This is a genomic window from Pseudomonadota bacterium (assembly GCA_039815145.1).
Lineage (GTDB): Bacteria > Pseudomonadota > Gammaproteobacteria > Steroidobacterales > JBCBZW01 > JBCBZW01.
Map to the genome: position 1 here is coordinate 1 of JBCBZW010000027.1, position 52,959 is coordinate 52,959.

The 52,959-nt window shown below is 64.1% G+C and carries 44 protein-coding genes and 1 riboswitch; of the genes, 17 read left to right on the forward strand and 27 right to left on the reverse strand.

Features of this window, described 5'->3' with window-relative positions; translation table 11 throughout:
• The coding region (locus tag AAF184_09460) for a hypothetical protein (GenBank protein MEO0422549.1) at nt 1-382 on the forward strand (382 nt) is incomplete at its 5' end.
• Nucleotides 383-384: 2 nt separating this feature from the next.
• Here the strand turns inward: AAF184_09460 and AAF184_09465 are convergent.
• The 10 genes from AAF184_09465 to AAF184_09510 form a co-directional block, all read right to left on the reverse strand.
• Nucleotides 385-1,260 carry an alpha/beta hydrolase-fold protein gene (locus AAF184_09465; GenBank protein MEO0422550.1) on the reverse strand — a complete coding sequence of 292 codons (876 nt, stop codon included), beginning with the start codon at nt 1,258-1,260 and terminating at the stop codon, nt 385-387.
• A gap of 168 nt (nt 1,261-1,428) precedes the next feature.
• Nucleotides 1,429-2,799: a S41 family peptidase gene (locus AAF184_09470; protein MEO0422551.1), complete on the reverse strand. Its 1,371-nt coding sequence runs from the start codon at nt 2,797-2,799 to the stop codon at nt 1,429-1,431.
• 16 nt (nt 2,800-2,815) lie between these two features.
• Nucleotides 2,816-3,340: a Rid family hydrolase gene (locus AAF184_09475; GenBank protein MEO0422552.1), complete on the reverse strand. Its 525-nt coding sequence runs from the start codon at nt 3,338-3,340 to the stop codon at nt 2,816-2,818.
• A gap of 71 nt (nt 3,341-3,411) precedes the next feature.
• The gene (locus AAF184_09480; protein ID MEO0422553.1) at nt 3,412-4,416 is read right to left on the reverse strand and encodes a phosphotransferase; all 1,005 of its coding nucleotides are present in this window, start codon (nt 4,414-4,416) and stop codon (nt 3,412-3,414) included.
• A gap of 308 nt (nt 4,417-4,724) precedes the next feature.
• Nucleotides 4,725-4,928 (reverse strand): cold-shock protein, encoded by a 204-nt coding sequence (locus tag AAF184_09485; GenBank protein ID MEO0422554.1) that lies wholly within the window; start codon nt 4,926-4,928, stop codon nt 4,725-4,727.
• A 171-nt stretch (nt 4,929-5,099) separates the two neighbouring features.
• Nucleotides 5,100-5,873: a serine protease gene (locus AAF184_09490; GenBank protein MEO0422555.1), complete on the reverse strand. Its 774-nt coding sequence runs from the start codon at nt 5,871-5,873 to the stop codon at nt 5,100-5,102.
• Nucleotides 5,851-6,516, reverse strand: a complete 666-nt coding sequence (locus AAF184_09495) for a hypothetical protein (GenBank protein ID MEO0422556.1) — start codon at nt 6,514-6,516, stop codon at nt 5,851-5,853. The genes AAF184_09490 and AAF184_09495 overlap by 23 nt, the downstream gene beginning before the upstream one ends.
• A 32-nt stretch (nt 6,517-6,548) precedes the next feature.
• A complete protein-coding gene (locus AAF184_09500) occupies nt 6,549-6,815 on the reverse strand; it encodes a hypothetical protein (protein ID MEO0422557.1) in 267 nt (88 codons plus the stop codon).
• A 333-nt stretch (nt 6,816-7,148) separates the two neighbouring features.
• The gene (locus tag AAF184_09505; protein ID MEO0422558.1) at nt 7,149-7,643 is read right to left on the reverse strand and encodes a hypothetical protein; all 495 of its coding nucleotides are present in this window, start codon (nt 7,641-7,643) and stop codon (nt 7,149-7,151) included.
• Nucleotides 7,644-7,687: 44 nt separating this feature from the next.
• The gene (locus AAF184_09510; GenBank protein MEO0422559.1) at nt 7,688-8,077 is read right to left on the reverse strand and encodes a hypothetical protein; all 390 of its coding nucleotides are present in this window, start codon (nt 8,075-8,077) and stop codon (nt 7,688-7,690) included.
• A 528-nt stretch (nt 8,078-8,605) separates the two neighbouring features.
• On the opposite strand from AAF184_09510, the gene AAF184_09515 reads away from it, so the two are divergent.
• A complete protein-coding gene (locus AAF184_09515) occupies nt 8,606-9,025 on the forward strand; it encodes a hypothetical protein (protein ID MEO0422560.1) in 420 nt (139 codons plus the stop codon).
• A gap of 115 nt (nt 9,026-9,140) precedes the next feature.
• Nucleotides 9,141-9,342: riboswitch (cobalamin riboswitch) on the forward strand.
• Between the two features lie 562 nt (nt 9,343-9,904).
• Nucleotides 9,905-10,282 (forward strand): cysteine-rich CWC family protein, encoded by a 378-nt coding sequence (locus AAF184_09520; protein ID MEO0422561.1) that lies wholly within the window; start codon nt 9,905-9,907, stop codon nt 10,280-10,282.
• 32 nt (nt 10,283-10,314) lie between these two features.
• Here AAF184_09520 and AAF184_09525 read toward each other — a convergent pair whose 3' ends face one another.
• The 5 genes from AAF184_09525 to AAF184_09545 form a co-directional block, all read right to left on the reverse strand.
• Nucleotides 10,315-11,379 (reverse strand): energy transducer TonB, encoded by a 1,065-nt coding sequence (locus tag AAF184_09525; GenBank protein MEO0422562.1) that lies wholly within the window; start codon nt 11,377-11,379, stop codon nt 10,315-10,317.
• Nucleotides 11,380-11,440: 61 nt separating this feature from the next.
• On the reverse strand, nt 11,441-12,784 hold the full coding sequence (locus AAF184_09530; GenBank protein ID MEO0422563.1) for a hypothetical protein: 1,344 nt from the start codon (nt 12,782-12,784) through the stop codon (nt 11,441-11,443).
• Nucleotides 12,785-13,136: 352 nt separating this feature from the next.
• On the reverse strand, nt 13,137-13,493 hold the full coding sequence (locus AAF184_09535) for a hypothetical protein (protein ID MEO0422564.1): 357 nt from the start codon (nt 13,491-13,493) through the stop codon (nt 13,137-13,139).
• Complete coding sequence (locus AAF184_09540; protein ID MEO0422565.1) at nt 13,490-13,843, reverse strand: hypothetical protein; 354 nt, start codon at nt 13,841-13,843, stop codon at nt 13,490-13,492. The genes AAF184_09535 and AAF184_09540 overlap by 4 nt, the downstream gene beginning before the upstream one ends.
• Before the next feature lie 73 nt (nt 13,844-13,916).
• Nucleotides 13,917-14,714, reverse strand: coding sequence for a helix-turn-helix domain-containing protein (locus AAF184_09545; protein MEO0422566.1), 798 nt, complete (start codon nt 14,712-14,714; stop codon nt 13,917-13,919).
• A 177-nt stretch (nt 14,715-14,891) separates the two neighbouring features.
• On the opposite strand from AAF184_09545, the gene AAF184_09550 reads away from it, so the two are divergent.
• The gene (locus tag AAF184_09550) at nt 14,892-15,431 is read left to right on the forward strand and encodes a hypothetical protein (GenBank protein ID MEO0422567.1); all 540 of its coding nucleotides are present in this window, start codon (nt 14,892-14,894) and stop codon (nt 15,429-15,431) included.
• A 58-nt stretch (nt 15,432-15,489) separates the two neighbouring features.
• Here AAF184_09550 and AAF184_09555 read toward each other — a convergent pair whose 3' ends face one another.
• Together AAF184_09555 and AAF184_09560 are read right to left on the reverse strand one after the other, a co-directional pair.
• Entirely contained in the window at nt 15,490-18,603 is a 3,114-nt protein-coding gene (locus tag AAF184_09555) for a kelch repeat-containing protein (protein ID MEO0422568.1), read from the reverse strand.
• 64 nt (nt 18,604-18,667) lie between these two features.
• On the reverse strand, nt 18,668-21,328 hold the full coding sequence (locus AAF184_09560; protein MEO0422569.1) for a choice-of-anchor Q domain-containing protein: 2,661 nt from the start codon (nt 21,326-21,328) through the stop codon (nt 18,668-18,670).
• A 496-nt stretch (nt 21,329-21,824) separates the two neighbouring features.
• On the opposite strand from AAF184_09560, the gene AAF184_09565 reads away from it, so the two are divergent.
• From AAF184_09565 to AAF184_09575, 3 genes are all read left to right on the forward strand, one after another.
• Nucleotides 21,825-23,840 carry a hypothetical protein gene (locus AAF184_09565; protein ID MEO0422570.1) on the forward strand — a complete coding sequence of 672 codons (2,016 nt, stop codon included), beginning with the start codon at nt 21,825-21,827 and terminating at the stop codon, nt 23,838-23,840.
• Between the two features lie 558 nt (nt 23,841-24,398).
• Entirely contained in the window at nt 24,399-28,118 is a 3,720-nt protein-coding gene (locus AAF184_09570) for a hypothetical protein (GenBank protein ID MEO0422571.1), read from the forward strand.
• A gap of 79 nt (nt 28,119-28,197) precedes the next feature.
• The gene (locus tag AAF184_09575; protein ID MEO0422572.1) at nt 28,198-29,508 is read left to right on the forward strand and encodes a DUF1214 domain-containing protein; all 1,311 of its coding nucleotides are present in this window, start codon (nt 28,198-28,200) and stop codon (nt 29,506-29,508) included.
• On the opposite strand, the gene AAF184_09580 is transcribed toward AAF184_09575, so the two are convergent.
• The gene (locus tag AAF184_09580; protein ID MEO0422573.1) at nt 29,505-29,894 is read right to left on the reverse strand and encodes a type II toxin-antitoxin system VapC family toxin; all 390 of its coding nucleotides are present in this window, start codon (nt 29,892-29,894) and stop codon (nt 29,505-29,507) included. The genes AAF184_09575 and AAF184_09580 overlap by 4 nt on opposite strands.
• Nucleotides 29,891-30,127 carry a hypothetical protein gene (locus AAF184_09585; GenBank protein ID MEO0422574.1) on the reverse strand — a complete coding sequence of 79 codons (237 nt, stop codon included), beginning with the start codon at nt 30,125-30,127 and terminating at the stop codon, nt 29,891-29,893. Before AAF184_09585 ends, AAF184_09580 begins: the two co-directional genes overlap by 4 nt.
• A gap of 254 nt (nt 30,128-30,381) precedes the next feature.
• Between AAF184_09585 and AAF184_09590 the strand changes: the two genes are divergently transcribed.
• Nucleotides 30,382-33,600: a DEAD/DEAH box helicase gene (locus AAF184_09590; protein ID MEO0422575.1), complete on the forward strand. Its 3,219-nt coding sequence runs from the start codon at nt 30,382-30,384 to the stop codon at nt 33,598-33,600.
• Between the two features lie 5 nt (nt 33,601-33,605).
• Here the strand turns inward: AAF184_09590 and AAF184_09595 are convergent, their stop codons facing one another.
• Nucleotides 33,606-33,797, reverse strand: a complete 192-nt coding sequence (locus tag AAF184_09595) for a hypothetical protein (protein ID MEO0422576.1) — start codon at nt 33,795-33,797, stop codon at nt 33,606-33,608.
• A 599-nt stretch (nt 33,798-34,396) separates the two neighbouring features.
• Here AAF184_09595 and AAF184_09600 point away from each other — a divergent pair.
• Complete coding sequence (locus AAF184_09600; protein MEO0422577.1) at nt 34,397-35,746, forward strand: hypothetical protein; 1,350 nt, start codon at nt 34,397-34,399, stop codon at nt 35,744-35,746.
• Between the two features lie 287 nt (nt 35,747-36,033).
• A complete protein-coding gene (locus tag AAF184_09605) occupies nt 36,034-36,771 on the forward strand; it encodes a hypothetical protein (protein MEO0422578.1) in 738 nt (245 codons plus the stop codon).
• 248 nt (nt 36,772-37,019) lie between these two features.
• Here the strand turns inward: AAF184_09605 and AAF184_09610 are convergent, their stop codons facing one another.
• The 4 genes from AAF184_09610 to AAF184_09625 all read right to left on the reverse strand — a co-directional run bounded on the left by AAF184_09610 (nt 37,020) and on the right by AAF184_09625 (nt 40,949).
• On the reverse strand, nt 37,020-37,715 hold the full coding sequence (locus AAF184_09610; protein ID MEO0422579.1) for a hypothetical protein: 696 nt from the start codon (nt 37,713-37,715) through the stop codon (nt 37,020-37,022).
• Between the two features lie 153 nt (nt 37,716-37,868).
• A complete protein-coding gene (locus tag AAF184_09615; protein ID MEO0422580.1) occupies nt 37,869-39,221 on the reverse strand; it encodes a thioredoxin domain-containing protein in 1,353 nt (450 codons plus the stop codon).
• A 40-nt stretch (nt 39,222-39,261) separates the two neighbouring features.
• The gene (locus AAF184_09620; GenBank protein ID MEO0422581.1) at nt 39,262-40,347 is read right to left on the reverse strand and encodes an SRPBCC family protein; all 1,086 of its coding nucleotides are present in this window, start codon (nt 40,345-40,347) and stop codon (nt 39,262-39,264) included.
• Between the two features lie 80 nt (nt 40,348-40,427).
• A complete protein-coding gene (locus AAF184_09625; GenBank protein ID MEO0422582.1) occupies nt 40,428-40,949 on the reverse strand; it encodes an SRPBCC family protein in 522 nt (173 codons plus the stop codon).
• A 185-nt stretch (nt 40,950-41,134) separates the two neighbouring features.
• On the opposite strand from AAF184_09625, the gene AAF184_09630 reads away from it, so the two are divergent.
• Together AAF184_09630 and AAF184_09635 are read left to right on the forward strand one after the other, a co-directional pair.
• The gene (locus AAF184_09630) at nt 41,135-41,719 is read left to right on the forward strand and encodes a TetR/AcrR family transcriptional regulator (protein MEO0422583.1); all 585 of its coding nucleotides are present in this window, start codon (nt 41,135-41,137) and stop codon (nt 41,717-41,719) included.
• A 38-nt stretch (nt 41,720-41,757) separates the two neighbouring features.
• Entirely contained in the window at nt 41,758-42,363 is a 606-nt protein-coding gene (locus AAF184_09635) for a TetR/AcrR family transcriptional regulator (GenBank protein MEO0422584.1), read from the forward strand.
• Between the two features lie 126 nt (nt 42,364-42,489).
• Here the strand turns inward: AAF184_09635 and AAF184_09640 are convergent, their stop codons facing one another.
• Nucleotides 42,490-43,272: an NrdJb gene (locus AAF184_09640; GenBank protein MEO0422585.1), complete on the reverse strand. Its 783-nt coding sequence runs from the start codon at nt 43,270-43,272 to the stop codon at nt 42,490-42,492.
• Nucleotides 43,273-43,402: 130 nt separating this feature from the next.
• On the reverse strand, nt 43,403-45,547 hold the full coding sequence (locus AAF184_09645) for an adenosylcobalamin-dependent ribonucleoside-diphosphate reductase (GenBank protein MEO0422586.1): 2,145 nt from the start codon (nt 45,545-45,547) through the stop codon (nt 43,403-43,405).
• A 481-nt stretch (nt 45,548-46,028) separates the two neighbouring features.
• Between AAF184_09645 and AAF184_09650 the strand changes: the two genes are divergently transcribed.
• The 4 genes from AAF184_09650 to AAF184_09665 all read left to right on the forward strand — a co-directional run bounded on the left by AAF184_09650 (nt 46,029) and on the right by AAF184_09665 (nt 51,460).
• A complete protein-coding gene (locus AAF184_09650; protein MEO0422587.1) occupies nt 46,029-46,484 on the forward strand; it encodes an Hsp20/alpha crystallin family protein in 456 nt (151 codons plus the stop codon).
• A 322-nt stretch (nt 46,485-46,806) separates the two neighbouring features.
• Nucleotides 46,807-48,216 carry a DegQ family serine endoprotease gene (locus AAF184_09655; protein MEO0422588.1) on the forward strand — a complete coding sequence of 470 codons (1,410 nt, stop codon included), beginning with the start codon at nt 46,807-46,809 and terminating at the stop codon, nt 48,214-48,216.
• 99 nt (nt 48,217-48,315) lie between these two features.
• Entirely contained in the window at nt 48,316-50,361 is a 2,046-nt protein-coding gene (locus AAF184_09660) for a transglycosylase SLT domain-containing protein (GenBank protein ID MEO0422589.1), read from the forward strand.
• Nucleotides 50,362-50,473: 112 nt separating this feature from the next.
• A complete protein-coding gene (locus AAF184_09665; GenBank protein MEO0422590.1) occupies nt 50,474-51,460 on the forward strand; it encodes a complex I NDUFA9 subunit family protein in 987 nt (328 codons plus the stop codon).
• On the opposite strand, the gene AAF184_09670 is transcribed toward AAF184_09665, so the two are convergent.
• Nucleotides 51,457-52,581 (reverse strand): aminopeptidase, encoded by a 1,125-nt coding sequence (locus tag AAF184_09670; protein MEO0422591.1) that lies wholly within the window; start codon nt 52,579-52,581, stop codon nt 51,457-51,459. The genes AAF184_09665 and AAF184_09670 overlap by 4 nt on opposite strands.
• Nucleotides 52,582-52,617: 36 nt before the next feature.
• Here AAF184_09670 and AAF184_09675 point away from each other — a divergent pair.
• Nucleotides 52,618-52,959 (forward strand): multifunctional CCA tRNA nucleotidyl transferase/2'3'-cyclic phosphodiesterase/2'nucleotidase/phosphatase (locus AAF184_09675; GenBank protein ID MEO0422592.1); only part of this gene is annotated, 342 nt, incomplete at its 3' end.

Consider the following 52,959-nt stretch of genomic DNA (forward strand, 5'->3'; position numbering starts at 1 on the left):
CGACCTGGTGGTGGAGATGCCGAGTGATCTGGCGCTGCGCGTGGTGGATACGACGGGCTCGATGAAGGTGAGCGACGTCGCGTCAGTGGACATCGAGGACGAGACGGGATCGATTCAGGTGCGGGACGTGCCCGGCCTCGTCCACGTGCTGAGCGACACCAGCGGCAGCATCGAGATCACGCGGGTGGGAAGCGTACGCGTCGACGAGGACAGCTCAGGCTCCATCAAAGCGTCCGCCGTGGCAGGGGATGTGTACGTGGGCCGCGACGAGTCCGGCAGCATCTCCGCCGAGGATGTGGGCGGCAGCTTCACGGTCGTCAGCAACGCGAGCGGCGGCGTGCGCTACAACAACGTGGCCGGAGACGTGCGAGTCGGGCAATAGCCCTACTCGCCCCGCGTGTCTTCGGCGATCAAGTCCGCGAGCCACTTGAAGCTGCGGACCGCCGTGGCCGGGAACGCCTCCGAATGACCTGACCGCTCGACCACCTCGAGCGCATGCAGGTTGAGGCCAGCACTCCTGCTTTCCTCCAGCGTCGACATCAACGCCCGGATCTCGACCATGGCCTCCGTTTCCTTCTCGCCAACGCTAACGTAAACGTTGGCGTGGAAAGCCGCGCCCTCCGTTTTGCGTTCGGCCGCGAGATCCTGGACGAACTCGAGACTCTCGGCGTTGAAGGCCGGGCTGCCGAGCACGTAGTGCGTGAACGTGTCAGGCGCTTCGAGAAGGATGTAGGCGCCGTACGATCCACCCAGCGAGAAGCCGAAGTAGATGCGCTGCGCCGAGTCCGCTGCGTAGTTAGCCTCCACGTACTTGATCACGTCATCACGGATGAAGGTCAGGTGGTTACGGCCCTGACCCACCTTGTACTTCGCCTGCACTTCGGGATCGGAGGCTGGGACCACCGTGTAGTCGCGGAAGCGGCTGATGTGGGGTCGCTCATCGCCCTCGAAATCGTCCTTCGCGTTCTTCTGCCACGAGATGACGACGACGATGGCGTTCGGCAGCACGTACTCCGCCGCGCCGGACAGCATCTCCATGTGCCAGGCGCCGTCCGTGGCGTACACCACCGGGTGCCGGGTGTCGGTGGATTCGCCGTAGCTCTCGGGCAGCCTGATGTAGAGCTCGTAGTGCCTGTCGGTGTTGCTGTCCGTGATCGGCACCACTTGGGAACGCGGGATCTCATAGGGATTCGGCGCTGCTGCGAGCGCGCTGCCGAGGGGAATGGTCAGCATCAAGGCCAGAAGAGCGAGTTGCTTCATGGAGTCCCTGCTTCTGTTGGTTGGGGCGCGACGCAATCAAGCACATCGTCGAAAGCCTCACAATCCGTTTGCGACCAGCCGGTCGCAGCACACGGTGGAGCGAGGCTCGCTTACGGCCCCGCGGACCTTCTCAGAACCCGATAAGTGGGGTAGAGGCGCTGGCGTTGCCTACCGCTCGGCTCGCGTGGGGCTGTTTGACCGCTCCACGGCGAGCCCGAGGAGTTCTATCGCACGCTCACGCATCGAGTCGCTTCTGTCGAGCGTGTCTACGAGCGAGTAGGAAAGGGCGATGTCAGGCTGAACCGCCTCAACCGCAGTGAGTTGCGGTGCCTGCACCTCAAAGATCATCCGAGCGATGGAGTACTCGACGCTCTCGTGGGTCGACGTGAAACGCCGTTTCCCATCGTTGGTCGATTTACCCCCGCCTGCCGGAGCACCGACCAGGGTGGCAATGTCGTTTGCCTGCGCCAGGGCTAAAAAGTGCGGTACGGCGGACAACGTAAGGCCATCCATCAGGATGTAGACCTGACCATCGAAGCCCTTGCCGATGGGCTGCTGCTCCAGGAAAAGCCCCTCCCTGCCCCGGGGATCAGAATTCTCAGCGTAGAACGCAAAGGGCTCGCTCGTCAGGTGGCGGAGCATGTAACTGCCCGCGGTACCAGATCCGCCGAGCACGCCGCGCATGTCTATCAGTAGACCGCCGCGCCGGTTGGTCTGGAGATCCCCCATGACGCCAGCCCACCATTGCTGAAAATAGTCCCCGCGCTCTCCACCGTAAAACGCCAAGGAACGAAGCGTCGCGATGCCGATGTTGCGCGCTTCGTCCTTCTCGTAGCAAAGCTCCTCACGACAGACGTCGTTCGGCCTGAGAATAGGATCGGGTTCCCATTCAGTCATGGGATCGAGCAGGATCGACTGCGCCTGGCCACGCAACGTGACCGCGTACTGCTCCGGAAAGCCTAGGGCGTAGGTCAGGTACGATGTGGAGTAGAAATTCGACATCGCTTCCTTCGAATTGGGCAGATGCACATCCGAGGCCATTCGAGCGAAGATCTCCTCGCGCAGTCGCGCCACGGGGGTTCCATTGATCCGCACGATCTCATCGCCCTTTGAAAGCGACTGCCCATTGTTCTTCGCATCTACGACGTACAAACGTCCCGCGTGAAACCTCACGTTGATGGGGAAACGCTGTTCGATCGAAATCTCAGCGTCTTGCTGATTGAAGTACGGCAGCTTGGAGTGGCCGCAGCCGATGGCAGCGATCACCTTGGACATCGCCCAAAGGAAATCGGCGCGTGTCGAGGTTTGCTCGAGGGCATCGAGCTCAGCCTGCACCAGCGTGTCGAATTCCGCTTCCGTAAGTGTGCGAAACGGGCGCGGATGCTCAGCTTTGATGCGATCGCGCAGTTCGCGGATATCGGCGCGATAGCCCGCTACACGCTGGACCTCTTCAGTTTGGGCATTCTCCGGCACCTCCGTCGCAATAGGCTGCGCGGCAATCGATCCGAGGAGCGTCGCTGACACGATATACGCAAACATACAAACTCCTATTCACTCAGTCCGCGACTGCATGCGGTACGTACACCGTCAACTCTATCTCTACCAAGCCTGTCTCCACGAACAGCTCACTGACACCGACGGCGGTCCACGCGGGCGTAGCCTTCATGAATTGGTTCTTCACGTCGCGCACGGCGTTCATGTGGGCCAGCTTGTCGCCCTCGAAATGAGGGCTACCCCACACGTGATAGCTATTGATTCGGATCACATCATCCAGCGAAGCACCCAGCGCGCGCAGGTGCTCCTCGATCCCTTGAAACGTGCGCTCCAGCGACCTTCGGAATGCCGCCGCGTCCTGACCATCACCGGGCGCCGGGCCGGCGATGACACCGGATAGCACGATCAGATCGCCTGCGCGCACCGCAGGCGCATAGCCCCAACGTTCGTGAAACGCCCGCGCGCCTTCGTTGCCGGACACCACGACGTCGGTCCCATTAGGGCCATCGACGACCGTGCTCGGCTCGGCATGGGCGAAAGCGGCGCACAGTAGCGCTAAGACGGTAGCAGGAGTCTTGAGCTTCATGGGGTACCTCAGTGGTGGGTGTGGTGGAGAGCCATCCGCGAGGTAGCGTATCGGGACCAGCAGAGGTGCGGCTACTCCACCCCCGCGTTCGCGAGTAGTTGCTGGATCGACGCCACCGTTCGATCTGTTAAACGCTCCGCATAGCGATTCAGCTTCCAGTGATCTGGACTCCAACCCTTCAGGAAGCGGGTGAAATCCGCCCAGGCCGGGGCGTACAGGGCACGCCATTCGCGCTCCACCTCAGCAGCGTCCACATCCGGGTGGTGCACCTCGAGCGCCTCCGCCAACGCGCCAAAGTAGAACGTGAGAATCCGTCCCTCCAACGCTTCGCACTGCTCACTGCTGAGACAGCTGCCGAGGAGGTAGATCAGATCCTTCATGCCACATCCACCGCCCACGTACTGAAAGTCGACGGCCGCGACGGACTCTCTGTCGCGGGCGAAGCAGAAGTTGGCGATCTTGGCATCGCCGTGCACGAAGGTTTGGAACCGGGCCCGCCTGAGCAGAAGATCGATGCTCGTCGCCGCACTTCGCAGTGACGAGCCCTCCATCCGCTCGAGTTCGTCGGGCCGGGTGTCCAGGTGCCAGTAGGTGCCGACGTCCCAGAGGCCCTGCGGTGAGACACCCAGGAACGTGGCATGGAAATGCGCTAGCCACCGCACGCAAAGCGCAAGCTCCGCCGGCGTCACGGACGACAGTCTCCCCGGGAACCCCGCGGCATCGAGATCTTCCAGCGCGATGTAGAGCTCCGTGCCAACCGCGTCCACGGCGTAGCATTCGGGCACCCTGCAGTCGACTGCGCAGCGCTGACTCCACGTGCGATACCACGCGGACTCGACCTCGTAGGACTTGAGCTTTCGTTGGTGGGAGCGTTCGGTGTTCCACCCTCGCGGGTGTTCGGCGGCACCACTCGGTGGGCGTACGTGCTTGACGATGATGGAGCGCACCGTGGCGCCTTCCACGCCATAGCGCCGGATGGTGCCGTAGCCGCTCCACAGCGATTGCAAGGTGTCGCCCTCGACGAGCCCGGTCGCTTGCAGTTTCTCCCTCAGAGCGGCTTCGAAGGTGCTCTTCATAGCTCTGCGCCAGCGTCGGCTACTCTCAAAACGCAGTGATTGCAGCTGAAGCAAACTCACCCCAGCGCGTCACGGCCGCGACTAGCACAAGGTTACCCGACTTCCGTCGATGGCTTGCTCATTCGAAGGGGACGCCGGGGAAGCTGACCGAACTCGGCCGGATTTACGTCCGCCTGCCGGCGCCCGTGCCGGAATGCCCCACTCTCGCCGGGCCAAGGGCTGCCCCCTCGCGAGTCACTCGCAGGTGGGTGTGAAGGGGGGAATGGCTGGGCCAGAGCTGCTGAGCGCAGCTCCAGCCCGGCCGGGTCTTAGGCGGCTTGCAGGTTTCCGGCGGCCGGTCGCCCGCGCTCGGTCACCACGTCAAAGGAGACGCGCTGACCTTCCGAGAGCGTTTCCATGCCAGCATTCTGCACAGCGCTGATGTGCACGAACACATCGCTGTCGCCGTCTTCCGGCGCGATGAACCCAAAACCCTTGTTCTGATTGAAAAACTTAACTGTTCCGATAGCCATCTGTAGGCCTCCAGACTAGAAAGCGCGGAATCGTGCGCTCTGACCGAACAACCTGATTGATTTGCGTGTCTTGAACGTAGCGCTCGAGGACCGAGCGAGATGAGAAAGGCAGGCGGGATACCGAGGTCGCCGGCGGAGCTTGCGCCCGAACGCAGCGAAACGCAAGCAGTTTCACGTTTCTTTAGTCAATACCATCAAAATGTCCGCGTACCAAGCGCAGTTCAACCCTAGTGCTTCGTCCTGCTCCGCATCACGCCCGAGCAGGTCCAGCCGGGCGGAGTGAACACCTAAGAGCCGATAGGCGAGATCGCCGAGGCTCGCGCTCCGCTCACGCATCACCACCGGCGCGCCACTGCTGCCACGATGCGTCCGCCCGTCGGTCAGAAAGAACCCCTTACCGGTGAAGCGCAGACCGAAGGACGAGGCGATGATCGCCTGACGAGCCACCGCCATGTGGTGAAGCGTATCGCGCACGCCGAGGGGGAAACCCACGATCATCAGATGAGCGCCCAGCTCCAGCGATTCCTCGGGCAGCTTCAGGTGAGCGGGGGTGAATGCGCGATAGGCCGTCGTGGCCGGCAACGCCTCCTTATCCAGCTCAATGACGGCCACATCGACCTCTCCAGAGGCATCTTCCGCTTGTCGCCAGCACGCCTTGCCGTCGCGGTAAAGCGGGACGGAGAAGCTACACGCTTCGGCTAGGTTGTCCCCGTCCGTGTGCAGATCGAGGTAGAGCTCGTCTGGGTAGTGCCGAGTGGGCTTGTCGTAGAACACGTGCCGACTGCTCACCAGGTAGAGACGATCGTCGCGCGAGAAGAAGAAACCGCTCGCGTTGGTCAACACGCGCTCATCGCGACGCGTCGCGATAGGCGCGACGGCTAGCAGGATGCTGTCGATGGCCATCGCCGCCGTGGTCGCCGGATCAGCGCGGGATGACGCAGGCATCCGCGACGCGTTTTAGCGGCCGGTCACACTCCCAGTCATGGCCCGTGTAGTCGAGATGCGCACCTGGAGGCACCTCCAGCGCGATACAATCCGTAGCGGTGATGCGGTATCCGCGCTCGCACGTCCAGCCGGGGCCTAAGGAGGAATCCGAAAGGTAACCGTGCTCCGGTACAGCGATGCGCGCACAACGCTCACCCTCGGCTCGAAACCCGCGTTCGCACTGCCAGCCAGTGCCGAACGGCAAGTCCGACAAGTACCCATGGTCGGGCACATCGATGCTCGTACACCGTCCGTTGCCCTTGCGGTAGCCACGATGGCACTTCCAGCCGTTCCCGCTAGCCGTAAGAAACGCGTTGTCCGGGATCTCGACCGGTACGCAGCCGCTTTCCTGGTCCTGATACCCGTGGTGGCACTCCCACCCCTTGCCATAGGCGCTGCCGGTGGCGAACCCGTGCTCAGGGACTTCTATAGCGACACACTGACCCGAGGATTCGCGATAACCCTCGTCGCAGGTCCATCCGCTCCCGTAGCGATTGGCTTCGGCGTTGTCGGGGATGGCCCCGGCGTCAAGTGCCTGACCACACGCGATGCCTGCCGAGCACATGGCCATCGCAAGCACGAGCAGCGACTCCAGCCGTGACACGGCTCTGTTTGTCACCGCGGGCACACGGCCCGTCATGCTGGCTTCGCACCGCTATCGGCGGTGCGCTGTTGGTAGCCGCGCTTCTTGCCGCCACGCCGTTCGTTCAGTTGAACGATCAAGGCGTCGACGACGTCCGCGACCTCGGCAGGGCCGCCGCGCCGCATACCCTCGATGACGTTGTCCCCCTGCACGATGACGTACTTACACCAGAGCTGACCCTCGCAGCCCGAGGGCGGCGACGTCTTGACGATGCTATCCAGGACAAACGGCAGCGGACTCTTAGATAGTGTGCTTGTCATTCTCGACTCTTGGGGTTGGGGCAGGCGACAGGACAGGGACAGCGTTCGCCCGCGCTTGGAGGAGTGCCGTGCACAAGGCGGCCGGCGGTGGGCGCTAACGTATGCAGAGCGGGTAGGGGATTACGGCACAAGACCGCCATCTGGGCGGCGGATCGGGGCGTAAAGGCGTTTGCCAACGCTGTGGCAATGCGTAGTGCGGCTTCGTCAGAGGCCGACCGTTTAGGACACCACAGTGCGCCTTTCGGCCACTTGCCGCAACTCCAAACGGCCAACGCTCGCTTCGCGACCAGGCACCAAGCACATCGAAGGGCAGTGGTGAGAGGTAGCCCGCGGCTATTCTAGCGGCAGCGCGTGCATGCCAATGGACCTTAGGCCTCGGCGATCAGCTGCCGTCTTGAGCGCTCGATCGTCCGTGTAAATCGTCTCTTGGCCCGCCGCCCGAGCAATCGCGACGATCTCCATGGCAAGTCGAGTATCGAGCGCTACCGTGGCTTCACCGTCGCACCCATCGACGGCACTAGCTGGTATCTCGCGCACCATGGATGCCCACTCTACGGCTGCGCGCTCTCCAAAGGGAGCGATCTCAAACTGCGAAGACTGTTGCATCACCCCGAGATACGCGGGACCGCTCTCATCCGCGAGCACCAGGAGCTCACCCAGTGCAGGGGCCGGAACAACGATCTTCTCCCCCGCCGCCTCCAGGCACCTGATGAGACAATCGATACGCTCGCGTACCCGATCCACGGGAAGATCTGCGTCATCAAAAGGTGGTGGTGATGAGTCTGGGTGCAGTAACCGCATCAGGAATCGCGCGTCGAATACCGCCATCGTGTCGCCCTATGCGCCTTCGATCAGCGGCTGCAGATCGCACATCACGTTGTCGCGCATCCCGGCTTCGTCGGATAGAGCCTTCGCAAGTCCGTGATCAGCTCTCCCAGCGGAGCGTCGGTGAGGATGTCGAAGCCGCGAGCGTCCAGATGTCGAAGATCCCACGCTCCCGAAGCGCGACGGCGCCACGTTGCCTTGCCATAAAGGCGAACGGTCTCGCCCAGGAGCACGCCCGCGCTACGAAGCTCGGCTAGCACTGAGAGGCTCACATACACCTGCGCGCCGACATACCGCTCACCCGCCCAGAGGTGAACTGCTATGCCCGTGCTGGTGCCGGCGCTGGGCGGATCCAAACGCGACAGTACGCCATCGATCGAACCGTGTTCCCACACGTCGCCGTGATCACCCGCACTCGGCCAGTCCGCCTCGGTCAAGCCGTACACCACAGCAGTCACCTTTGGGTTGAGGGCAGCACCTGGGCAAACACCCATGCGCAGCGGAGAGGACTTCACTGAGACCAGAGCGTCAGGAAGTCTCCATCAAGAAGCGGCCGCGCCGCTCGGCGGAACAGGAGGCAGGTCAGACATCATCAGCGTTGCTGATTCAACGGGCCATCATCGCACCTTCGAGCCCGCAACGAAGTCACGCACGACAAACGTTGTGTCGTGCGGGTGGACGCGGTGACATCAGTCAGCAGTTCACTACAACTAGGCAACGCCAATTGTTGGGGTAGACGAGATCCTCCATCCCGCTTCGCCGCCCACGCTTCGGCTATGCTCGAGCTGGGCGACGTTGCCCCCTGGGGCGGCGGATCGCCAAGGTGTCGATGGAGCGACCGACGACAATGGGTGTCGTGCCATCAGTGGCTTGTTGCAATTCGAGGGACTGGAATGCACAGGGACTCCCAAGGCGCTCGCCAAGGCGGCGCAGTGACGTATATCGCGCTTGCTATGGCGTTAGTGATGCTTAGCGTTGGCGCCAACGGCGATAGTGGTGAGCATCTCACTACTGCGCAGGCCGATCTCTGCGACTCTCGCTTCGAGAGCTGCCTCGACGCCGAGAGCACCTTAACGCTGCTCCCGCCCAGCCCCGGCGTTGCGGGCGAAATCAATGATTTCATTACCCTCGATGGGTCGCCGGGCACCAACGTCGTGCTCTACCTCGGAGGCGTTGGCACCAGCCCCGTGACCGTGGGCCCGTGCACCACCTTCGTGGATGTTCGCCGGGCGAGATTCTTCGACACCGGGCCCGCCGACGAGAATGGAGAGGCGGTGCTGAGCCGTCGGGTTCCCGAGGGGTTTCGGGGCGTGCCGTTGCGTATTCAGGCGTTGGATGTGCGCAGCTGCACGGTCTCCAACCTGGTGGAGACGGTCTTCGAGTAAGCGCTCGTTGCTAAGCTGCGCTAGCGCGCCGGCCTCGCCCGCCTGCCCGCCTGCCCGCCTGCCCGCCTGCCCGCTGCTCGCTGCTCGCTAAGGCTTGCTTTCACGATATCGACGACTCAACATTCACAACGACGGTGCCCGCAAGGGCCTAACAGGGAATCCGGTGCCCAACCTCACCTAGAGCGAGGAATACCGGAGCTGCCCCCGCAACTGTAAGCGGTGAAGCGCGCTGCCCCAGTCACTGATGCTTAGCATCGGGAAGACCAGCGCTGCCACGCCCGCGAGCCAGGAGACCTGCCGTCGTTTGTGTTCACTGTTCTTAGCGGCCGGGGTGTGCCGCGGGGAGTTTTACTATTTTCATCGTGGTTTTCAGCTGCAGATGCGGCTCGTCGCTCCGAACGCGGGCATCCTTCGAAGGTGGTGCGATGTGGTCGTGATGCAAGCGGGCACTAGCGCCATCGAGAACATCATTCCGTTTCCAACCGCACGTATCGAGGGCCGGGCCGCCGTACGCGGCAGGGCGCTTGAAGCGTTTTTCTTAGGTCAGGGACATTATCAGTACCCTAGTGTAGAGGCGGCGGTGATGGCCTGGATCAATGCCTTACCGCCTGCGCGCTGCCGTGGACGGGCCGCGTGGGCTATGCGCGTGAAGCTCGTGGAGAGCAGGTCGAGAGCGATGCAGCACCCCAGCGATGGGGCGGCTCTCTCGGCAGCATCGACATCGCAACGCACCCTCAGGCAACGCCAGGTGCTGGCGCTGCTTGGCGCCATGAGCCGCCATTGCTGGCCTGGCAGCAACTGCCCCAATGACGCCACAGAGGCGTCGACGCGGCGCCAAGAAGGCGAGCGGCCTGGACCCGCTCAGCAGGAGCGGTAGCGATGAGCAGCGTACAAGATCGTTTGGTGGCAGACACTGAGCGTCAAACGCACTGTCCGGTGTGCTCTCGGGCGAATGCCTGCGGCGTCGCGCAAGACGGTGAGGGCAGCTCCTGCTGGTGCATGGCCACGCAGGTGTCCAAGGAACTGGTCGACTGGCTGCGTGCCCAAGGGGTGGACGAGCGTTGCCTCTGCGCGGAGTGCGCCGCCGGGGATGTGCCGTCACCTTGTGTCGGCATGTGTCGCTTGGACGAGGCCAAGGCCAGCTGCGTTGGCTGCGGCCGTCTCGTCAGCGAGATCACGGGTTGGCGGTCGCGCAGCGCGGTGGAGAAGGCGGCGGTGCTGCTGCGCCTGCAAGGCAGTCCGGTCGCGGAGCGCTGAAGCGCTGCCTCGAGAGGCTGGCCGTTGTCGAGTTAGCGGGTGTTCGCCACCGACTGCTGCACCATCGTGAACTCCGTCCCTGGGTCGCCGTACACCATCACGTGGCACTCCCCACCCCAACGCTCGGGGACCAACCAGGCCTTGTCTTCAAACAGCAGGCGGCGCGCCACGCTCTCGTCGCTCGCTTGCCCTTGGGCCGCAGACTCGCGGTGGTGGGCGCAACGGATCTCGATATCGCGGATATCGCCGCTCACATCCTCCAGGTAAAACGAAGGTTTGACCAGGACGATCGACCAAACTTCATGGTTGATGCGCCCCTTGGTCCCGTACGCTGGGATCTCCTCTTCTGCCGCAGCCAAGCGCGCGTGATAGGGCGCCAGACTGGGGTCGTCGTCATCTACGCCTAGGTCCGCGAAGCGTGCCCGGAGGTTCTTCGCCTCGCCAAAGAAGTTGTCCTGTACGAGAAGCTTGTAGCGAATGATGGCCGCCTGACGCGTGGAATCCGCAGGCACTTGGCCTTGGTCGTGCGCTACCACGCGGCCCGCCGCGTGGCGCATCATGGAGAAGTCCTGCTCTTTCGCGGCGAGTCGAAGTCGCAGGTTCCAGTAGGCACCGGTCTCGTAGAAGTTGTTCGTGCCGTATTCCCGGAGCTCACGCACAAACTTGCGCGCGCGCTCGATATCGCCCTTCTCGAGGACGCGCGAGGCGCGCCTGTAGCGCGCGACGAAATTGGGCGAAGCCGCGGTCGACGGGGGATTGAGCCTGAACGAGACCCTGTGGTCGTTGCGGCACTGGAGAACAGGTTCACCGTTCAACGTGGCGGGCTCGAAGCGCCAACCCTCCACCGCGCTGATCGCGGCGCGGCGGAAGGACTTGGCCCCGGCGGAGTCCGTGATCACGATGTCCGTTGGCTTACCCGTCTTGTCGATGATGAAATTGACATTGACCCAGCCCTCTTTTTCATGGAACAGCGCGTTCATCGGGTAGTCAGGAGGCGCCCGTTCGATGGGCACGGCCCCCTTGAAGAGATACGCGGGCACCTCGGTCGGCTCAGGGCTCTGCGCTGAGGATACTGACGTGATGGTCAGCGCCAGCACACCCAGACCGGCACAGAGCGAGTTCAACCTGTGACAGTACGGCACAGCAGCCTCCAGCGGGTCAGGGCACAACCCTGACGTCATCACACCCGGCGAATGGTGTTGCCAACACCGTGCCACTCACGCAGGCACTCGTGCCCCCGAGTTCCAACCCGGACGCGCCCACGTCGAAGCGCAGAAACAGGTCCTCGCGACCGTCGTTATTGAGATCCGCGATGGTGCTGCTCGTGACCGGCGCGCCACCAGGGCCGAAGGCGAGGCTCGCCTCATCCACCTGATTGACGAAGAAACCGGGTGCGCCGAGCAGCAGCACCGGTACCGTGCCATGGCGCGAGAGCGATACCCAGTTGATTTCCTGTCGTGGGCGAATCAACACGTTGGGTTCGGTAGCCGCACCGACCGGATACACGGTCACGCCGCCGTCCATCGTGACCGTGAGCAGCGCGCCCTCACCGGAGATGCGCAAGCGACCTTCGCGGAAGGGGAAATTACCGATCCAATCAAGGCCCAGGCCCTCGTCGATGACGGCCACCTGCTGCAGGGTGTCGACATCATGGACTTGGACCGACGCGTCTGCACCCGACCACGCGGTGTAGAGCAGATCAGCTACCGGACTGTAGGCCACGCCGATGGGGAGCTCCACACCGGAGTCGCCCAGGATGCCGACTTCATTGAACACCGGATCGAACAGGCGCATACCGGAGAACGATGGCACGGCGATCTGAGCGCCATCACGGCTCACTCCCACTTCGAAGTTGAACGCGCCGGTACCGGACTCGTTGAAGGTGCCGTCGGCAACGTCGTAGAGCCCGAACTCGCCAGAGGAGATGTTGCTCTCCGCGTAAGCGACGACGCTGCGGTCGGCACTGGTGGCGAGCATCGTTCGCTGCCTGACGCTCGCGAGCGTCGTCACGTCTCCGCTACTCAAGGTGAGCTGACGCAAGGGCACCCAGCCCGACCCGCTGAACTCGGAGGAGATCAGCAGCGTATCGTCGTCTACAAAGGCGGCGGTGTGCGTGCCCGACTCGCCGAAGGCCAGGTCGAAGCGGATCGTTTCGAAGGTGCCCGTCGCCGTATCGATGACATGAATCCAGTTGCTGACGTCGGACTCGATGCGGTCATCGGCACTCACGAGGGTCCTCCCGTCCGGCGAAAGGGTGAGACCGCGCGGTTCCCCGCCCACGGCGACCGGATCCAGGAACATGTTCGAGAGCAGATCGAAGCGAAGGATCTCGCCACTGTCGCTGGAGATGTAGACGATGCCGCTGCGCCCGTCGGCGAGGGCGTCCACGCGCCCCTCCGCCGGGATGAACAGGCCGTTGGCGTGGGCGGGAATCGCCAAAGCAGTGAAGCAGGCGAGGGCGGCGAGGCGCATGAAGCACGTGGCAGGCTGAGGCTTAAGCATAAGGGCGCTACATCTGGATCCGTGATGGTGTGAGGAATCGACCAATCAGGTCGCTGGCCGGAAGCCTGCGCTCGGCGAGTGCGGACGGTCTTCAGGCTAACGCTTTGGCCGCTTTGTTATCGTATGCGTAAGGATACGAGGTGGTTCGAGCGGGGGCAAATGCAGATCGCTGACTTACCCGATAATGCGGCGGCCAGGCCGCAATAGACCGATTTGAGACGGCCAACATCGGGCGCTAGGCAGGTTACGCTTGCGTCAATCAGCGACGCACATCTAGAACGGCACCAGGAGTGCGACCGGACCTGCGAGCAACTCGTCATTTCAACACTGTGGATGCCCTAAGGCAGAATAATCACTCCCGAGCCTCCACACGGCGCGCTGCCGCGGTGAGTTGTGCAAGTTCGCTGAACAACGCGGAGTCCTGGCGCTTGAAGTTGAAGCAGGTCTTCCCTTGGCGACGCTTACCGAGCTCGGCCGACAGATCATCAGCCAGCGCGGGATGCTCGTAGAGCGTCATCAGGTGATAAGCGACATAGCTGCGCTTGATGGTGACGGCACCGAACCAACCCAGCTGCCCCTTCTTGTCACGGCGCTGCGATCTAACGGTCAGACTTCCCGCCTCATCGTCAGTCACGACCAGGCCATCGTCCACCACACCCAGCATGATGTCCCGCAGCTCGCCGTAGACCGCCTCGAAATCCGCACTCATGCCGCCACCCTCTCGCGGGTGAAGAGCTTGCGCCCCTGGAAGAAGCCGCCGAGCATCAACGTGGCAGCAAGCGGGACGAACCAGATGGGATGTTCGATCACGAACAAGTTCCCAACCGCGAGGACGGCCAACAGCACACAAGCCACGATCGCCGGCCAGGCCGCTGGCGCTATGCGGCCCGCAATCGCCGACGCCACCAAAGCGCCTACGCCGTAGCCCATCGCCACGATGGCGAAGAGCACGTCTGCGCTCGAGTCGCCTACGAGCGAATGCCCCACGTACTCCACCAAGGCGATGGTGCCGCCCGCTGCGAACACGCCCACCAGAACCGCAAGAATCTTCCGTACCACCGTTTACTCCAAGCTCCTTCCCAGACGGTTTCAAGTCTCGGGCAACGCCAGGTTCCCGGCTTGAAAAAATCGATCAATCTTCGCCGCGCATGTGGGGCGGGTAGCTGGGATCGCGCTTGCGCATGCCGCTCGGCGCGGTGCCTGCGAAGCGAATCATCTCCCGCGTCAGATGCGCCTGATCGGCATACCCGTATTCAGCGGCAAGCTCGGCCAGGGAGCTGGTCGGATCCGAGAGGCGTGGGTCGCGCAGGATCCTGTCGATGCGATGCAGGATCAGCCAGCGCTTCGGGGAGAGGCCGTTCTTCGAGGCGAAGGAGCGGCGCAGCGTCGGACCGGATACGTTGAGGGACCTCGCGAGCGCTTCGACACTCGGCGGCGCCTCATCCGCCAGCTCCCGGAGCCGACTCGTGTCCGGGTCGACTGCTTCGAGGCAAGCGCCCAACCAGGTACCGAAGCGCTGAAACAAGGCGCTTTCGCTGGGCGCGTCCAACAGCCACTCGCGGAGGTGCTGCGCATCATCGCCGATGAATTCGGACAGATGGGGCGGAGGTGTGCCGTCACCGGGTGGGATAGCACCCAGCCACCCGTGCGCCACCCAAGGATAGAGGCGCGCGCCGATAAGAACGCGCTCGCCGATGGCACGCGCGTGGCGCGGCCCCTCCTGGACTGGAGTGACCCAAGCCGTGCGGTACTCGCTTTCCGGGCCGTCAGCCGTGGGCTTCCAGAAGTGGGTACCTGCCAAGCTGATGACGATCTCGACATAAGGCTTCGGCAGACCGATGCGCGGCGCGCCGTCGTCCCGCAGCAGCCACAGCTCGAGGACATGGTCTTTGATTATCGGAAGGGGACGCGTAGTGACGAAACTGACCATCGGATCGAACTTGCCCCGGTCGGCGAGATCGCGTCAAGAGCGTGCCCGTGGTTTGACCTGGGGCTGAACAGCGCGAGTCCCAACGGGAGCGCACCGCCCGCCGAGTCAGCCCTTGATATGAAAATAAAACAACAATATATTGCTGTTTTATTTTTATCTGCGTGCGGAGGAGCCGCGATGCCACCCGCTTCCAACGTCTTCCATGACGAACACCGGCCTTGCTCCCCACGGGCCCGGTGGCTCGGGGTCCTGTGCCTCTGCCTCTCCGCCGCCCCCCTGGCCGCGCAGACGCCCTACGTGTTGCACCGCGACCTTCCCCCAGCGGCGGATACCGACCTCCGGCAAGCTTACTTACCGCCGCAACGCCTACAGGTTCCGTTTGCTTCCTCGGTGGAGGATGAAGTGGTGGTCTACGGCCGGCGGGAACCCCTGGGCCTGCCGGACAGCGTCCGGACGGAGATCTGGCGTTCACAGCAACGTGAGTTGCGGGCCATGATGATCGAGCGCGAGCGCATGGCGAATAAGATTCCCCTCGAAGGCTTCGATGCGCTCCTCGGCACTCACCTGCGCGTGCGCCTGTTACCCACTTACGACCCCCTGAGCGAGCGACGCTTGGAGTACCGGATCAACGACAGCATGCCTGTGGGCCTGATCGAGCTGTTCTGTATGGCGCTCGAGCAGAACCGCGAGTTTCGCAAGATCTGGCCAACCGATTGAGAGCTTCCCATAACGCCCCCACTTCTCCAGTTAGCATGAGCGGGTCCGGTGGCCTCGCCTACTTATAGAACTCCGGGAGACCTACAACATTTGGCAATCCGCCGTTCAGGAGTACGCGTCCGTCAGCAAGGCGCTCCAAAATGAAACCCTGGCGGGGGGTAGTGAAGCTCCCAACCGAGGTCCAGGCATCCAACGTCGGATCGTAGCGCTCCGCGGTTTCCACGCCGAACAAGGCGCTGCTCACGTTGTTGAACCCGCCGACCACGAGCACGTCGCCGTTTCGCAGCAGCGCCGCGGCGTGCTGCTGACGGGCTTCTGAGAGGGAGGCCGCGGAACTCCAGGTATCAGTGCCGGGGTCGTAGATCTCCACGCTCAGCAGCGTCGTGCCGTCGGCTTCGCCTCCCACAATGAGTACTCGACCGGACGACAGCATGACGGCCGTATGATTGACCCGAGCGGTTGTCATCGGTTCGGCATCCGACCAAGTCTCGGAGGCTGGATCGAATATCTCGGCACTGGCCAGTGCCGAACCCGTGTCTGCGAGAGTGTCAGGCACACCGCCGTAGCCTCCTGACACCAATACCCGACCGTCGGCGAGCCTCGTCGCTGTGTGACCGAAGCGTGGCGTACCAAGGGCTTGGATCGACTGCCAGGCGTTAGTGTTTGGGTCGTAGAGGTCGACGTCCCCGAGAAAGGTGGTGCATTCGCAGTCCATCGAGAGTTCATCCCCTCCCACCGCCAGGACCCTGCCATCGATGAGCAGCGTCGCCGTATGGTCGAACCGCGTGCTTGCCGTACCACCGGCCGAACTCCAAGCATCGGTGATGGGATCGTAGCGCTCCGCACTTTGCAACGCCGTTAGCCGGCCGTCGGTACCGCCGAGCACGAGAGCGCTGCCGTCGGCCAGCACCGTGAGCGTATGTTGCTCCCTGCGTGTCGCCATCTCGCCAGCCACGTGCCACGTATCGGTGTCAGGATCGAACAAACTGGCGGCGGCGGTTGCCGTCAGGAGGCCAGACCCACGCGCGTTGCTACCGCCGGTGACTAGTACACGAGCGTCGGGCAGGACGCCGGTCGCCGCGTCGGCACCCTCGTGGGCCAGAGAACCCAAGGTCGAAAGATCATCGCCGGTGGGGTGCAGCAGCTGCGCTCGTCCGATGGAGGTATAGTTGTCCGCAACGACGAAATTGGATGAGTTCTCAAGCCCACCGAGCGAGAGCGCACGCCCATCCTGGAGCAACGTCACGGTCCCCCGATCCGCTCCGAACCTGGATCCTCGAAATCTCTCTTGCCAATCGACTCGGATTGGGTCGTAAACCCATGATGCCGTTTGCTGAAAGAACGAACCTGCACCGAACACCTGACCGTCGGGAAGCAGAAACAGGAAGCGCGCATTGGGCGGCTCCGCTTCGATTCCGAATGGGTCTTCCCACACGTCCGCCACGGGGTCGTAGATTTCATTAGCGCTGGCGACATACACCTTCCCCGTTAGCAGCACCACGGCACCCGCGGCGCTCCAACCCTGGAGAACGGGTGCGGCAGTACGCCAACTGTTTGATCCCGGGTTGTATCGCTCGGAGGTGACGAGGTTGCCGTTGCCGGCCGTGTTTCTCCCCATGGTGACGAGGACTTCTCCGTCCGGCAGCAGGACGGCCGTGTGCAATCCGCGATCTTCGAACAGGGAACCAGCGGACGTCCAACTATCACTCGACGGATCGTAGACCTCCGCGGTGGCGGTAGTAGTGCCGCCCGGACCCACTCCACCCACCGCAAGCACTCTGCCATCAGACAGCAGTGTCGCCGTGTGAAACGCGCGCGCCTCGGCCAGTGGCGCCGCGTCGGCCCACTGCTGAGCTGCAGGCTCGTAGAGCAGGGCTGATGAGAGTAACGTGCCGTCGGCACCAGCGCCGCCAGTCACCAGCACGCGGCCATCTCTCAGCAACGTGGCCGTGTGCTGGGAGCGAGGTGACGGTAGCGATTGGCTGAGCGCCCAGGTCTCGGTCGTCGGATCGAACATCTCCACCGTGCTCGTCACTCGACTCTGCGGACTCACCTGCGGAAAGTTCGCGCCTGGAACCACCGGAATGCCGACGTCGCCGCCGACGATCAGCACACGACCGTCGTTCAACAGGGTCGCAGTGTGCAATGAGCGAGACGTCGGATCTCGAAGATCTTTGACGAAAGCGTCCTCGAGCACCTCGACGTTCGCCGACGCCTCTGCCGTGCGCCCCTGCGCGTCCGTCACACTGACCGACAGTTCGAATTCGCCTACGAGCACACCCGCTAGGTACGTAAGCGATGCCTCGTCCGTCGGGCCATCGACAGACGCTTCCGTCGCCTGGCGCTCGAGGCTCCACGCGTACTGATTGCCATCTGCAGCTGGCGTGGATACCGTGACCGCCGCCGATCCGCTCAGCACGGCAGGCTGCGAGAAGACGCTGACCACGGGAAGAGAGGCCACAACGACCACCGTCTTGACCGCGTAGACCGTGCCTGCCTCGTTGCCGATGGTGGCGCTGATCAGCGTCTTCCCAAGTTCGCCCGCCGTGTACTCGATCGCGTTCGTGCCCTGCCCAGCGGTAATCGTGCCGTTGGAGATCGACCATGCATAGGTCACGTTACTCTGCGCCGGCACGGCGACTACGTTGCCGGTGCTCCCCGGCAGCACCGCATTCTCACCGCTCGCAGTGGCGCCTTCGGGAGCCACGATGACGTTCAGCGTCGCGGCTTCGGATATCGTCGACGCCGTGGTCCCATCGAGGGTGTTGGTGACGAGACACTCGTAAACACCTGCATCCTCGGGCGCCACGGCAGCGAGACTCAAGCTTTCCGCCGTCTCACCGCTGATGTCGTTGCCGTCGAAGCGCCACTGGAAGGACAGCGTTCCGTTCGCCGTCGCCTCCACCCTGAACTGCGCGTCAGCCCCAGACACAACGTCAACTGACTGGGGCTGCGCCGCAATCGCCGGTGCATCGGCCACAGGTGGCGGAGGAGCGGGTTCCTCTGGCACTTCAGGGCCGCCGTTGCCACCACACCCGGCGAGCAAGATGGCCGCGAGGACAAGCACGAGCAATCCAAGCCCGAACCGCTCAGCGATCTCTCGCAGACGCTCAGCCACGTAGACCACCGCGCCTGGCGGCGCATCTGGTGCATTCCTGCCGTTCCCAGTCATCCCTCTACTCCTCAGGTGTTCGCGCCTCGGTTCCGGCGAAGCCGGCGAGACTGATGGCTGGCGCTCAGAAGGCACCGTCCGCCGGGGTGGCAGCGCCCTCGAAGGCGCCGATGTCACAGCGGGCCAGCCCATCGCCGTCGCCATCGAGGGGGCGTCCAACCCCACGCTGGTCAAAGGTGGGGCAGCGGGTGAGCGAGCCTCGATCGATCGCCGGACTGCCCGGCAGCAGAGCATGGGTCAACGTCACCCCACCGTTGGGGGCGAGGGGGCCTAGCATCGCCTCGACGCCCGGCAGGTCGTTTGCGGCCGTCAGGCCACAGCTGCCATCGCTGTCGATATTGTTGCCCTGGGAAACGAAGGCGGCGGGGCCCCCAGCGCAATCCGGCGCAGTGCCGTTGCCAGCCAGGACGGTGTTGAACAGCCGCACGCCGCTGAGCTCGTTATCGACGGTGATACCTGCGCCCCCCTCGGGGGCCGCGTTGTCAGCGATCGTGCTGTTCAGAATCGCCACCTCGAAGCGCGACCCCACATGGATGCCGGCGCCGCTCACGCCCGCGCGGTTGGTGGAGAAGGTGCTGCTGCTCACGGTGCCCTCACTCGGGCTGAAGTTGTCCGGAGTGGAGACCGCGAACGCACCTCCTACGTGGCTTGCGATGTTGTTCGCCAAGGTGCTGCGGGTGATATCCGTGACACCGCCGTCGCTGAACACCGCACCTCCGCCCTGAACGCCCAGGGCCCGATTGCCGGTAAGGGATGACTGATCGATCGTGAGCTGCCCGCCCAATTGGTACACCGCGCCTCCCGCCTCGCGCGCAGCGTTGTTCGAGAGCACGACGTTGCCGAGCAGCAGCTGCCCGAAGGTCATAGAGATGGCACCACCGCGCTCGGCTCGCCCGCCGGTCATGGTGAGGTCGGTGATCTGCACGTTGGCGCTGTCGAGGCGGAAGTGGCGGCTGCCCACCGCCCGCAGCGTGAGGCCGCGACCCGGCCCCCGGACGATCAGATCGTTCTCCACCAGCAGTTCACCACGCAGGGTGATGGTGGACGACGGTGGCAGCTCGAAGCTCACCACGGCGCCGGGACACGACTGCTCGATGGCTTGGCGCAAGCTGCCGGCGCCGCCGTCCTCGGTGGTGGCCACCACGGACTCGAAGGCGCAGGTCTGCAGGGATGCGGAGCCTTCGTCCGCCGTGGGATCCTCGTCGCTCGTCACCTGGGCCGTGTTGATCACGGTGACGTCCGGTGGAGCATCGTCGGCCACGGTGGCTGGCACGCTCAGAGTAACCATCTCCCCCGCCGGCACGGTAAGATTACTGGCGATAATAGGTAGATCCGACGGGTCGTCAGCCAGAATCGCATCGGGCTGCGGGGGGATCAGGGTGACGGGGCCGACGAAGACCGTCTCCGGTGGCAAGGGGTCGCTCACCACCGCGGACACCGTGTCGTCCTTACCGACATTCCTGACCTCCAGCGTGTACACGATCGACTCGCCGGGCCCCACCTCCTGCGTGGCGCTGACCCGTTTGCTCAGCACCAGGTCGACCGGCAAGGACTCGAAGGCGCCGATGTCGCAGCCGCCAGCTTGGGGGCGAAGCACGCCGCGCTGATCGGTGGGGAAGCAGCGGTCCGGATCGCCCGCGTCGAGGGCGGGGCTGCCGGGGCCTAAGGCCAGTGTGGCCGTGGCGCCGCCGTTCTCGTTCAGGAACAACAGTTGCGGGTCGACGTCGACCAGATCGCTCTCTGCGGCTGGCGCGCAGAGTGGCGCATCAAACAGGTTGTGTCCTGCGGAGACCACGAGGTTTGGGCTGGCGCAGATGCTATTGACGCCGTTTTCAGCGGCGATCGTGTTGTTCAGCGTGTACGTGCCACTGCCCGAGAGCAACGTGCCGAAGAGCGACGCGGCGCCACCGTTACGACTGATCGTGCTCTGCTCGATCTCTACCAATCCGTCACCGCCGACGCCGATGACGACGGTACCGAAGTCTTCGCTGGCGACATCGTTATCGGCCACGGTGCTGTTGCGAATGATCATCTGGCCGCCGTTGTTGGCCAGGGCAGCCGTTGCGATCAGCACGGGGCCTGCGGGGATGGCGACGTTGTCGGCGATCAGACTGTCTTCGATCACCACCCGGCCACGTTCGTTGTAGATGGCGGGTCCTTCGACGGTGGTGAGGTTGCCGGAGCTGAGCGCGGAGTTGCCGATAACGCTCACTCGACGCAGGTTCAGCACGCCGAAGTTGTAGATGCCTGCACCCTCGGCGCCGGTTAAAAACGCATCAACGAAGTTGTCCGCGACCACCACATCCGTCAGCTCGAGGTTGCCGCCGTTGACGATGCCCGCGCCGGAGAACTCGTTGAAGCCACCCGCGAAGGTGAGGCCGCTGATGCGCACCAGGGCACGCCCGACGCTGAGCAGCGTCGCGCGGTTCGGCCCAACCGTCAGGAGGTCAGCGCCTGGGCCTTCGATGGTCAGGGACTTGTTGATGGAAAGGGGCGTACCGGCGAGCGCGATGTTGCTCGGGAGCGGGACGTCGAAATCGATGAAGCCACCGGGACATACGACCTGAATGGCCTGCCTCAGGCTGCCTGGGCCGTCATCCTGAAGGGTGCGGACGGTGACTTCGGGCAGGCACTCGTCCGCTGCGTGGGCGGGCGGCGCGAGGTGCAGCGTTAGTGACGCGAGAAAAGCCCCGAGCAGAGCGAGGCGGCGAGTTGGAGGCTTCATCCGTGATACCCCTTATCGGTGTTTACGGAGAGCTTAGGCGACCACGATGGGCTGATCAACGCGAGGGGGCTCGACGAATTCGCGCAGCTCGACCACTCGCAGGGTACCCAATTCGGGTGGGCCCTTGGACTTGACGAATAAGCTGCTTCTCGGAGGCCTCGACGGACATGACTCACCCGCTTGCGACTGCGAATCTCGCCTGGGACAGACGCCGGCGGCGGTAGCGGCCTCGCAAGCACGGGTCAATTCAAGCTACTCTCAGCGAACAGAAAGGTGTACCGCAGCGCCGCCACGAATACGCCTCGCCGCGATCGTCGCCGAATGACATCGATCGTAGGTAAACGCCCCAAGAAGGCCTGCGGCGATATCGCTGACAACCCTCCCAGGAGGGTATCCGACAGCGTGCCGGACTCCAGACGACACAGGACCAAAGGCAAGTGATTCGCTAGTTTCATCGCACACGCGCGACACCGCGCCGCAACAAGAGAGACAGGGAATGTCAAACAAGATCAAGCCATTGAATGGCGCGCACACTCACACTCCCCTCGCCCGCAGCGTTCGCACCGCACTGCGTACCCGCCTGCCATCGCTCATCGTGCCGGCGGCCACCGTGGGCCTGGCAGTCCTCGCTCCCGCCGCGAACGCCCAATTGTCCGGGTTTCCGCCCAGCTTCCCCCTCACCGACCTGTGGCCCGACTTCGGCGGCGACGGCAGTGAGGGCGTCGTCTTCCAGGGACAGATCTGGGACAACGCTGGCACCGGGGTGGACGGAGGCGTGGACCTCAACGGCGATGGCGTGGACGACCTGCTGATCGGCGCCGGCGCTTTCCGGGGGTACTTCGCCACCAGCACGCCGGGCGATGGCTACGTGGTCTTCGGACGCGAGGCGCCGTTTCCCGCGCTGGTGGAACTCGGCGAGTTTCGCGAAGCCATGGGCGACGACGGCAGCGAGGCCGTGGTCGTCCGAGGTGTGGAGGATTTCGACAATCTGGCCTGGCGTTTCCGCAGCGCCGGCGACTTCAACGGCGACGGCCTAGGCGATTTGATCGCCACCGCGCCAGGAGGCGACCGCGGCGAGGAACGCAGCGTGGGCGGTGCCTACCTCGTCTTCGGCCGCGCCAGCGGCTTCGACGGCGCGGAGTTCAACCTCTCGGGCCTGCTACCGCGGGAGGGTGGCGACGGCAGCGACGGCACGGTCATCATCGGCCTCGACCGCTCCAACAGCCTCGGCCTTTCCCTCGATGCGGACTGCGATGTGAACGGAGATGGCCTCGCCGACGTCGTGCTCGGCAGCCGCTACGGGGATGTCGGCGCCACCCAAGGTGCGGGCAACACGTTCGTGATGCTGGGCCGGACCGATACCCAATCGGTGATCGACGTGCGACGCCTGCTGCCGGAGAACGGCGGCAACGGCACAGGCGGGTTCGAACTCAGCGCAGACGGCGAGTTCGACGGTTACGGCGAGGCCGTGAACTGCAGCGCGGACCTCAACGCCGACGGCTTCGACGACATCGTCATCGCACCGAACGGCTGGGATCTCGACGTCCCCACCTACGTGGTCTACGGCCGCGCCGCCTTCCCACCTACCTTCTCCTTGACCGATCTGCTCGCCGAGAACGGCGGCGACGGTAGCGAAGGCACGGCGTTACGCTACGAGGGCAGCCCCGGGCCGACCCTGAGCAGCGCCGGAGACGTGAACTACGACGGCGTGGAGGACCTGCTCATCGGCGTGCAGGCCGAGGATCAGGCCTTCGTGGTGTTTGGCCGCCGCGGTGGCTTCGGCGTGGATCTCGCACTCGCCGATCTGCTCCCGGAAAACGGTGGCGACGGCAGCCAAGGCATCGTGTTCCAAGGCGCCGTTCGTACCTCCACCGGCACCGTCGTCGCCCGCGCCGGCGATGTGGACGGCGACGGCGTGGGCGACTTCCTCGTCGGCGCCCAGGACTCTCCGAGCGGCAACTTCGACGGCCCGGCGATGCTCGTGTTCGGACGCCCGGGCGGTTTCCCAGCGCAGATCGAGTTCGGCCAGGTGGGCGACAGCACCGAGCAGGTGGTCTTCGAGGCCGACCTGTTCTTCGACGGCGCCAACGCCGACGCCGCAGGCCCCGCCGGCGACGTGAACGGCGATGGCATCGACGACCTCGTCTTCGGCGCCTACACCGGCGGCCTATTCGACTTCCTAGGCCGCGCCCACCTCGTGTTCGGCCGCGCCGGCGACCGCGACGACGACGGCATCTCGAATCCCGCGGACAACTGTTCGTTTACCCGAAACGGTGCGCAGCGGGATACCGACGGCGATGGCTTCGGCAACATCTGCGATGCCGACCTCAACGGCGATTGCCAGGTCACGCGCGCGGACCTGGTCGAAGTGTTTCGCGCCATCGGCACGGAAAATCCCGATGCCGATCTCAACGGCGACGACGTCGTGAACGGCATCGATCTGTCCATTGCCCGCGCTGCCATCGGGCGCCCGCCCGGGCCGAGCGGTGCTAGCCACGGGTGCGATGACTAGTTAGGCGCAAAGGTCGCGGCCGCTGACGATCGAGGCCGGTCGTCAGTGGCGGTGACACTGACGCCCCACCGCAAGGCGCGCTGGCAGTTGCACCAGAGCAACTAGCCACACCACCATTCGCCTCTGTTGGTTCGCGTTATGACGCGAGACCGACCGGTCTGCTGGCGGTCGAGCTTTTAGCGCCCCAACCGCGACGCCCACCTCAATACCACCTTGAGTAGTACCCCCTCAGCGAGGCTAGGGACTCACACGCGCCGTCGCACCGGCACCACCCGGCAAACCCTGGTATGCACACAGCGCCTACCACGTTCGCTACCACGATGACTTGCTATTCCTAGGACCATCCCGCGCCGAGAACCGTTTCGCGCCGCGCAGGTACTCAGCCCCAGTATGGTCCAACGACGGAGTAGTCACATGAGATGTAAAGACGCGGCAATCTGGACATGGCTCCGCCGCCATCGCACCGCGGTCCTTGGAGCATTGTCCGCCGGCGCCCTCGTCGCATGTGGCGGAGGTGGCGGTGGAGCCGCGGCCCCCGTCGAGGACGCTCAGCAGCAGTTGCCCCCGAACAACGAGGCGCCCGTGTTCTCCGGAGTGTTGGCCGTGCAGGCGGAGGAGAACACCGATGTGCTCGTGCCGGTGGAGGTGGCCGACCCCGATGGCGATGCGATCACGCTGTCGCTTGCCGGCGGGGACGCCGCGCTCTTCTCCGTGGATGGGCTCGCAGTACGCGCCAACGCCCCCTTCGACTTCGAAGCACCCACCGATGGGGACGAGGATAACGTCTATCGCTTCACCGTCACGGCCAGCGACGGCATCGATCCGATCGACCTCGACTTCACCGTGACCGTCACGAATGCCTCGGACGTCGCCCCAGACTTCGCTGGAACCTTCGATGCCCCCGTCCCCGAGGGCGACATCGCCCTGCTGCCCTTCGACGTGTTCGACGCTGACGGCGACGCCGTAGCGCTGACGCTGGAGGGCGCCGACGCAGCGCTGTTCACCCTGGATGCCGAGGCGCTCACCGTCGAGGCGAACCAGGCATTCGACTTCGAGCTCCCCGTCGACGCTGACCGCGACAACGTGTACGAATTCCAAGTCATCGCGAGCGACGGCCTGGCGGCCACGGAGCAACCGTTCTCGGTCGAGGTGATCAACATCTCCGATAACGCCCCGGTGTTTGCTGGGGAATTCGAGCAGACGAGCACCGAGAACACGGCGGTCGACATCCCCATCGAAGTGACCGACGCCGACGGCGATGCCCTGACCCTCACCCTCGGGGGCACCGACGCGGCGCTCTTCTCACTGGATCCCGTGACCGCGACGGTCACCGCCAACGCGCCCTTCGACTTCGAGCAACCGGCCGACGCCGACGGTGACAACCTCTACGAGTTCTCCGTCACCGCCTTCGACGGCACCATCGCCGTCGAACAGGCCTACCAACTCGGGATCACCAACGTGGACGAAGGCTCACCCGAGTTCGATGGTGTGTTCGACGAGGTGGCCGCCGAGGGCGAGGTCACGGTGTTCACCATCGAGGCGAATGATCCCGACGGTGATGAGCTCACCCTGACGCTTGGGGGCGCTGACGCAGTCGCGGTCATCTTCGACCCTCTCGCCGGTACCGTCACCGCAGGTCCCTTCGATTTCGAGGTGCCGGCAGACGTCGACGCCGACAACCGCTACATCTTCACCGTGACCGCCGCGAATGACGGCGGGCAGTCCACCACCCAGACCTTCTCACTGCAGGTGCTGAACGTCTCCGACACCCCGCCGGTGTTCTCGGGCGATTTCGACGTGACCGCCGCGGAGAACGTGGCCGTCGACATCCCGATTGCCGTCAACGATCCGGACGGCGACGCGCTCACCGTCGAGCTCGCCGGTGAAGATGCCTCGCTGTTCACGCTGGACACCGACGCCCTCACCGTCAGCGCCGCGGCGCCCTTCGACTTCGAGGATCCGGCAGGTGCCGGCGGTGACAACGTCTACAACTTCTCCGTCACCGCCTCCGATGGCACCGTCGTCGTCGAACAGGCCTATCAGCTCGAGATCACCAACGTGGACGAGGGCTCGCCCGAGTTCGTCGGCGTGTTCGACGAGGCGGCCGCTGAGGGCGATGTCACCGTGTTCACCATCGAGGCCAACGACCCCGACGGTGATGCGCTCACCTTGACGCTCGGGGGCGCCGACGCAGCGGCGGTCACCTTCGACGCGCTCGCCGGTACCGTCACCGCAGGCCCCTTCGATTTCGAGGCGCCCGCAGACGTCGACGGCGACAACCTCTATGTCTTCACCCTAACGGCTGAGAATGACGGCGGACAGGCCACCACCCAGGCCTTCTCCCTGCAGGTGCTGAACGTCTCGGACGAGGCGCCGGAGTTCTCAGGTGACTTCGACGTGATCGCCCAGGAGAACGTGGTCGTCGACATCCCGATTGCCGTCGACGACCCGGATGGTGACGTCATTACCCTGGAGCTCGCCGGCGAGGACGCCGCGCTGTTCACGCTGGATGCCAACGGCCTCACCGTCAGCAGCACCGCGCCCTTCGACTTCGAGAATCCCGCGGACGTTGATGCAGACAACGTGTACACCTTCACCCTCACCGCAAGCGACGGCGTCGCCAGCACGGTGCAACCCGTTTCGCTGACGATCGAGGACATCGCTGAATCGGCGCTCGAGACGCTCGGGGCGATCGCCCTGGTGGGTGGTCAGGCGCCGCTGTTCGAATTCTTCTCCAGCGAGATCGTGTCCCTGGCCGATCTCAATGCAGATGGCCACGACGAGCTTGTCGTATCCGCGCAGTTCGCCTCCTCGGACCCCGATCTCGCTGAAGCCGGTCGCGTCACGATCCTGAACGGCGCGTCGTTATCCGCGCTCACGCAACCGGTCACGTCCGCATCGGATCTCCGGTCCGGCGATCGGGTGCTGATCGAAGGCCCGGAGCAGGAGCGCACCTTAGGTACAGCCCTCGCCACCGTGGCGATGCTCGATGGCGATGAGCTGCCAGAGCTGGTCATCGCCCAGGCCACGCCCGAAGTTGCCGTGATCCCGGGCGTGGCGTTGCGCGACGCACTCGCAGGCGACGGCACCCTCGACGTCGATGAAGTGGGCGACAGCGGCATGGTGGGCGGCGCCCTGGTGCGCAGCACGAACCGGGACGACCGCGGCGACTTTGGACGTGAGCTCACCGCGCTGGGCGACATCGACGGCGACGGCATCAGCGAGCTGTTCATCTGCGCCAAGAGCGCCGAGGTTAACGACGAGTTCCGCGTCGGCAGGGGTTTCGTGGTGTTCAGCACTAGCTTGGCCGCGACCATCGCAGCCAACGGGTCGATCGATCTGGCCGCCCGCGATCCCCTGCAAACGATCGTGCTGGAGGGCGAGGGCGACGACTTCGGGCTCTGCGACACCGTCGCGAGCGGCGGCGATGTCGATGGCGACGGCCTGGGCGACGTGCTCGTGGGCGTCTCCCCCGGCTTCGACGATCCTGGCCTCGACCGCGAGGCGTTCCTGATCTTCGGCGCAGCCCTCGCCGCCGAGCGCGCTGCCGATGGTGTGATTCGCATTGACGATGCGTTGGTGGCGGACGGTGGGGCGATTCGCTTCGCCCTCACCGAGCCGGACAGTCGCGCAGATGTCGGCGTCGCCCCCCTGGCCGACATCAACGGCGATGGGTTCGATGAGCTGCTCCTGGGCGACCGCCGGGCCCGGGGCGAACAAGGCGAAGCCTACGTAGTGTTCGGCGGTGACACGCTGGGCGCGGCCAGCGGCGGCGTGGTCAACCTCGAGGAGGTGGGGACGACCGTGGCCGGGGTGGTGATGCGCACGGACAGCACGATCGCCCTGGCCGGGAATCGAGTGACACCCGTCGGTGACGTCGACGGCGACGGCCGCACCGACATCCTCATCTCCGCCATGCGCGGCGGTGGTCAGTTCGACGATGGACGTGTCTTCCTCGTGTCCGGTAGCGAGCTGGTGAATGGCGCGCAGATCGACCTGGCGGAGATCGGGGCAGACCCTGAGGAAGTGGCAGTGTTGCCCGCCCGCGGTGTGGAGATCGCCGATGTGCCTCACAGCTTCTTTTCGGAGCCGCCGATCATTGCGGCGGCCGGTGATGTGGACGGTGACGGACTCGATGACATTGCGATCGGTACCGAGCAGTTCTTCTTCGGCGAGGTCTACCTCATCAGTGGCCGGTTGCTCGCGCAGACGATGGGGCCTGGGGAGCGCCAGCAGCGCCTGAGCATCGTGCAGTTGCTCCCTGAGCTCGCGCCCTAGGAAACCTCTCCCGCCCGCCATCCCCGCGTTGCGCAACGCTAGCCGTACCTCGGGAATAGACACTCGATGAGGAATGAACATGACCTACGATCAGACGAACGAGACCCACGAGACCCAGAGCACCTACGACGACCACTTGAGGGTTGTTCAGAGCGAGGCCAGGCATCAGGCTGATCACGACTTGGCGGGGCCGCAGCTCTTCGCAAACGCCATTGAGCAAGCCCGGCAAACCATGCTGCTCGCCCCGTGGCTGCAGTACAGTGACAGACCAGACTTGGAGCAAGCTCACGCTGACCTTCAGCTCAAGCATCACATTGCAGCAGCACTGGACCAGGGCTTTGCGTTGAACGACGCCAGGCACCCCGAGTTTCGGCGGCTTGAAAGACACAACCAGTTTGGTTTGGTCAATCCAGACAATCTCTATTTTCTCGCGACCATAGAAACGCCCGGGACTTACATTATTCACGGCAAGCGAGGCAACGCTGCCGACTTGCAGATTCAGGTGGGCGCAGGCGAGCCTGGCTTCAACGAAAACCTGACCAGCCCGCTGCCCGTAAGCGAGCTTGATCTGGCCATGCTGAGAACCAAGTGCAATGGCGAGTTCAAGATCATCATTAGCGAGGCGCCTCCAGAGAAGCTGGCTGAGGGTGAAAACTGGTTGAGCAACACCAAGCGTGTCCTGCGTGCGAACAGTATCTTGATCAGAGAGAGCCTGATGGACTGGAGCACGGAAACGGGGAGCACGTGGCGTATCGAGCGATGCGACACCGTCGGCCAAAGCAAGCCACTCCCTAGCCCCGAGAGCGTCGATCAGCAATATGAACGCGCTGCCCAATATCTCACTGGACTGACTAGAGGTTGGGTCAAGTTTGTTGAGCTTCTGCGTACCAACCTACCTGCGAATGTCATGAGTCCGCCCCGGCAAACCGAACAGGGTCTCCCCGGTCAATTCAATGCCGCGGGTCACTTCCAACTCACCAGCACGAACGCTTTCGTCATTACCGTTCCAGAATCTGATGCGCGCTATCAGGGAATTCAGCTGGGCGACCTTTGGTTCAGCGCCCTGGACTACCGATATCACCAAAACAGCCTCACCACGAAACAGGCGCATCGAAGCGAAGACGGCAACTATCGCTTCGTTATCAGCCGGCGAGACCCCGGCGTCGAAAACTGGCTTGATCCAGCAGGCGCCTCTACGGTGTTCTCATTCATGCGTTGGCAAGGTGTGTCGTGCACCACGCAGAGGGTGGGCGCACCGTTGACCGAAGAGGTGCGGTTTAGAGATCTACAGGACGTCCTGAAGAACGAGCCTGTGTTCACGCCAGACCAACGCGCGAGACAGCTGCAAGAACGTCATCGCACCGCGCTCACCATGCCAAGAGGCTTCTAGGGAGTCAGGAACTCGCATAGCGTCTGCTGGGTGGCGAGCCTGCGGTCGAGCGTTGCCAAGGGCGCGCTCAGGCGCTCGGCGATCGCCACATAGCAGGCATCGTAGGCAGTGACGTTATCACGTAGCTCCCAGATACGCTCTAGCAAAGGGTGCAGTGGGGCGAGCTTCACGGGCAACTCAATCAACGCGGCCTGTGCATCATCGGCTTGTTCTGAGGAAACACTGCCGGAGCGCGCGAGGCGCCGCAAGACGTTGCTGACCTCCACCACGAGCAACTCTGGTGCGACAAGTTCGCCCTGCGCGAGTATGGCCTCGGCCCAGGTGCCTTGGCCGCCGTTGTCGACGAGCGCAGCAACCACCACGCTGGCATCAATGACCAGCGTCACTTGCGGTCGGCATCTCGTGCAGCGAGTACCTGCTCAGTCGACACTCGGCTGTTGTATCGGGCTTTGCGTTCGCGAACCGCATCGATCCAGCGATCTACTGAGGGGCTATGTGCCAAGCGCTCAAGCTCTTCCAGCAGGTATTCCTGCATGGATTTGCCCGCTTGCCGAGCCTTCTCGGCAAGACCGTCCCGGACCTCTTCAGGCACGTGTCGGATGGTGACGTTTACACTCATGCATGCACTTTGCATGCATTCAGCGGAAATGTCAACGGATGCACCGCACCTAGAAGCCTTGTCAGGCTCTCTAACGACTCACTCCAGGCCTGCGCCGGTGCGACGCGCTCCCTCGAGGGCCAGCAAGGCAATGGGCACACACCCACCTGTGTAGCTTGATCCTCCCTGGCGGTACGATACCTCCCACCACACCCCCAGCCAGCTCGCCACTCAAACAAAGGCACTCCGACTATCCGCCGTCCACAACACGATCCATGATCGACCCCAAGCTCCTAGACCCCGCCTGGTTGGCCGACGAGACCAGCGCCACCTCATTCGCCAGGGGCAGTCGCTACGCGCGCGATGGGCGCGCACGGGTAACCGGTACCCTCGTCGACTCCACTAAGGTGCTCCTCGCCGGCTCCTGCATCGGCAGCGCCGAAGCGCCCTACCGGCAGGAAGTCGAGATCTCCACCGATGGCTACGGGGTTCCCGTGCTGGACGGCGACTGCAGTTGCCCTGTCGGATTCAACTGTAAGCATGTGGTGGCCTTGGTGCTCACCTGGCTCGAACAACAGACGGATGCGTCTGCGTCCACCGATCGCGTAAGCGCCTGGTTGGATGAGCTGCGAGACAGCGACACGACAGCCGACGAGGCGCGCTCGGGCGCGACACCAGAGTCCCTGCTGTACCTGCTCAAGCTTGGGCAATACCCAGACGGGGAGGCGGCGATCGAGCTAGCCGTTTCCCGCCAGCGCAAGGATGGCGCCTGGACCAAGGGCCGTGTGGTCAGCCTGGCCAGCGTCGAGCGCATGCACTACCGCGGCTCGTACGTGCGCCCCATCGACCGCGAGATCCTGGATCTGATGCTGGTGGGCGGGCGCGACCACTGGACACAACGCACCCGCTTAGGCGGCATCACCGGCCACCTCGCGCTTCAGAAAATGGCGTCCACCGGCCGTCTTTACGTCGCTGAAGATCGGCTCGGCCCCCTGACGCGCGGCCCCGACCGCGAACTCACCGTGTCTTGGGCGCCCTGCGAGGGTGGCTATAAGCCCACGCTGGACGTGGCGGCCAGCATACGCGTGCTATTGGATCTACCCACCCCCGCCTACATCGACGAGACCACGTTGACCGTCGGCGACTTTGTCCTAGCTGAACACTTGACCAGCGATCAGCTCCAATGGCTACTGCGTGCGCCGGTGGTGGCAGCTGATCGCGTGGACGAGGTAAGCCGCCACCTTGCCCGTAGCGCCCCCGGCCTGCCAACCCCCGTGGCCGTACCGGTGGTCGACCTGCGCGCCCCGCCGCAGCCTTGCCTGATCGTGGACGTGGACCCGAGCACGCCCCTTAGAGGCGAGGCGCGCCTGTGCTTTCGCTACGGCCACGCGGGCGAGGTACAACTGGCGCCGACAGACGCACGCCAAACTCTGGTGATCGAGACGGACGGCGGACTGCTTCACGTGCACCGCGACGCATCTGCGGAACGCCAGGCTGCGCCGCGCCTCGCCGCCTCCGGCCTGGTGGAGATCAGCGAGGAGCTGTTCGTGCTCTTGGATGATGAGCCCGGCATCAGCCTGCGCCACGAGTGGCTCGACTGGTGGCACCGCGAAGCACCGAAGCTGCGCGACGAGGGCTGGGCGGTGGAGTATCGCGGGAAATCGGACTTCGGCGTGCGCCAGGCGAGCGCCCTCGCCGGCGCCATCGACGAGGGGGCCGGGGACTGGTTCAGCCTGCGCTTTGATCTGCAGGTGAACGGTCAAGATCTGCCCATGCTGCCGCTGGTCGCTGAGCTGCTCGAGCAATACCGCCCCGGGCAACTCCCCGACACGCTGTACCTGGAGGTGGAGCCCGGAGAGTTCGTGCGCGTTGACGCAGCGCTCATCGCGCCGGTGCTCGAGACCATCCTGGAGTTGCACAACAACGACGACAAGGAAGAACTCACCCTAGCCAAGGCCGACGCAGCGCGCCTGCTCGATCTTGGCGACCTCCCTATCCGCGGCGGCACCAGCCTGCGCCGCTTGGCCAACAAGCTTGCAGACTGGTCAGGCCTACGAACGGTGAAGCTCCCCTCCACCTTCAAGGGCACCCTACGAACCTACCAGCAGCACGGCGTGGATTGGCTGCAGTTCCTGCGCGAGTACGGCTTCAACGGCATCCTCGGCGACGACATGGGCCTCGGCAAGACCATCCAGACCCTCGCCCACCTGGCCGTCGAACGGCGGGCCGGCCGAATGGATATCCCGAGCCTCATCGTCGCGCCCACCAGCTTGATGAGCAACTGGCGCCGCGAAGCCGCGCAGTTCACACCGAAGCTGAAGGTACTCGTCCTCCACGGGCCACAGCGGGAAACCTGGTTCTCGCAGCTCGCGCAGTTCGATGTGGTGCTCACCACCTACCCGCTGCTGCCGCGCGACCGCGATACCCTGCTCGGCCAACCCTGGCATTACGTGATCCTCGACGAAGCCCAACACGTCAAGAACCCCAAGGCTCAGGCCGCACAGGTCATCCGCGGTCTCGACTGCCGCCACCGCCTGTGCCTCACGGGCACGCCGCTGGAAAACCATCTACGCGAGCTATGGACGCAGTTCGACTTCCTGATGCCTGGCTTCCTGGGCGACGCCGCGCACTTCGCCAACCACTACGCCACCCCCATCGAGAAGCACGGCAAGCGCGAGCGGCTGGAGGCCCTCACGCGCCGCGTACGGCCCTTCCTGCTTCGCCGTACCAAGGAGCGGGTGGCCAGCGAGTTGCCAGCAAAAAGCGAGTTCCTTCGCGCAGCGTCGTTCGGCACACACCAGGCGAAGCTCTACGAGAGTATTCGCCTCACCATGGAATCACGGGTGCGCAAGGCCATCACCGCCCGCGGCTTGGCCCGTAGCCACATCGTGATGCTCGACGCGCTGTTGAAGCTGCGCCAGGTGTGTTGCGACCCCCGACTCCTCCCCGCGAACACACCAGGCGCGGAGCGCGCAGGTTCAGCTAAGTTCGAGCTGCTGTTCGAGATCCTGCCGGAACTGCTGGAAGACGGTCGGCGCGTGCTGCTCTTCTCTCAGTTTACTTCTATGTTAGGCCTTATCGAGGAAGAGCTTCTCAAGCGAGACATCGGCTACAGCAAACTCACGGGCCAGACCCGACGCCGCGACGAGGCCATCGACAGCTTCCGCGAAGGTGAGGTGGACCTGTTTCTGATCTCTCTCAAGGCCGGCGGCGTGGGCCTGAATCTGGTCGAGGCGGACACGGTGATCCACTACGATCCGTGGTGGAACCCCGCCGCCGAGCGCCAGGCGACGGATCGCGCCCACCGTATCGGCCAACACCGGCCGGTCTTCGTCTACAAGCTCGTCACGGAGGGCACGGTGGAGGAGAAAATCATCGCGTTGCAAGCGCGCAAGCAGGCGCTGGCCGATGCCACCTACGGCCAGGGGGTGGCGCAGGACGAACCGCCCATCGACGAGGAAATGATCCGCGAATTGTTCCGCGCTGACGCCTAGCGAGCCTAGCGCACATTTCCCCGCACCGTGATCGAAACATCGTCCGAGTCCCCAAACCCTAGACCGAGCTGGGTCGACAGGCCTACGTCGGGAAGATCCAGCGCAACCACCTCGCCGGTCGTGTCGTTGCGGCACACGGCCGTGCGGGTGTCGATGACGAACAGGCGCCACTGCATCAAGGGTACGGGCGGTGGCATCCCGTCGATAGGGCCTCCGACGTCGCCCTGAATCGCCCCCTCACGGACCAATGATGGCTACACGCCAGGCGTTACTCGCCCTCACGGCCAGGGCGCCCCTTGCGACCTGCGGGGCAGCTGTCGCGGCAAGCGGTCGATTCGACATACCCAACGGAGGCGACTGACCGCTCACCTCCGGTTCGTAACATCTTGCTCGCCGCGCTCCCTCGCTCGCTAACGCCCCGCCATATACCTAATTTTCTCCATAGCTCTCGATTTTGTGAATATCGATATCCCCTCACGCGTGACGAAAATGTTAGTTGCCACCCTCGGTACGTCCACTTAACGTAAGCGCCGCCTACCCACTGCCAGGTGACGACAGCGCCCACATAGTCCCCATGAGCGGATGATTACGTGACTTTTGGCTAATGGGATTCATGGCCTTGTGATATCTGACACATAGCGTTTGCGACCACGGAAGGTCTGCCTCCAGCGTCACGGCGTCATCAGATCTCATGAGAACCCGACACGGAGACGATAAACGCAAGCTAAGGAGCAACGAAATGAATAGGCCGGCAATGCAGCGCCCCGTTGGCGCGGAAACCGATGGAGCACGAACGATGACTACCTCTACCCTCAATGCAATCATGCGAGCGGCGTGCCTCAGCGCAGCCCTCGTCGTCACCTTCACCGCAGGGATCGAGACGACGCACGCTCAGGAAGTGGACAGCGCGGAGGCCATCGCATCCCCCGGCGAGATCCGACGCCGCGCCGAGGCACGCCGACTTCTCAGGTCGACGGCACGGGATCTCGGCATCAGGGTCAGGGACCTCGTGGGTTCGCCGGATCGTTTCCCCGCCGAGCAGAACGTCTTCCTGCAGAGCACCGTCTCTGTGGCAGACCTCGACGATCCGGACGCCGCAACCGCGACACTCCGGCTCTGGAAGGGCATTCGCCCCAACGGTGAGATCGCGCACTACATCATCACCGAGAGTGCGCATTTCGATGTCGCGGAGATCATGGGCCTGAACTTCGCGCCCCGCATGATCAACGGTGTTGGCACGGAAGGCGCCATGGAGGTCACCATCGATGGTGCCGGGCGGCTCATCTTCCCCGGCGACGTGGACTTCAGTCCGACGCTCGAGGTGATCCCCGGCAACCCCGACAATCCCGACGAAGCGTTCCCGCCCGCGTTCGTACAGCCCGGTGCTGTGGCGGACGCCCTTTGGTCCTCGTTGGTCGTGACCCCCGCCGGCAACGTCTTCAACGTGCAGCAGGTGTTCAACAGCACCGGCGTACATGACCGCGCCACCGCCATCGACCTCGAGGGCGGTACGGTCACCTTGCAGCTGCTCGACGGTTTCCAGGGTGGTCAGCAGTACTACTACCACCTCGTGACGGACGCGTCGGCGCCGGAGCCGGCCGCCATCGAACTCGGTGTGTACGCGCCGCGTCTCGCCAACCTGCCTACCTTCGGTGTGTCGACCCCGGAGTCCACATCGACGCTGTTCGGCTTCTCGCCTGTCGTCAACGGCATCACGGACCTGGACTCACCCGAGCGACAGAGCCTCGGCTTCACGATTACCCAGACCGTACCCGGTACGTTCTTCCCGATCGGTGTCGGTGACATCCCCGCCGGTACGGCCGAGCGCCCCGTTGACCCCATCAACGTCTTCCCGTTCGACCCCGTCAACAACCAGGGGCAGCTGAACAACTACTCGCCGATGTGGGACGCGCACCTCAACATGTGGACGCAGGAAGCCATCGATCAGGGCCTGCGTCGCCGTATCGTCAGCTTCGATGATCTGCGCAACCTGGTGGAAGCGGGGCTTGTGACCAGCTTCGCAGAGAACGGTCCCAGCGATGGCTTTGTCGCGGGCCTGAACTCGGCCGAGGCCATCATCAACTGCCCGGTGATCGCTCAGCCGTTGTTCTCGCCGTCGGTGGGCCCGGCTGTTCCTGGCGAGTAAGCGTCGCCTCGCTGCAGGGCGTACGGCGTGGGCATCGCCCCACGTCGTGCGCCCGCGGCTTCTTTGTCGCTGCGCTCGAGCGCGCGGCGCATGTCTCGCCGGGGTAACCCACTTAGCTCAATTTGGAACGAGGACAAGCAATGAAAACGCTGGTTCGTCGCCAGCTCGGACGCTTAGCGCCCCTACCCCGATGAGCCGAATCACGCAGCTTTCGCGCCTAGGGATATGCAAGCCCATGGCGAAGACCACGAGCGTCGTCATCGCCCCAGTATCCCGACGGAGTCCCCATGATTAGTCTTTCCGGCATCAATGCGAAGTTGTTCGAATCACTCGATCCTAAGCTGATCAGCACGCCGATCCTGGACTCGGCCGGGCTGCAGCAGGCGCTACAGACCCTCGGCAAGGGCGCGCTCAACGATCTGGCCTTCCCGGACGACCTGCTAGAACGGCTTCAAGACTCAGATGATCCCACCTCAAACGCGGACAACTCGGACGTGTGGGATGCCTATGTCTCCCAAATGGCGAACGATCCCGACGAGACGGGAGCCTCGGTGCGCGAGCTCGACGCAGCGCTGCGCGAACTGGCCACGGACCCAGCGCGCGTCGACAGCGCCGAAGTGGATGCCCTGGTGGCCAACCTCGCCGACGGCCTGCCTGTGGGGGATGCCAGCGCTGGGCAGATCACCTCTGCCTTAGGCGGCGGCGTGCTCACCAACATCAAGGAGTCCATTGGCAACCTGCAGCAGATGCTGGAGGGTCGCCTGGAGACGCTGGGTGAACTCTCCGCCGAGGACGTCTCCGGCGCCGTGGACGAACTGCGCGAGGCGCCGTCAGACGAGGAGGCCGTGGTGGACGCCGCGCCGGAGCAGACTTACGAAGTGGAACTGGTGGAGGACATCGAGGAGGTGGACGCGCTGGACGCCACTGTCATCGACGCGCAACCCGACGCGTGGTTCGCCCCCGAGGACAGTGATCCGCCGGGGGATGACGGCACCGACGTGAGGAGCGATGTGCTCACCGACTGAGCCTGCGCGCGGATGCCCTGACCACCACCGCGACGATGTCACCGGGGCTTAAGCGTAGAACTTCGCGGCGAGAGCTGGGTAGCAGGGCGACAGCGTTACAGTGGATCAGCTCGGTGCCGTGCAATGCCCCGTTCTTTTGAGTGGGCTGTCACGTTTTCCAACGGTAGGCCGAGAAGCGGGCGATGCTCGGGAGCACGAGAACGAGCGTTAGGTGCTAAAGGCGAGGATACCCCGCGCTACCCGTGCTCTTAGTTGCCGCGGCTTTCGCTCTCTAGCCAGAAGATATCGAACAGTTTGTAGCCGCCGGAACTACCTGAAGAGCGGTCCACGAACTTGGGCACGACGTAGTGGATGTGGGGTTTCGTTTCGAAGCTCGTGCGGGGGTGAGGCGTAACGGCACCGCCCGAGACGGTCATGGGGAAGCTCTTGACGACACGCCCTTCCACCTCGACCACGAACCTGTAGTTGCCTTCCCGGGCGAGCAGTCCTTCCAGCGTGAACGCGTAGTTACCCACGGGGCTCTGGGGGGTGGCGAGGGATTGCCAGGGGCCTTGTCGATGGAAGTTCTTACCCGGTTGGAAGGGATCGCCGCTTTCCTCAACCTCCATCTGAAAGGGGAAGGAGGTGATGGGCTCGCCATCCTTGTCCACGCTCATCACGTAGCTGCCCGCCTCCCCGAGACTCAGGGTGGGCACTCCGAGGGAACCGAGACCGTCGAAGACGGGATACTCAGTCCACTTCTGCACTTGCAGGGAAGCCTTGCCTTTCACAGCTCCGCTCCGATCGCGAACCACGAGCTCGTAGGTCGCGTCCCCCTCAGGCGGAAAGACGAGACACAGACCGTCCGCCAAGAAGTTCCCATTGTTCTTGTAGAAGCCGACGTCGAGCAGCGAAACGAGTTCGGCCGAAGGCTGTTGGGCCTGGAGCGACGAAGCGAGGAGCATGATTGCTCCGGCGAGAAGGGAAGCGCGTCGATATTGCATGGCGGTGAGCTTATCAGCGAACAGACCGCACGGAAACGTGGGGGGCGGGCTACGGCCGCCAGGCGGTCTTTGGCTCACCATCCGCCTGATTCGCCGGACTCAAGAGTGAAAGTGCTATTCGCTGAGGCTCTTCAGATACGCCCTTAACACGTGCGGATCCCAGCCGATGTGTTTTGTCCGCACATCGTCCGCATCAATCAGGAACCCAGGCGTACCGACGATTCCTAGAATGTCTAGGGCCGCCATGTTGTTTTGGATTTCGCCCAGATGAGCCTCCACGACTGGGTCGATATTCATATCATCGACGAGAACTCCGACGTGTTGACGAATCGATTCGATCGCCTGGTGAGCGCCTATCCGATCGTTAGACGCCAACAAGTCGGCGTAGACTGCCTTGTACTGTGCTGGGTTATCAATCGAAAACGTCAGTGCGGTCGCTCTTACTGACCCCTCGCCGAAAACCGGAACGTCCACCGCGACCAACCGAACGTTCGGGTAGGCGGCCAACAAATTCGGCAGTTCACGATGGGCGACTCTACACGATGGGCAGTTGTAGTCGAAAAACTTGTAAATCGTAATAGCGCCCTTCGGATTCCCAGACACGCCGCCACGACTCACTGCGCGGCGCAATACACTGTCGACCAAGGCCCCAGCGGAACCCTGACTTTTGGCCACTGCTGAGCCCACGGCCGACAGCGGCGGCGGCGGCGATGCCGTCATTTCCTGACCGCGCTCGCGAGCATCGATCCAAGTAGCGATATCCCGGCGACCTGCGGCGCTGACGACATGCGGCACGGAGTAGACGTTGAGCTCGACCCGTCGGCCGACCTCAATCAGCCGCGAGACTGCGAGATCGGTGTCCTCTGCTCGAACACTCGGATCTCGTGTGCCGTGGCCGATCAGGACGGGCGCGGATACGTCGGATACGACAGTTGCGTCAATCGCCGGAAGGCGTCCAGCGAAGCCCACGTAGCCTGCCGCGTCCGACGGCCGCAGGAAGGCGGCGGACAATGTCATCGTGGCGCCTTGGCCAAAGCCGACGAGGTAAACTCGTTCGGGATCAGTTCCGAGCCAGGCCGTTACTGCATCGATGCCACGGAACAGGCGATCGCTAGCTTCGATGATCGCGTTGGAATCAATGACTGGACCTGCGCCGCTCGATACAGGGAACCAGGCATAACTTCCTGGCTCGAGCGCTTCGAAGCCTCGTATGGCCACATACGTGTGAGGTGTTGACGGCTCGATTTTGACGAGGGCCGCAATCTGCTGCTCGTCCATACCGTAGCCGTGCAAACCGACAATCAGAGCAAACCGTTCCGCACCCTCCGGGGGGAGCCGGAGGACGCGAACGACAATCTCGCCTGATGACGTTGAAAGCCCTGTCGCCCCATCGGCCAGAATGCGGACCTCGGGCGATTCACCTACGCTGTCGCAGGCGGTCAGCAATGACCACAGCACAAGCGCCACAAGACCTCTTCCCGGACTCACAGGTACCTATCCGGTCCGACTAGTGGCCGCCGCCGGCAGCCTGTAGGGCTGCGGTCTTCCGAGGATGAACCGCATCGTTTTCGATGAAATATTTCGCATCGTCGACCGCGAAACCAACCTGCTGTGTCATCGCACTGCGAAAGAACGCGATGGCCTGCGGTGGCACACCCGCGGCCGTTGCAGCGGTTATCTCCACCGTGACTTGTGTGGTGTTGCGGTCGATCTCATTCACTAACCAGACAGCTTCGCCGTAAGTCACAAACGGCGGCATTCCCTGATCAATGGAGTACGCGAAAAGACCTTCCTCTTCATCATATTGGGTTATGGTTTCCTTCGTTTCGCCATTGAAGGCAGGAATAAAGCAGGCTCGCTGATCCCCTACGATTGTGTCGCCGTTGCGATCTGTCACGGTGATCTCGCCAATGTTGCTTGACCAAACATGGGCGTCGCCAAAGCCATCCGCGACAACCGCCCACACGTCGGCTTTACTCGCCTTGAGGATTCTGGTCTGACGGACGATCGCGGGATTGAAACCGCTGTTGCTGCCGTGGTCTGCAAAACCCCCATACTTGGCCGACAACTTCGCGAGCGCGCCACTCAGAGATTCGCTCATCGACGCTGCGGCATCCGTGTCAGCAGCGTTGAAGTAGTGATTCCAGGTTACGACTGCCCCCTTCCTTTCATCGGCGGACGTGATTGTCAGCACCGCAAGGTGATCAGATATGCCCATGGGATTCGTATCGCCGATTGAATAGGCGAACGTACGTGACGTCGCGTCGTCGGCGACTACGGTCTCGCTGACGCTTCCGCCGCCCCGGAGCCTTACGGTGCGTCGTTCACCAACCTTGGCGCTAGTGATGGAGCGAACGCCGTCGAACAGGCCAGCCACGTGATTCGACTTGGTTAGATACTTCCATACCGCACCAGCTGACTTACTGAGTTCCGCCGAGCGGGAGAGTTGCAGCGGCGCTGAAGTATGCTCATCAACGTTTACAGCACCATCAATTCTTGGCGGCATTTGTGGTGCTTCTTGAGCTCCTGCGCTGAGGTGGAACGTGAACGCGGCAACTGCGACAAACGTAATTGTTAACCGAGACTCGATCATGGGGATATCTCCTCTGACTAACCGCGTGAGGTCGCCGTTAGTTATCCAACAGACGTTGTAAAATAGGGCAAATAAAAAGCCTAGGCCGCTGCGCGGGCTTTCTGAGCCTGCTTGGACTTGGCTCTTTCAGTTTTCCGCGGATGCACTGAACCTTGCTCCAAGTAGAATTTGAACTCCTCCAGAGACTCGTCGATGGCCTTGCCGAACTGTTTCTTCATCATCCAACCCATCAGAAAAGCGAACGGCTGCGCCAAGTCAGCTGTCATCGTCATTGTCGCGGTGCTGGCATTGGGTCCAGCCGGCTGGATGGCCCAACGTGCCTGAATTGACTTGACGAATCCTGGCAATGCCTTTCCGGTGACGGCATAGGCAATGAGTCGGCGACTCTCGTCGTAGTCGACTATCGATTCATCGAACTCGCCCTGTGACGTGCTACAAACACGGCCGCCCGCCGGCGCCCCGCTTGGTGCGGCGTTGTTGTTACGCGAGGTCGACACAAAGACGTTGCTAGCCCATTTGTCGACATCGGCAAACTCGGGGCCGATGACCGCCCAAGCCTTGTCAGCCGTTGTCGCGATTCTGATTTTGCGTTGAATATCCATCCTTAACTCCTTCGTAAACTCCTGTTTATGCTTGATTCTTCATTCCAACCGATCCACCAGTCGTTACGATTCCTTGCGGCCGCTAGGCTTGTTTTCCAACGTCGGTTGTATTACGAATATCGACCTTATAGCGCAACCAATTTCTTTTTACAATCAGTGTTGGAAAATGAGCCCCGGAGCCTTCGATGGCACGACCCCGCAACTTCGACGAAGAAAAAGCACTGCAGGCAGCGATGCTGACCTTTTGGCGCCATGGCTACGATGGCACGACGTACAAGATGCTTTCTGAGGCCACGGGCATTGACGTCAAAGGGTTGTCGAACGTTTTCGGTAGCAAGGATGAGATATTCGATAAGGCGGCCGGCGCCTATCGACAGATGGCACATGGTGTCGTCAACGAGTCCTTTTCCGAGCCTGGCATCGAGGCATTGATCGCATTTTTTGAGCGCATGGGCACGCCACCTGCCTCGGATGAGGACATGTCCAACATGGGCTGCATGCTGGTCAACACGATCTTCGAACTGCACCGCTTTCAGCCAAGCATGCGCGAGCATGTCGAGGCGTACCGAAGGATGTGGTTAGCTGCGTTTGAAAACTCCTTGCGAGCAAGTGAAATCGCTAAACCGCGTGAACGCGCGGAGTTCTTGGTCGGCTCGATGTGGGGTGCGCTCAGTGAAATTCGGTTGGTCCGTTCGAAAACAGCGGCCGCTCCTCTCTCTCAGATCGCGGTGGACACGCTGCGGTCCTGGCAAGCGGAAACAGCGGCATAGAGCCCAACCCGGGAACCAACACATGCAAAGGTGGCGCTGTGGCAAGACCACGTGAATTCAACGAAGACAAGGTCATCGATGCCGCAATGTACTGTTTTTGGCAGAACGGCTTTGATGGCGCAACGATTTCCGATTTGGAGGAAGCGACCGGTATCAGCCGGATCAGCCTCTACAACACCTTTCAAGACAAGGAAGGTTTGTATCTGGCGGCCCAGCGTCGTTACCAGCAGATGGCCTTCAAGATGGTAAGAGAAATGCTTGCCGTACCGGATTTGAACGCGGTTAAGCATTTCTTTTCGCTACATCTCGACGGGGACCCGAGGCAGGAAGCCGCGCGTCTCGGTTGCATGATGGTCAATACCGTTCTGGATTCCACGGACGTCAGCCAGCCAGTACTTCAGTACGTTCGCTCTTATCGTGAAGGCCTGACCGACATATTCGAAGAATATTTGGAGCAGTGCCGAGATAGTGGAATCATCCGCACCGATCTGAATCTTCGTGCCTGTGCATCGTTCATTCAGACTTCGATGTGGGGCGCAATGGCCGTGTCGCGGCTCTACAATGACTTCTCAGAAAACCTTCCGCATGTTTCGATCGTGCTTGACACGATCGACAGTTGGCGAGTTCATGCCACGGCGGGATAGTTTCGCGATCCCCCAAGGAGCGATTCACAGGTGCTAGGGGCGACCTGATCTGACAGTTATCGACCTCGATAGTCGTGCAGTTGTCAGATCAATTCGGCGAACTGACCTTGCTCTCGGTGCACAGAACTACCCGCACTTACTATCCCCGCAGTTCAAGCAAGTCATACAGTTGTCGATACTGACCGCCGCCACCGTATTGCACTTCCCACACAACTGCGCCCCCTCCGGGAACGACGACGTCTCCGCAAACGCATCCTGCTGAGAAGACTGCGCCTCGAACTCGGCCCGCTTCTCCTCGATGAGCTTCTGCTGCTGCTCATCCGGCCCAACGTCGGTTAACAGCCCGATTCGCTTCAGGTGGCGCTCGATCACGTAGCCCAGCTCGGCGATGATCGACGGCATGAACACGCCGCCGGACTTCCAATAACCCCCACGCGGATCGAACACGGCCTTCAGCTCATCCACCAGGAAGGTTACGTCCCCACCCTTGCGGAACACGGCCGAGATCACCCGCGTCAGGGCCACGATCCACTGGTAGTGATCGAGGTTTTTCGAGTTGATGAACACCTCGAAGGGCCGACGCTGCTCGTGCGGTGTGCCTTCGTTCAAGATGATGTCGTTGATCGTCACGTACATCGCATGGTCGGACACCGGTGTCTTCACCTTGTAGGTGGAGCCGATGAGCATGTCCGGGCGATCCACGGACTCGTGCATCCGAATGACCTCCGCCTTGGTCGGCGGGGCGGGGGCCGCGGCGGGCGCCGCCGGTGCAGGCGCGGCCGCCGCAGCAGGGGCTGGCTCCGCAGCAGGCGCGGGCGCCGCGGGCGCCGCAGCGGTCTCCTCCGCAGCGGGTTCCTCGTTCTTGCCGACGCGGTATTTGGTGATCTTCTTGGCGATCTTCACGGCCATGGTGTCTTCCTCGAGTGTCGGGGCGGCCCAGCCAGCAGCATGTCGCTGCGGCGGGCGCCTACCTTGAATGCTGTGTCAGTGGGGCCGGGCCAGGGCGATTGCTACCTCAAGCATCGCCCTGGCCGGTCGCTCAGAACTTCCCGTAATACCCTTCCTTGAGGGCGTCGTAGAGGTTGGCGGCGGTGTGGGTCTCGCCGTCGTACTCCACCTCTTCGTCGCCGCGCAGGCTGACGGTCGAACCATCCTCGAGGGTGAACTCGTAGGTGGTGTTCTTGAGGTCATCTTCCTTCACGAGCACGCCCTGGAAGGCTTCGGGGTTGAAGCGGAAGGTGGTGCAGCCCTTCAGCCCCTTCTCGTAGGCGTACATGTAGATGTCCTTGAAGTCCTCGTAGGGGTAGTCCGTGGGCACGTTGGCCGTCTTGGAGATCGAGGAGTCGATCCAACGCTGGGCGGCGGCCTGGATGTCCACGTGCTCGCGCGGCGTGATCGCATCGGAGGTCACGAAGTAGTCGGGCAGGGCCGTCTCGCCCTCACCGTTCGGCATCGCGGCCTCGTTTACCAGCGCGCGGTAGGCGAGGAGCTCGAAGGAGAACACGTCCACGCGTTCCTTGGTCTTGCGGCCCTCGCGGATCACGTTGCGAATGTAGTGATGGGCGAAGCTGGGCTCGATGCCGTTGCTGGCGTTGTTGGCGAGCGACAGCGAGATCGTGCCCGTGGGCGCGATCGACGAGTGGTGCGTGAAGCGAGCACCCACGTTAGCCAGCTCGTCCACCAGCTCCGGCGCGATACCAGCCACCTGCTGCATGTAGCGGCTGTAGCGGGCGTGGAGCACGCGGCCCGGCACCTGGTCGCCCACGCGCCAGCCGTCGCTGGCCATCTCCGGCCGCTTAGCCAGCATGTCGGCGGTCACCTCGAACTGCTGATTCATGATCGGCGCGGGGCCCTTCTCGCGGGAGAGCTCGAGGGCGGTTTGCCAACCGGCCAGGGCCAGCTCCTTGGAGACTTCCTCGGTGAACTCCAAGGACGCCTTGGCGCCATAGCGCATGCACATCATGGTGATGGCCGAGCCGAGGCCTAGGAAGCCCATGCCGTGGCGGCGCTTGGCCATGATCTCGTCGCGCTGGGGACCCAAGGGCAGGCCGTTGATCTCCACCACGTTGTCCAGCATGCGGGTGAACACCTTCACCACTTCGCGGAAACCGTCCCAGTCGAAGCGCGCCTGAGGCGTGAAGGGGTCGACGACGAAGCGCGTCAGGTTCACGGAGCCGAGCAGGCAGGCGCCGTAGGGCGGCAGGGGCTGCTCACCGCAGGGGTTGGTGGCGCGGATGTTCTCCGTCCACCAGTTGTTGTTCTTCTCGTTGATCCGGTCGATCAGCACGAAGCCCGGCTCAGCGAAATCGTAGGTGGAGGTCATGATCAGATCCCACACGCGCTGGGCGGGCATCTGCTTGTAGACCTTGCACGCCACCAGGCCCGCATCGTTGCGGATGTACTTGTCCGCCGTGGGCCACTCGCGCCACACCACCTGATCGGGGTCGTCGAAGTCGAGGCTCTCGAACTCGGGATCTTTCTCGCTCACGGGGAAGGCGAGCTTCCAGTTCTTGCCCTCGCGCACGGCGTTCATGAACTCGTCCGTGATCAGGAGCGAGAGGTTGAACTGGCGTAGGCGGCCGTCTTCACGCTTGGCGCGGATGAACTCGACCACGTCCGGGTGACCCACGTCGAAGGTGCCCATCTGCGCGCCGCGGCGACCGCCGGCGGACGACACGGTGAAACACATCTTGTCGTAGATATCCATGAAGGACAGGGGGCCCGAGGTATAGGCACCGGCGCCGGAGACGTACGCGCCGCGCGGGCGCATGGTGGAGAACTCGTAGCCGATGCCGCAGCCCGCCTTCAGGGTGAGGCCGGCCTCGTGCACGCGCTCCAGGATGTTGTCCATGGAGTCATGGATGGTGCCGGACACGGTGCAGTTGATGGTGGAGGTGGCGGGCTTGTGCTCCTGGGCGCCGGCGTTGGAGAGGATGCGGCCGGCGGGCACGGCGCCGCGGCGCAGGGCCCACAGGAAGCGCTCGTACCAGAGCTCGCGACGGTCCTCGGTCTCCACCTCGCAGAGCGCGCGGGCGACGCGCTTGAAGCTGTCATCCAGGGTGGCGTCCACCGGCTCGCCGGTCTTGGCCACCAGGCGGTATTTGCGGGCCCAGATATCCTGGCTCGCGTCCTGCAACGGGATCTCGGTGTCGTCGCGCTCAGGCAAGGCTAGTTCGCTGCTCATGTATCCCCTCAGTTTCCCCTGGTGTGCCGCCCGCGCGTCGACGGGGGCAGGATGGCGTCGGCGATCGCGACGACCTCGTCGCCCGCCCGGACCCCATATTGTGTGGTTTGGTGGCTCGCTTACCACTAGATCTAGTGGATGGACCTAGGTTATGTGCGCGAGACCCATCGAGTCAAGTGGAAATCTGGTGGGTTATTCAGTGGATAGCTCGGACAATAATTCTCGTAAAATCAACAAGATACTGGTCAGCGGTTAATTTTCGATCAGACGTGTTTTCAGGCGCATGTGGATATGCACCGCACAATGCCCCTGCCCTACATCTTGTGCCTGCCCAACTCTTGAAACCCTACGGCGAGCCCATACCCCTCTAAGCACTTCGCGCAGGACCCGCAATATCAAGCGAGCCGGCGCTTGAAATCCGAAGCCCCAGCCATAGGTCAGGCTTCACCGAATCACTCATTTCGTTGAGGGGAATGACACCATGACGAACCTTCGCTACCAGCAGCCCTGGACCCTGATGCACCAGTTGCAGAACGAACTCGAGAACATGCTCGACGCCCGCTTCCCTCGCTACCAGGCGAGCAACACGGACAACGCCGTCAGCGCCGACTGGGTGCCGGCCGTCGACGTGAAGGAAGAGGACGAGCGCTTCGTCCTGCGCGCAGACCTGCCGGGGGTCAAGGCTGAGGACATTCAGATCACCACCGAGAGTGGTACGCTCACCCTGAGCGGCACCCGCGAAACGCGCGGTGAAGAGGAGGCCAAGGGCTTCCGCAAGGTCGAGCGTGTGGCCGGCCGCTTCTACCGTCGCTTCAGCCTGCCCGAGACGGCCAACGTGGAGCAGATCGAGGCCACCAGCACCCACGGCGTGCTCGAAGTCTCGATCCCCAAGCAGCCGCAGGTGCAGCCGCGACGCATCGACGTGCGCGTGCAGTAAAGCGCGCGCCCCAGGCGGGCCGGGCCACCAGCTCTGCCCGCCGACAAATCGCGACAGTCAGTGCCTAGCACCGGCGCGTAGCCTCACGAGCCCGGTTTACCGTAAAGGTTGCCGGGTTCGTGCCCTAGGTGGGCACAGGAACCTTGACGGTCGCGAGCGGTCATTGATGATCACGCAGAGTGTGTTTTGCGCCGGCTGACTCCTTTAAGTCCTCGCCGGCGAAGGCTACCCGTACAGCCCAAGGCTGATGCTCACGCAACCATCGCGTGACGGCGAGCATCGCCAGCTCTTTCCTCAAGGACCCAACACGAGGCGCCGACCTATGCCAATCACCCGTTCTCCCCTTGTCTCCGTCGTCTGCGCAGGCGCAGCGCTGACGGGCCTGCTCACCGCCGGTGCGGCCAGCGCCGCCCTGCCCGTGGCCGTGGACGGACAACCGTTGCCGTCCCTGGCACCGATGATCAAGGAGGTCGCGCCCGCGGTGGTGAACATCGCTACGGAAGGCACCGTGGAGGCCGAGCAGCCCGGTGAGGATTCGCCGTTCAACGATCCGTTCCTGCGCCGCTTCTTCGGCAACCCGGGCCAGCCCCAGCAGCCGCGCCCGCAGCGCAGCCTCGGCTCCGGCGTCATCGTGGACGCGGCCCAGGGCATCATCGTCACCAACCACCACGTGGTGGCGAGCGCCGACGAGATCACGATCAGCCTCTACGACGGCACCGAGCTCTCGGCCACGCTGGTCGGCAGCGACGAGCCCTCAGACATCGCCGTGCTGCGCGTCGAGGAGATGGACGGCGTCGAGCTCTCCCAGGTGTCCTTGAGCGACTCGGACGTGCTCGAAGTGGGCGACTTCGTGGTCGCCATCGGCAACCCCTTCGGCCTCACCAGCACCGTCACCTCCGGCATCGTCAGCGCCCTCGGCCGCTCCGGCGTGAACATCGAGAGCTACGAGGACTTCATCCAGACCGACGCCTCGATCAACCCCGGTAACTCCGGTGGCGCCCTGCTCAACCTGCGCGGCGAGCTGGTTGGCATCAACACCGCCATCATCTCGCGCAGCGGCGGCAACATCGGCATCGGCTTCGCGATCCCCATCAACATGGCGAGCACGATCATGGATCAGATCCTCGAGTTCGGTGAGGTGCGCCGCGGCCTGCTCGGCGTGAACATCTACACCGTGGACTCGGCGGTGGCCTCGGAGATGCGCTTGAGCGTGAACAACGGCGCCCTGGTCTCCGACGTGGTGCCGCAGAGCGCAGCCGATCGCGGCGGCATCCGTGCCGGCGATGTGATCGTGGGCGTTAACGGCGAAGAGGTGGACTCAGCCGCCGAGCTGCGCAACATGATCGGCCTCATGCGCCCGGACGACGAGGTGGAAGTCACCCTCGTACGCAAAGGTAAGGAGCGCACGGTCAAGACGCGCCTCGGCTCGGCGCAGCCGGTGGAAGAGCCGCTGCAGGCCGCCACCCTGCACGAGGGCCTGGAGGGCGCTGAGTTCTCCAACATCGACGACGACATGCCGGAGTTCGCCAGCGTCGCTGGCGTGCTGGTCACCTCCGTGGTGAACAACAGTCCGGCGGCCGTGCGCGGCCTGCGCGCGGGCGATGTGGTCACCACCGTCAATAGCCAGCCGGTCTCGGACATCGACGAATTTACCGACGCTGCCTCCGGCGCTAACGTACTATTCCTCGAGGTCGTCCGCGACGACCGCACGCGCCTCGTGCGCATCGGCTAAGCCGCCGCGACGGCTGCGGCCATGCCGCACGGCACGTTGCCCGCCTCGGCGCTCCCCATAGGGCGTCGAGGCGGGGACCGCATAGGGAGTCCACTCGTCATGGATCGCCCGCGATCCTTAAGCTCCACACCGTTCAGGCCCCGACGCCCCCAGCGCGGCGTCCTCACCGGGCTGTCCCTGCTCCTTACCATCCCCTTAGGTGTGGCGGTCGCGCAGAGCGCCCCCGACCCCGTCCTCGACCTGCGCGAGTCGCCTGAGCTGCAAGCGCAGCGTGAGGCCTTCCGCCGCGCCCTGCCCAAGGCCAAAGCCGGCGACCGCAGCGCCCTCGACGAGGTATCGAAGGGCTACCTGCTCTACCCCTACCTGGAAGCGGCCTGGATAGGCGCCGACCTCAAGGCCCGCGGCCCCCGCGACGTCGGTGAGTTCCTCGATCGCCACGGTGAGGCCCTGCCCGCCCGTCGCCTGCGCTACCGCTGGCTCCTGCACCTCGCGAATCAGGAACGATGGACCGAATACCTGGCGGTGTGGCCCGGCGTGACCCGGCCCGACGTCACCTTACGCTGCCATCAGCTCACGGCCCGCCTCGAGTCCGCGAGCGGCAACCTCGCCCAGATCGAGGACGAGGCGCGCACCCTGTGGCTGGTCGGCCACAGCCAGCCGGACGCCTGCAACCCCGCGTTCGCCTGGCTCGCCCGCAACGGCATGTTGGGCCTGAACCACTACCACGACCGCGTGCAGCTGGCCCTGAAGTCGCGCCAGCTGGGCCTCGCCCGCTACCTCTCCCGCAAGGCCGGCCCCCGCGCCCAGGCACGCGCCGCGCGCTGGAACGAAGCGGCCGAACAACCGCGTCAGGCACTGCAGCGCGCGGACGCCATCGCCCTCGCTGCCGACGATCCGCAGTGGCTCTACCTGGCCTTCGACCGGCTCGCCGTGCGCTACCCCGACGAGGCGGCCAAGCACCTGGCGCGCCTGCGCGCCCAGGGTGGTCTCGCGCGCGATCTCGACCATCGCATCGAGCGGCGCATCGCCCTCTCCTTCGCCCGCGACCTGGCCCCGCAGGCGGCGGGCGCCCTGGACGCCCTCGCCTACCACGACATGGAGACCGCCGCCTGGCGCGGCCGCACGGCCATGCGGGCCAGCGACTGGCCGGCCCTCCTCGATGCGATCAACCTGCTGCCGGACGCCGAGCGCACCAGCGTGAAGTGGCAGTACTGGCAGGGGCGCGCCCTCGAGGGCGTGGGCCGCGCCGAGGACGCCGCCGCCGTGTGGGCGAGCGCCGCCCGCGACCGCAGCTACCACGGCTTCCTGGCCGCCGACCGCGCCGACAAGCCCTACGCCTTCGCCCACGCCGAGGCCACCCCCAACTCCGCCCTGCGCGCTGCGCTCCTCACCAAGCCCGCCCTACGCGAGGCGCTGGAGCTCTGGGCCACAGGACAGATCAAGGACGCCCAGGCCCAGTGGACGGACCTGATAGGCCCGCTCTCGCGGGAGCAAAAGCGCGAAGCGGCCCTGATCGCCGACACCTGGGGCTGGCACCCGAGCGCGATCTCCGCCGCCGCATCGGCGAGCCTGTGGGACGACCTGCACCTGCGCTTCCCCCTGCCGTGGATCCGCAGCTTCGACGAGTGGGCGGGCCAGACCGGGTTGCCCACGAACTTCACCCTCGGCATCGCCCGCAGCGAGAGCTTGTTCTCACCGGAGGTGGTGTCGAAGGCCGGTGCCCTCGGCTTGATGCAACTGATGCCCGCCACCGGCAAGGCCGTGGCCCAGCGCACGGCGAGTGCCGGCTATCAGAATCGCCAATCGCTCTTCGACCCGCAGACCAACATCGCCCTCGGCACCACGTACCTGGCCGACGTGCTCGGCAGGCTCGACCAGCACCCGGCCCTCGCCTCCGCCGCCTACAACGCCGGCGAACACCGCGTGCACGCCTGGCTGCCGCGGGAGCAGCCCCTGGACGCCGATGCATGGGTGGACAGCGTGCCGTTCACGGAGACGCGTCACTACGTGCGCCGGGTGATGATGGCCAGCATCATCTACGACTGGCGCCTGAACGACCCCGCCAGGGCCAGCGCGAGCGCGCGCCAGCCGCTCTCCACGCTGCTCCCACCCGTGCCGACCCGCGCCCAGTTGAAGCGCCCCTGACGGGCGTGCTTCCGACACAGACCTGACCCGCGGGGATCGCTATACTTCGCCCCCCGGTCGGCGCCCGCATCGCGCCCGCCACCCCGTCGTTCACCAACCCGCTTGAGATCCTATGACCCGAGCTGATTCCAACGCGCCGCGCCCGCGCATCGCCGTGCTGGGCGGCACCGGCTTCATCGGCCGCCACCTGTTGCCGCGCCTGGTGAAGGACCACTGGGAAGTCACCGTCATCACCCGCTCGCGCGCCCGCCATCGCGACCTCCTGGTCATGCCGACGGTGCGCCTGGTGGAAGGAGACGTGCACGACGCGCGGGTGTTGGAGCAGACCCTGCCGGGCCACACGGCGGTGGTGAACCTCGTCGCCATCCTCAACGAGAAGGGCGACGACGGCCGCGGCTTCCAGCACGTACACGTGGATCTCACGCGCAAGCTGATCGCGGCCTGCCGCGGCGCCGGCGTGGGCCGCCTGGCGCAGATCACGGCCCTGAAGGCCGACGCGCACAACGGCCCGAGCTACTACCTGCGCAGCAAGGGCGTGGCCGAAGGCCTACTGCGCGACGCCCACAGCGAGGACCTCGCGGTCACCTTGTACCAGCCATCGGTGGTGTTCGGCCCGGGCGACTCGTTCATCAATCGCTTCGCCGATCTGCTGCGTCTGCCCGCGCCGTTCATGCCCCTGCCCAAGGCCGACGCGCGCTTTGCCCCCGTGTACGTGGGCGACGTGGTGGAGGCGATCGCCCGCTCCCTGCGCGACCCCGCCACCTACGGCAACACCTATCAACTCTGTGGACCGCGCGTGTACACCCTGCGCGAGGTAATCCGCCTCATCTCGGACACGCTGGAGATCGACAAGCCCGTGCTGGCCCTGCCCGACGGCGTCGCCCGCCTGCAGGCCAAGGTGATGGACTTCATCCCGGGCAAGCCCTTCAGTTCGGATAACTTCCGGTCCCTGTCCGTGCCGAGCGTGTGCGACTCGGACGGTCTCGGCCGCCTGGGGCTCGAGCCCGCTTCCATGGAGTCGATCGTGCCGGGCTACCTGCGCGACGCCACCCGCTCGCCCCTCGACCAGTACCGCGACGAGCGTCCGGACGCGCGCTAGTCCGTCGCCGCGCTGACGGCCTCGTCTTCGGCAGCAGCCACCGCGAGCAGCCGCTGCAGGGTCGCGCGGCGCTCATCTGCTGGCGCGTCCGCGAGCGCCTGCGCCTTGGCATAGAAGGCCTCGAAGTCGCCACCCGCTTCCCGCATCAAGGCGGAGAAGGCGGGTACCCAACGGCGGTACGTGGCCACGGAGGCCAGGCGTGCGTTGTTGACCGAGGCAAACCAGGCGTCGTACCCGGTGTAGCCGCCCCACGGCCCGTCGCGCACGGTGGCATAGTCGCCCTGCAGGCGGTCGAGGGCGGCCTGCTTGGCGGCGGCTCGCCCGGCCTCGTCGAGGGACTCGTCGGCGTAGACCGCCTGCAAGCGACTTCGCCCGCTCAGCACCAGACGATTGAACTCGCGCGCCCGCACCTGGCGCGTGCGCCACCGCTCCACCTCTTCGGCAGGACGCTCAGTGGCGGCGAACCAGCGTCGCACCCCCTCGTCCGCCACGTAGGTGGCGAAGGCCTCGTTGAAGGCGCTGTCGCCCTTCACGTACAGCTGCTGGTGGGCGAGTTCATGGAAGATGATGTCGGCCGTGCGCGCATCGGTGTAGCCGATCATAGTGTCGAGGAACGGATCTTCGAAGCGGCCCAGGGTGGAGTAGGCAGCGACGCCGCCGACCACCACCTCGTAGCCGCGACGCTCGAGCTTGTCCGCCAACCCACGCGCCTTGCGCTCCTTGTAGTAGCCCTTGTAGGCCAGGCAGCCGACGAAGGCGAAGCACCACTGCTTGGGCGCCATGGAGTACTCGGGGGCGGCGACCACGTTCCACACCACGTAGGGCCGGCCGAGTTCGGCGTAGCTGCGGTAGCTGCCGTTCTCCGGCAGACCCAACTGCGTGCTGGCGAAGTCGCGTACCTCGAGCACCAGGGTGAGGTTCTCGCGCAGGGTGGGGTCGAGGGCCGGGTCGTCGAGGAGCGCCTCGATTTCCACCCGCTTGCTCATGAGCGAGAGATGCCCGCGCACCGCCTGGGTGTAGTAGGGCAGGTTCACACAACCCGCGATCACCGCGAGCACCGATAGGAGTCCCCCTATGGCGAGCAAACGGTGTGAACGACTGAGGAGTCGGGGCTGGATCATGGCGGGCGTCATGGGGCTTTAGATAACATCTAGCTTATGAAGTTTTATCAGGTTGGCGGTTGTGTGCGCGATGACTTGCTCGGCTTAACCGCCGGCGATCGCGACTGGGTGGTCACCGGCGCCACCCCCGAGCAGCTGCTGGCCGAGGGCTATCGCGCGGTCGGCCGCGACTTTCCCGTCTTCCTCCACCCCGAGTCGCACGAGGAAGTGGCTCTGGCCCGCACGGAGCGCAAGACCGCCCCGGGCTACCGCGGCTTCGCCATCCACGCCGCCCCCGAGGTCACCCTCGAGGAGGACCTCGCCCGCCGCGATCTCACGATCAACGCCATCGCCCGCGGTGACGACGGCGAGCTGATCGACCCCTTCGGCGGCGTGCAA

Excerpts from the sequence above, each read along its gene's own strand:
- AAF184_09465 (MEO0422550.1), bottom strand. The coding sequence starts at position 1,260 with ATGAAGCAACTCGCTCTTCTGGCCTTGATGCTGACCATTCCCCTCGGC.
- AAF184_09470 (MEO0422551.1), bottom strand. The coding sequence starts at position 2,799 with ATGTTTGCGTATATCGTGTCAGCGACGCTCCTCGGATCGATTGCCGCG.
- AAF184_09475 (MEO0422552.1), bottom strand. The coding sequence starts at position 3,340 with ATGAAGCTCAAGACTCCTGCTACCGTCTTAGCGCTACTGTGCGCCGCT.
- AAF184_09480 (MEO0422553.1), bottom strand. The coding sequence starts at position 4,416 with ATGAAGAGCACCTTCGAAGCCGCTCTGAGGGAGAAACTGCAAGCGACC.
- AAF184_09485 (MEO0422554.1), bottom strand. The coding sequence starts at position 4,928 with ATGGCTATCGGAACAGTTAAGTTTTTCAATCAGAACAAGGGTTTTGGG.
- AAF184_09490 (MEO0422555.1), bottom strand. The coding sequence starts at position 5,873 with ATGCCTGCGTCATCCCGCGCTGATCCGGCGACCACGGCGGCGATGGCC.
- AAF184_09500 (MEO0422557.1), bottom strand. The coding sequence starts at position 6,815 with ATGACAAGCACACTATCTAAGAGTCCGCTGCCGTTTGTCCTGGATAGC.
- AAF184_09505 (MEO0422558.1), bottom strand. The coding sequence starts at position 7,643 with ATGGCGGTATTCGACGCGCGATTCCTGATGCGGTTACTGCACCCAGAC.
- AAF184_09515 (MEO0422560.1), top strand. The coding sequence starts at position 8,606 with ATGCTTAGCGTTGGCGCCAACGGCGATAGTGGTGAGCATCTCACTACT.
- AAF184_09520 (MEO0422561.1), top strand. The coding sequence starts at position 9,905 with ATGAGCAGCGTACAAGATCGTTTGGTGGCAGACACTGAGCGTCAAACG.
- AAF184_09530 (MEO0422563.1), bottom strand. The coding sequence starts at position 12,784 with ATGCTTAAGCCTCAGCCTGCCACGTGCTTCATGCGCCTCGCCGCCCTC.
- AAF184_09535 (MEO0422564.1), bottom strand. The coding sequence starts at position 13,493 with ATGAGTGCGGATTTCGAGGCGGTCTACGGCGAGCTGCGGGACATCATG.
- AAF184_09545 (MEO0422566.1), bottom strand. The coding sequence starts at position 14,714 with ATGGTCAGTTTCGTCACTACGCGTCCCCTTCCGATAATCAAAGACCAT.
- AAF184_09550 (MEO0422567.1), top strand. The coding sequence starts at position 14,892 with ATGCCACCCGCTTCCAACGTCTTCCATGACGAACACCGGCCTTGCTCC.
- AAF184_09555 (MEO0422568.1), bottom strand. The coding sequence starts at position 18,603 with ATGACTGGGAACGGCAGGAATGCACCAGATGCGCCGCCAGGCGCGGTG.
- AAF184_09560 (MEO0422569.1), bottom strand. The coding sequence starts at position 21,328 with ATGAAGCCTCCAACTCGCCGCCTCGCTCTGCTCGGGGCTTTTCTCGCG.
- AAF184_09565 (MEO0422570.1), top strand. The coding sequence starts at position 21,825 with ATGTCAAACAAGATCAAGCCATTGAATGGCGCGCACACTCACACTCCC.
- AAF184_09575 (MEO0422572.1), top strand. The coding sequence starts at position 28,198 with ATGACCTACGATCAGACGAACGAGACCCACGAGACCCAGAGCACCTAC.
- AAF184_09585 (MEO0422574.1), bottom strand. The coding sequence starts at position 30,127 with ATGAGTGTAAACGTCACCATCCGACACGTGCCTGAAGAGGTCCGGGAC.
- AAF184_09590 (MEO0422575.1), top strand. The coding sequence starts at position 30,382 with ATGATCGACCCCAAGCTCCTAGACCCCGCCTGGTTGGCCGACGAGACC.
- AAF184_09595 (MEO0422576.1), bottom strand. The coding sequence starts at position 33,797 with ATGCCACCGCCCGTACCCTTGATGCAGTGGCGCCTGTTCGTCATCGAC.
- AAF184_09600 (MEO0422577.1), top strand. The coding sequence starts at position 34,397 with ATGACTACCTCTACCCTCAATGCAATCATGCGAGCGGCGTGCCTCAGC.
- AAF184_09605 (MEO0422578.1), top strand. The coding sequence starts at position 36,034 with ATGATTAGTCTTTCCGGCATCAATGCGAAGTTGTTCGAATCACTCGAT.
- AAF184_09610 (MEO0422579.1), bottom strand. The coding sequence starts at position 37,715 with ATGCTCCTCGCTTCGTCGCTCCAGGCCCAACAGCCTTCGGCCGAACTC.
- AAF184_09620 (MEO0422581.1), bottom strand. The coding sequence starts at position 40,347 with ATGATCGAGTCTCGGTTAACAATTACGTTTGTCGCAGTTGCCGCGTTC.
- AAF184_09625 (MEO0422582.1), bottom strand. The coding sequence starts at position 40,949 with ATGGATATTCAACGCAAAATCAGAATCGCGACAACGGCTGACAAGGCT.
- AAF184_09630 (MEO0422583.1), top strand. The coding sequence starts at position 41,135 with ATGGCACGACCCCGCAACTTCGACGAAGAAAAAGCACTGCAGGCAGCG.
- AAF184_09640 (MEO0422585.1), bottom strand. The coding sequence starts at position 43,272 with ATGGCCGTGAAGATCGCCAAGAAGATCACCAAATACCGCGTCGGCAAG.
- AAF184_09645 (MEO0422586.1), bottom strand. The coding sequence starts at position 45,547 with ATGAGCAGCGAACTAGCCTTGCCTGAGCGCGACGACACCGAGATCCCG.
- AAF184_09650 (MEO0422587.1), top strand. The coding sequence starts at position 46,029 with ATGACGAACCTTCGCTACCAGCAGCCCTGGACCCTGATGCACCAGTTG.
- AAF184_09655 (MEO0422588.1), top strand. The coding sequence starts at position 46,807 with ATGCCAATCACCCGTTCTCCCCTTGTCTCCGTCGTCTGCGCAGGCGCA.
- AAF184_09660 (MEO0422589.1), top strand. The coding sequence starts at position 48,316 with ATGGATCGCCCGCGATCCTTAAGCTCCACACCGTTCAGGCCCCGACGC.
- AAF184_09665 (MEO0422590.1), top strand. The coding sequence starts at position 50,474 with ATGACCCGAGCTGATTCCAACGCGCCGCGCCCGCGCATCGCCGTGCTG.
- AAF184_09670 (MEO0422591.1), bottom strand. The coding sequence starts at position 52,581 with ATGATCCAGCCCCGACTCCTCAGTCGTTCACACCGTTTGCTCGCCATA.